The organism is Lentzea sp. HUAS12 (genome assembly GCF_024125735.1).
GTDB classification, from domain to species: domain Bacteria; phylum Actinomycetota; class Actinomycetes; order Mycobacteriales; family Pseudonocardiaceae; genus Lentzea; species Lentzea albida.
In genome coordinates this window covers 2,971,630-3,029,300 of record NZ_CP099738.1, presented here as the reverse complement: position 1 = coordinate 3,029,300, position 57,671 = coordinate 2,971,630, and the positions used below count along the sequence as shown (strand labels likewise).

General features: G+C 70.0%; 42 protein-coding genes (2 of these 42 only partly in view). 20 read left to right on the top strand and 22 right to left on the bottom strand.

Translation table 11 applies throughout. The features are described 5' to 3' along the window. The 7 genes from ND450_RS13315 to ND450_RS13285 form a co-directional block, all read right to left on the bottom strand. Positions 1-6,799, bottom strand: partial view of a hypothetical protein gene (locus ND450_RS13315; RefSeq protein ID WP_253328170.1) — the start only. 24,119 nt of this gene lie to the left of the window's left edge; only the first 6,799 of its 30,918 coding nucleotides appear in the window; the start codon lies at positions 6,797-6,799; its stop codon lies beyond the left edge, outside the window. A gap of 68 nt (positions 6,800-6,867) precedes the next feature. Continuing rightward, positions 6,868-8,640: a hypothetical protein gene (locus ND450_RS13310; protein ID WP_253326438.1), complete on the bottom strand. Its 1,773-nt coding sequence runs from the start codon at positions 8,638-8,640 to the stop codon at positions 6,868-6,870. A gap of 48 nt (positions 8,641-8,688) precedes the next feature. Next, entirely contained in the window at positions 8,689-9,201 is a 513-nt protein-coding gene (locus ND450_RS13305; RefSeq protein WP_253326437.1) for a YbaB/EbfC family nucleoid-associated protein, read from the bottom strand. 52 nt (positions 9,202-9,253) lie between these two features. Continuing rightward, a complete protein-coding gene (locus ND450_RS13300) occupies positions 9,254-10,009 on the bottom strand; it encodes an ESX secretion-associated protein EspG (RefSeq protein WP_253326436.1) in 756 nt (251 codons plus the stop codon). Beyond that, a complete protein-coding gene (locus ND450_RS45850) occupies positions 10,006-11,643 on the bottom strand; it encodes a PPE domain-containing protein (protein WP_305885219.1) in 1,638 nt (545 codons plus the stop codon). The genes ND450_RS13300 and ND450_RS45850 overlap by 4 nt, the downstream gene beginning before the upstream one ends. 43 nt (positions 11,644-11,686) lie before the next feature. After that, positions 11,687-12,067, bottom strand: coding sequence for a hypothetical protein (locus tag ND450_RS13290; protein ID WP_089921377.1), 381 nt, complete (start codon positions 12,065-12,067; stop codon positions 11,687-11,689). A gap of 422 nt (positions 12,068-12,489) precedes the next feature. Continuing rightward, on the bottom strand, positions 12,490-13,251 hold the full coding sequence (locus ND450_RS13285) for an ESX secretion-associated protein EspG (protein ID WP_253326435.1): 762 nt from the start codon (positions 13,249-13,251) through the stop codon (positions 12,490-12,492). A gap of 415 nt (positions 13,252-13,666) precedes the next feature. Here ND450_RS13285 and ND450_RS13280 point away from each other — a divergent pair, with 415 nt between their 5' ends. From ND450_RS13280 to ND450_RS45720, 10 genes are all read left to right on the top strand, one after another. Next, positions 13,667-15,244, top strand: coding sequence for an MFS transporter (locus ND450_RS13280; RefSeq protein ID WP_253326434.1), 1,578 nt, complete (start codon positions 13,667-13,669; stop codon positions 15,242-15,244). Positions 15,245-15,366: 122 nt separating this feature from the next. Further along, positions 15,367-16,329: a MoxR family ATPase gene (locus tag ND450_RS13275; RefSeq protein WP_253326433.1), complete on the top strand. Its 963-nt coding sequence runs from the start codon at positions 15,367-15,369 to the stop codon at positions 16,327-16,329. After that, positions 16,326-17,444 (top strand): DUF58 domain-containing protein, encoded by a 1,119-nt coding sequence (locus tag ND450_RS13270; protein WP_253326432.1) that lies wholly within the window; start codon positions 16,326-16,328, stop codon positions 17,442-17,444. Before ND450_RS13275 ends, ND450_RS13270 begins: the two co-directional genes overlap by 4 nt. Positions 17,445-17,448: 4 nt before the next feature. Next, complete coding sequence (locus ND450_RS13265) at positions 17,449-19,524, top strand: transglutaminase domain-containing protein (RefSeq protein ID WP_253326431.1); 2,076 nt, start codon at positions 17,449-17,451, stop codon at positions 19,522-19,524. Beyond that, complete coding sequence (locus tag ND450_RS13260; protein ID WP_253326430.1) at positions 19,521-22,172, top strand: right-handed parallel beta-helix repeat-containing protein; 2,652 nt, start codon at positions 19,521-19,523, stop codon at positions 22,170-22,172. The genes ND450_RS13265 and ND450_RS13260 overlap by 4 nt, the downstream gene beginning before the upstream one ends. Positions 22,173-22,185: 13 nt before the next feature. Next, positions 22,186-23,283: a hypothetical protein gene (locus tag ND450_RS13255; protein ID WP_253326429.1), complete on the top strand. Its 1,098-nt coding sequence runs from the start codon at positions 22,186-22,188 to the stop codon at positions 23,281-23,283. Continuing rightward, on the top strand, positions 23,280-24,377 hold the full coding sequence (locus ND450_RS13250; protein WP_253326428.1) for a caspase family protein: 1,098 nt from the start codon (positions 23,280-23,282) through the stop codon (positions 24,375-24,377). Before ND450_RS13255 ends, ND450_RS13250 begins: the two co-directional genes overlap by 4 nt. 3 nt (positions 24,378-24,380) lie before the next feature. Beyond that, positions 24,381-26,093: a hypothetical protein gene (locus ND450_RS13245; RefSeq protein WP_253326427.1), complete on the top strand. Its 1,713-nt coding sequence runs from the start codon at positions 24,381-24,383 to the stop codon at positions 26,091-26,093. Next, complete coding sequence (locus tag ND450_RS13240; RefSeq protein WP_253326426.1) at positions 26,090-29,362, top strand: S16 family serine protease; 3,273 nt, start codon at positions 26,090-26,092, stop codon at positions 29,360-29,362. Before ND450_RS13245 ends, ND450_RS13240 begins: the two co-directional genes overlap by 4 nt. A 97-nt stretch (positions 29,363-29,459) precedes the next feature. Then, positions 29,460-30,881, top strand: a complete 1,422-nt coding sequence (locus ND450_RS45720) for a collagenase (protein ID WP_256557502.1) — start codon at positions 29,460-29,462, stop codon at positions 30,879-30,881. On the opposite strand, the gene ND450_RS13230 is transcribed toward ND450_RS45720, so the two are convergent. From ND450_RS13230 to ND450_RS13220, 3 genes are read right to left on the bottom strand one after another with little or no spacing between them, the layout of a single operon-like run. Continuing rightward, a complete protein-coding gene (locus tag ND450_RS13230) occupies positions 30,878-31,828 on the bottom strand; it encodes a LysR family transcriptional regulator (RefSeq protein WP_253326425.1) in 951 nt (316 codons plus the stop codon). The genes ND450_RS45720 and ND450_RS13230 overlap by 4 nt on opposite strands. Before the next feature lie 19 nt (positions 31,829-31,847). Further along, on the bottom strand, positions 31,848-32,741 hold the full coding sequence (locus tag ND450_RS13225) for a hypothetical protein (RefSeq protein WP_253326424.1): 894 nt from the start codon (positions 32,739-32,741) through the stop codon (positions 31,848-31,850). 3 nt (positions 32,742-32,744) lie between these two features. After that, positions 32,745-33,266, bottom strand: a complete 522-nt coding sequence (locus ND450_RS13220; protein WP_253326423.1) for a hypothetical protein — start codon at positions 33,264-33,266, stop codon at positions 32,745-32,747. 176 nt (positions 33,267-33,442) lie between these two features. Between ND450_RS13220 and ND450_RS13215 the strand changes: the two genes are divergently transcribed. Continuing rightward, entirely contained in the window at positions 33,443-34,819 is a 1,377-nt protein-coding gene (locus ND450_RS13215) for an aminopeptidase P family protein (RefSeq protein WP_371927764.1), read from the top strand. On the opposite strand, the gene glpK (ND450_RS13210) is transcribed toward ND450_RS13215, so the two are convergent. Both glpK (ND450_RS13210) and ND450_RS13205 read right to left on the bottom strand, forming a co-directional pair. Continuing rightward, positions 34,816-36,309, bottom strand: a complete 1,494-nt coding sequence (gene glpK / locus ND450_RS13210; RefSeq protein ID WP_089921358.1) for a glycerol kinase GlpK — start codon at positions 36,307-36,309, stop codon at positions 34,816-34,818. The genes ND450_RS13215 and glpK (ND450_RS13210) overlap by 4 nt on opposite strands. 25 nt (positions 36,310-36,334) lie before the next feature. Further along, a complete protein-coding gene (locus ND450_RS13205) occupies positions 36,335-37,099 on the bottom strand; it encodes an IclR family transcriptional regulator (protein ID WP_089921355.1) in 765 nt (254 codons plus the stop codon). Positions 37,100-37,341: 242 nt separating this feature from the next. Between ND450_RS13205 and ND450_RS13200 the strand changes: the two genes are divergently transcribed. The 5 genes from ND450_RS13200 to ND450_RS13180 all read left to right on the top strand — a co-directional run bounded on the left by ND450_RS13200 (position 37,342) and on the right by ND450_RS13180 (position 42,667). Next, positions 37,342-38,097 (top strand): MIP/aquaporin family protein, encoded by a 756-nt coding sequence (locus tag ND450_RS13200; protein ID WP_253326421.1) that lies wholly within the window; start codon positions 37,342-37,344, stop codon positions 38,095-38,097. A 28-nt stretch (positions 38,098-38,125) separates the two neighbouring features. Beyond that, entirely contained in the window at positions 38,126-39,643 is a 1,518-nt protein-coding gene (gene glpK, locus ND450_RS13195; protein WP_089921350.1) for a glycerol kinase GlpK, read from the top strand. A 28-nt stretch (positions 39,644-39,671) separates the two neighbouring features. After that, a complete protein-coding gene (locus ND450_RS13190) occupies positions 39,672-41,291 on the top strand; it encodes a glycerol-3-phosphate dehydrogenase/oxidase (RefSeq protein WP_371927700.1) in 1,620 nt (539 codons plus the stop codon). Between the two features lie 7 nt (positions 41,292-41,298). After that, positions 41,299-41,595, top strand: a complete 297-nt coding sequence (locus ND450_RS13185; protein WP_089921345.1) for a hypothetical protein — start codon at positions 41,299-41,301, stop codon at positions 41,593-41,595. 139 nt (positions 41,596-41,734) lie between these two features. Then, positions 41,735-42,667, top strand: a complete 933-nt coding sequence (locus tag ND450_RS13180; protein ID WP_253326420.1) for a glycoside hydrolase family 6 protein — start codon at positions 41,735-41,737, stop codon at positions 42,665-42,667. Here ND450_RS13180 and ND450_RS13175 read toward each other — a convergent pair. The 3 genes from ND450_RS13175 to ND450_RS13165 all read right to left on the bottom strand — a co-directional run bounded on the left by ND450_RS13175 (position 42,661) and on the right by ND450_RS13165 (position 45,308). Next, positions 42,661-43,476: a helix-turn-helix transcriptional regulator gene (locus ND450_RS13175; RefSeq protein WP_089921339.1), complete on the bottom strand. Its 816-nt coding sequence runs from the start codon at positions 43,474-43,476 to the stop codon at positions 42,661-42,663. The genes ND450_RS13180 and ND450_RS13175 overlap by 7 nt on opposite strands. Positions 43,477-43,534: 58 nt before the next feature. Next, positions 43,535-43,936, bottom strand: coding sequence for an SsgA family sporulation/cell division regulator (locus tag ND450_RS13170; protein WP_089921336.1), 402 nt, complete (start codon positions 43,934-43,936; stop codon positions 43,535-43,537). A 430-nt stretch (positions 43,937-44,366) separates the two neighbouring features. Continuing rightward, on the bottom strand, positions 44,367-45,308 hold the full coding sequence (locus tag ND450_RS13165; RefSeq protein ID WP_253326419.1) for a pirin family protein: 942 nt from the start codon (positions 45,306-45,308) through the stop codon (positions 44,367-44,369). 33 nt (positions 45,309-45,341) lie between these two features. On the opposite strand from ND450_RS13165, the gene zapE reads away from it, so the two are divergent. Beyond that, a complete protein-coding gene (gene zapE, locus ND450_RS13160) occupies positions 45,342-46,280 on the top strand; it encodes a cell division protein ZapE (RefSeq protein ID WP_253326418.1) in 939 nt (312 codons plus the stop codon). A 66-nt stretch (positions 46,281-46,346) separates the two neighbouring features. Continuing rightward, positions 46,347-47,120 carry an ion transporter gene (locus tag ND450_RS13155; RefSeq protein ID WP_253327911.1) on the top strand — a complete coding sequence of 258 codons (774 nt, stop codon included), beginning with the start codon at positions 46,347-46,349 and terminating at the stop codon, positions 47,118-47,120. A 67-nt stretch (positions 47,121-47,187) separates the two neighbouring features. Here the strand turns inward: ND450_RS13155 and ND450_RS13150 are convergent, their stop codons facing one another. After that, positions 47,188-49,011: a hypothetical protein gene (locus ND450_RS13150; RefSeq protein ID WP_253326417.1), complete on the bottom strand. Its 1,824-nt coding sequence runs from the start codon at positions 49,009-49,011 to the stop codon at positions 47,188-47,190. A 516-nt stretch (positions 49,012-49,527) separates the two neighbouring features. Between ND450_RS13150 and ND450_RS13145 the strand changes: the two genes are divergently transcribed. Continuing rightward, complete coding sequence (locus tag ND450_RS13145) at positions 49,528-50,382, top strand: geranyl diphosphate 2-C-methyltransferase (RefSeq protein WP_089921328.1); 855 nt, start codon at positions 49,528-49,530, stop codon at positions 50,380-50,382. After that, positions 50,382-51,446 carry a family 2 encapsulin nanocompartment cargo protein terpene cyclase gene (locus ND450_RS13140; RefSeq protein ID WP_253326416.1) on the top strand — a complete coding sequence of 355 codons (1,065 nt, stop codon included), beginning with the start codon at positions 50,382-50,384 and terminating at the stop codon, positions 51,444-51,446. Before ND450_RS13145 ends, ND450_RS13140 begins: the two co-directional genes overlap by 1 nt. A gap of 42 nt (positions 51,447-51,488) precedes the next feature. Here ND450_RS13140 and ND450_RS13135 read toward each other — a convergent pair whose 3' ends face one another. The 6 genes in view from ND450_RS13135 to ND450_RS13110 are tightly spaced (at most 51 nt apart) and all read right to left on the bottom strand, a layout consistent with a single transcriptional unit that may run on beyond the window. Beyond that, positions 51,489-53,783 carry an excinuclease ABC subunit UvrA gene (locus tag ND450_RS13135; protein ID WP_253326415.1) on the bottom strand — a complete coding sequence of 765 codons (2,295 nt, stop codon included), beginning with the start codon at positions 53,781-53,783 and terminating at the stop codon, positions 51,489-51,491. 51 nt (positions 53,784-53,834) lie between these two features. After that, positions 53,835-54,719 carry an alpha/beta hydrolase gene (locus ND450_RS13130; RefSeq protein WP_253326414.1) on the bottom strand — a complete coding sequence of 295 codons (885 nt, stop codon included), beginning with the start codon at positions 54,717-54,719 and terminating at the stop codon, positions 53,835-53,837. Then, positions 54,716-55,534 (bottom strand): carbohydrate ABC transporter permease, encoded by an 819-nt coding sequence (locus ND450_RS13125; protein WP_089921319.1) that lies wholly within the window; start codon positions 55,532-55,534, stop codon positions 54,716-54,718. The genes ND450_RS13130 and ND450_RS13125 overlap by 4 nt, the downstream gene beginning before the upstream one ends. Further along, positions 55,524-56,411 carry a carbohydrate ABC transporter permease gene (locus ND450_RS13120; protein ID WP_253326413.1) on the bottom strand — a complete coding sequence of 296 codons (888 nt, stop codon included), beginning with the start codon at positions 56,409-56,411 and terminating at the stop codon, positions 55,524-55,526. Before ND450_RS13120 ends, ND450_RS13125 begins: the two co-directional genes overlap by 11 nt. Next, positions 56,408-57,601, bottom strand: coding sequence for an ABC transporter substrate-binding protein (locus tag ND450_RS13115; RefSeq protein ID WP_253326412.1), 1,194 nt, complete (start codon positions 57,599-57,601; stop codon positions 56,408-56,410). Before ND450_RS13115 ends, ND450_RS13120 begins: the two co-directional genes overlap by 4 nt. Positions 57,602-57,617: 16 nt before the next feature. Next, on the bottom strand, positions 57,618-57,671 hold the end of the coding sequence (locus tag ND450_RS13110) for an FAD-dependent oxidoreductase (protein WP_253326411.1). It continues 1,542 nt past the right edge of the window; the window shows 54 of its 1,596 coding nt (coding positions 1,543-1,596); the start codon falls outside the window, past its right edge — the gene reads right to left on this strand; it ends in the stop codon at positions 57,618-57,620.

The following is a 57,671-nucleotide window of genomic DNA, read 5'->3' as shown; positions in this document are numbered from 1 at the left end:
TCGCGGCAGGGTCGAGGTGCACCTTGACGGTGTACTCCTGCACGAAGTTGCCGGGGCTGGTCTCGATGCGGCGCAGGTCGTAGTTGATGAGGCCCTGGTACGACTCGATGTTCGACGGCGTGCTGTCCGTGCGGACGTCGTGCACGACCTGGTCGACCGTGCGCACGTCGGTGTCGTTGCGGCGGTCCGCCCACGTGCTGCGGTCGGCCGGGTTGCTCGGGTTCGACCAGTCCGCGGTCCTGGCGGGGTCGTGGCGCCACGACTCGTCGGTGAGGACGTCCTTGCCCTGGTGCGACTCGGGCGTCGGCGGCGTCGCGGCCGGCGGCGCACCGACCTTCGGCACGTCCTTGCGGGTGCCGTCGGGGTTCAGGTTCGACTGCGGTGCGGGCGGTGCCGGGGGAGCGGGAGGTGCCGGCGGGGCCGCGGGCGGCGGGGTGGCCGGTACGTCCCTGGTCGGCGCCGGGCCGTTGTTCTGCGGGGTGGTCTGGGGAGCGTTCCGGGACGGAGCGTCGGTGTCCGCGGACGTGTTCGTCTCGGTGTTCGGCCCGACGTCGGAGCCGGGCGCCGGGGGCGCGCCACGGGTGCCGTCCCCCGGGGCGGTGCCGGGGTTGGACTCGGCGTCGAAGAAGACGTCGTTGTCGGACTCGACGTCGCTGCGGGAGCCGGGGTTCGACTCGGCGTCCACGTAGGTTTCGGACTCTACGTCGCTGTTGGTGTTGGATTCGACGTCGCTGTCGAATCCGAAGAGGCCGCCGCTCATGTCGGGTCCGTCGGACTCGGCGTCGGACTCGACGTCGCTCTCGGCGTTGGCCTCGGTGTTGGCCTCGGTGTTGGTGTTGGCGCCGGTGTTGCTCTCGGCGCCGGTGTTGGTCTCGACGTCGCTGTTGGTCTCGACGTCGCTGTCGAATCCGAAGAGGCCGCCGCTCATGTCGGGTCCGTCGGACTCGACGTCGGACTCGACGTCGCTCTCGGTGTTGGTCTCGGTGTTGGTGTTGGTGTTGGCGCCTGTGTTGCTCTCGGCGCCGGTGTTGGTCTCGACGTCGCTGTTGGTCTCGACGTCGCTGTCGAATCCGAAGAGGCCACCGCTCATGTCGGGTCCGTCGGACTCGGCGTCGCTCTCGGCGTTGGCCTCGGTGTTGGCCTCGGTGTTGGTGTTGGCGCCGGTGTTGGTCTCGACGTCGCTGTTGGTCTCGACGTCGCTGTCGAATCCGAAGAGGCCACCGCTCATGTCGGGTCCGTCGGACTCGGCATCGCTCTCGACGTCGCTGCCGGTGTTGGTCTCGACGTTGGTCTCGACGTTGGTGCTGGGAGTCGTGACGGCGGGCGGCACCACCGAAGCAGGGGCCTGCTGGACCGGTGCCTGCTGGGCCGGGGGCGTCGACTCCACCGGCGTCTTCGGACTCGGCACCTCGGCGTCCGGCGTCTGCTCTGCCGGGGCGGGCGGCGGTGGGGACGGCGGGTCCTGCCGGAGGGTCAGCGCCTGGAGGACCTGGTTGTTCTGCGGTGCGCGAGCGTCCTCGAACACCTGGGCGAAGTAGTTGCTCTCGGGACTGTCCTTCTGCGAGAGGTTCTTCAGCAGGTCAGCGAGCTGGGCAACGTCGTTTCGACCCGAATCCGGGTTGGCGGGATCGACCGGATCGCCCGGCTTGTTGCTCGGGAAGTCGTTGGCCAGCTGTTGCTGGAGCTCCGGCTTCCGCGACTCGAGCAGATCGATGATCTGGTCCACCTGCTGCTTGGTGAGGTCGACCGCGTATTTCGTGTCGTCGAGGAACTTCGGCGACGGCTGGTCGCCGTTGATGACGTTCTTGATCTCCTGGGCCGCGTCGTCGGGGAGGCCGGAAAGGATGTTCGTGACCTCCTCGCCCTTGCCGTGGAGCGCGGGCGAGAGCATGGAGGAGATCTGGGAGACGGAGCTGGCTGCCTCGCCGGGGTCGCGGTCCGGCGACACCACGTAGTCCCCGAGCGCCGTGAAGGTCTCGATGGCGGTGGTCACCTTGAACGCCTGCTTCGCAGCCGACGGGCCCTTCTTGGGGTCGGTGCCCGCCTCCAGGTCCGCGTTGACGGCCGCGGTCCACGCGGTGTCCGCTCGCAAGCCGTTGCTCGCGTTGTTCAGGTTCGTGGTGGCGGCGTCGGCGCCGGGGACGGTCGGATAAGGGGTCTTGCTGGTGAGAACGGAGATGTTCGGCCGTTCGACGAGGTGCGCGAGGTTCGTGGAGTTCGCGCCCTCGTTGATCGCGGGCAGGGTGCCGAGCTGGAAGACCTGCTGGAACACCGCCTGGGGCATGGACCCGGTGTTCACCACCAGGACGTCGCCCTGCTTCAGGTTGTCGATCTTCTCCTGCAGGTCGGGTGAGGTGATGTCCGCGCGCTGGATCCCGTCCACCTCGGGCTGCGGCACGAACCAGACCGACGAGGGGGTGATCTCCATCATGATCGCGGGCTTCTGGTCCAGCGAGTGCAGAGCCATCGCGAGGTGGTTGGACACGCCGGGACGGCTGACGGGGTCGACAGCCACGAGGCCGTAGACCGGCATCAGGTCGGCCTTGCCGCTCAGCACCGCGTCGGCGACCTTCTTGATGCCGGCCGCCTTCGGGTTGCCGGACATCTCCTGGTCGATGAGGTTGGCCAACGCCTGCGGATCGGTGATCTTCGGAACGTCGTAGACGTACCTGGCGTCCGGGCTGATGTGCGGGTCCAGATCGATGATCTGGACGTCGCCGTCGGGGGAGTCGCGCTTGATGAGAAGCCGCTTGCTGCTGTCCCAGGCATACGGCTTGAGGATCACAGCTTCGTTGACGTTGTTCTTGTTGAGGTAGCTGGTGGCGGTGGTCGTGTCGTGCGCGTTGAGTGAGTCGTCGCCTGCCGACATCAGCAACGTGTTGCTGTCGGCGGGATGGTTCGGCGAGCTGCTGACCTCGACCTCGCCCAGGTCCGGCGTGATCAGGAGCTCCATCTTCGGCACGGATTCCGGATCGGTGACGAAGGTGATCTTGTCCTGGTAGCCGCCGTCGCGCAGCGCCTTCACCAGCGTCGTCGCGGCGGCCTGGTGGCCGAGCCCCGCCGCGTTGTCCACCGCGACGATGACGTTGTCGACGTCCGCCAGCAGGTCCTTCACCGTCGGAGCGGCGCCGGGGGGCGTGGTCTCCTGCTGGACATCGGTGGACGAGTCGGTGTCGGTGTTGGGATTGGCGTTCACTCCGGCGGCCGCCGGCGGCAGCACGACGAGGTCGGGCGTGACGGTGGGGTTGGCCGTCGGGTTCGCCGTGGTGTTCGGGTTCGGCGCCGCGCCGGTGGGCGGCGCGGGCGCCGGTCGCGTCTGGACGGGCGGTGCGTCGGTGTTGGGGCCGTTGACCGGCGCGTCGACCTGCGGCGCCGGCCGCGTCTGCGGGCTGGCCGGCGGCACGTTCGCCGCGGTGTTGGGCGACGGCGTGTTCGCCGGGGGGACGGTGGTGTTGGGCGCCGGGTTCGGCGTCTGGACGGGCGGAGCCGAGGTCTCGGACCTCGGCGCGGGGGCCGGGTTCGGGTTCGACGAGGTGTTCGGCGCCGGGACGCTCGTCTCCGGACGCGGTGAAGGCACGCCGGGGGGCGGCGTCGCCGTGTTCGGCGGCGGGGTGGTGGCCGGCGGGGTGTTCGGGTTCGGCGACTGCGTGTTCGGCGGCGGCACGTTCGGCGCGGGTGCCGGGTTCGGAGCAGGCGCGGGTGCCGGGCTTGGCGTGTTGACCGGGGGTGCGGCGGGTGCCGGGCGCGTCTGTGCCGGAGGCGGCGTGTCGGCCCTGGGCTGCGGGGCCGGCGTCGTGTCGGGCCGCGGCGCGGGCGTGGCCGCGGGCGGAGGCGTGTTGACGCTCGCCGGAGGCGTGTTCACGTTCGGCGCAGGCGCCGGGTTGGGTGCGGGTGCCGGGGTCGGCGTGTTGACCGGCGGTGCGGCCGGTGCCGGGCGCGTCTGTGCCGGAGGCGGGGTGTCGGCCTTGGGTTGCGGGGCCGGCGTGGTGTCGGGCCGCGGCGCGGGGGTGGCCGCGGGCGGAGGCGTGTTGACGTTCGCCGGAGGCGTGTTGACGTTCGGCGACGGGACGTTCGTCGAGGGCGCGTTGACGGGCGGCGCGCTGACGGGCGGCGGGGCCGGGCGCGAAGACGCCGGGGGCGGCGTGTTCGTGTTCGGCGCGGGCGTGTTGGCCGGCGGCGTGTTGGCCGGCGGCGTGTTGGCCGGCGGCGTGTTGACCGGCGGCGTGTTGACCGGCGGTGCGGCCGGTGCGGGGCGCGTCTGTGCCGGGGGCGTGGTCGTGTTCGGCGCCGGGGTGCCGGGGGTGTTGACCGGCGGTGCCGCGGGGGCGGGGCGCGTCTGCGCGGGCGGAGCGGTCGCCGCGTTGGGCGACGGCGTGCTCGGCGGAGGCGTGTTCGGCGACGACGTGGGCGGCAGCGGGACGTTGGCGTTGGGTTTGGGGGCCGGAGGGGGCGTCGAGGGCGACGTTCCCGGCGCCCTGGTGATGGTGTTGTCGGGCGTCGGGGGCTTGGGCGCGTCGAATACGCCCCTCGTGCCGCCCGTGCTGGGGACGTACTTGCTGCCGCCTCGTTCACCACCGGTCGCGCCGGGCGCGCCTCCCGGTGCCATCGGCGGGGCCATGCCGGGGGAGGCGGCCGGCGGGGGCGGCGTCACGCTCGGGGCGGCGCCGCCGCGCGGGCCCGCGCTCTGCGGCGGTGTGCTGACGGCGCTCTGCGAGCCGGGGGTGCTGCTGGGGTCCTTGTAGCCGGGTGCCGTGGGCGTGTACGCCGCGGGGGTCTTCGCACCGCCACCGGGCGTCGAACCGCCGGGCGTGGAGCCACCGGGCGTCGAACCGCCGGGCGTGGAGCCACCCGGTGTGGAACCACCGGGGGTCGGGCCGCCGAGGCTGGGGTCCTTGTAGCCGGGTGCGGACGGCGTGAACGCCGCCGGGGTCTTCGCGCCACCACCGGGAGTCGCGCCGGCGGGGGTCGAACCGCCGGGCGTCGAGCCGAGGGAGCTGCTGGGGTCCTTGTAGCCGGGTGCGGACGGCGTGTACGCCGCCGGGGTCTTCGCGCCGCCCGGAGTCGCGCCGCCGGGCGTCGAGGTGGGCGGCAGCGGGACGTTGGCGTTGGGCTTGGGGGCCGGCGGAGGCGTCGAGGACGACGTTCCGGGCGCCTTGGTGATGGTGTTGTCGGGCGTGGGCGCCTTGGGCGCGTCGAACACGCCCTTCGAGCCACCCGTCGGGACCTTGCTGCCGCCGCGCTCGCCTCCGGTCGCACCGGGGGTCGCGCCACCCATCGGCGGGGCCATGCCGGGCGACATCGGGGGAGCGGCCGCGCCGCCGCGCGAAGGCGACGTCACGGCGTTCTGCGGGCCGGGAGTGGTGGTGGACGGCTTGGTGCCCGCCGTGCCACCGGGGTCCTTGTAACCGGGCGCCGACGGAGAGTAGGCCGCAGGGCTCTTGGCGCCGCCACCGGGAGTGGCACCGCCGGGGGTGGAACCGCCGGGCGTCGCGCCGCCCTTTCCGCCGGGAGGGGTCGCGCCGGGAGTGCCGGGAGGAGTCGCGCCGCCCTTGCCACCGGCGCTGCCGGGCGGGGTGTAGCCGGGTGCGGTGGGGGTGAAGGCGGCCGGGCTCTTGACGCCGGGGGTGGAACCGCCGCCCTTGCCGGCCGCGCCCGCGGCACCGGGCGGGGTGTAGCCGGGTGCGGTGGGCGTGAAGGCGGCCGGGCTCTTGACGCCGGGAGTGGAACCGCCGCCCTTGCCACCGGCGCCGGCGGGCGGGGTGTAGCCGGGCGCGGTGGGCGTGAAGGGCGCGGGGCCCTTGGCGCCGCCGGGCGTGGCTCCGGCGCCGCCCTTGATGTTGGGCGCCGCACCGGCCACGTTGCCGCCGGGGGTCTTCACACCGGAGGTCGAGTTGGAGCTGCCCTTGCCACCGGCGGCGCCGGGCGGGGTGTAGCCGGGTGCGGTCGGGGTGAACGCCGCCGGGGCCTTGGGACCGCCGGGAGTCGCCCCGGCGCCGCCCTTGATGTTCGGGGCCGCACCCGCCGCGTTGCCGCCGGGCGTGGTGACGCCGGAGGTGGCGTTGCTGCCGCCGCCCTTGATGTTGGGCGCCGCACCCGCCGCGTTGCCGCCGGGCGTGGTGACGCCGGAGGTGGCGTTGCTGCCGCCACCCTTGATGTTCGGGGTCGCGGCGGAGGGACCTCCGCCCGGTCCCTTGACGCCGGACGTCTGGTTGTTGCCGCCGCCCTTGATCGGCTGCGCGCCGTTGGCCGTGGGACCGCCGGGCGTGAAGTTGCCGGACGTGTTGTTGCCGCCGCCCCTGATGCCCTGCGGGCCGTTGGCCGTGGCGCCGCCGGGCGTGAAGTTGCCCGACGTGTTGTTGCCGCCGCCGCGCACGTTCTTCGCGTCGGTGGTGGTGTCGATCGACTTGATGTTCGTCTGGTTGGTCTGGTCGACCTGCTGCGAGGTCTGCAGCGTGGCCTTCAGGTTCGACTGGACGTCGGTGAACGCCTTGGAGCCGCGGTCCGCCTGCGACACGGCGTTGTCGTTGGACGCGTTGAGCGCCGGCACCGCGAACAGGCCGATGGGGCCGAGGGCGTTGCCGCTGAAGTTCAGGCCCCGCAGGCCGCTCGAGATGCTCGACAGCCGGGACCCCAGGTCACCCGCCTTGTTCTGCAACCCCTGCATCGAGGAGTCGTTCATGGAGTAACCGCTGTTGCCGGTGGGGCCGCCCCCACCCGTTCCGCTGGTCGGCGGCGTCGAGGGGGGCGGGGTGGCCCCGGGGTTCGACGACGGGTTCGGGTTGACGTTCCCCTTGGCCATGAGTGGCGATTCTCCAGAACTGCGTCAGAACGAGGCGGGATCGAGGGATCCCGGCTGTTGGCTGGGTCTTACTCTGTCGGCCGGACGGAACGCTCGTACGAGGCGGCACCGCCGGTGGCCTCGTACGACTGGAGAGACTCGCCCGACATGAGCGGGTTGACGCTCTCGTAGTGGGCGGGCTCCGCGTCGACGCGCGCATACACCTCACGCGGCTGCGACGGCTCGAGAGCGTCGTAGGCGTGCGACATCTGCGTGCGCGCGAGGGGCTCGTAACCCGACTGGGCCTGCAACGGCTCCGACGGGGCCTCCGGGCTGATGTACATCTCGCGCGCCTGCATCGGCTGCACGGGCTCGTGCATCCCGCCACCACCCGAGGTCATGCTGACGCCCGAGACCATCGTGGAGTCCGAAGCGTCGACGCGGGAGAACGCCACGGGCGCCTGGACGGCCTCGGCGCGCTGGAACGCCATGGGCGCCTGCACGGCCTCAGCCCTCTGGAAGGCCTGGACCGGCTGCAACGGCTCCGCGGGAATCGACCGGCTGACGGCCTGCATCGGCTGCAGCGGTTCCGCCGCGATGCGCTGAGCGGCCTGCATCGGCTGCAGGGGTTCGACAGCGTCCATCCGCCTGGCCGCCTGCATCGGCTGGAGGGGCTCGGCGTCCACGAGCCGGGCGGCCTGCATCGGCTGGAGGGGCTCGGACGCGAGGCGCTTGGTCGCCTGCATCGGCTCGGCCGCGTCCACGGCCCTGAGCGCGTGCGTGGGCTGCATCGGCGTGCCCGCGTCCCTGGCCCTCAGCGTGGCCGTGGCCTGCATGGGTTCGCCCGCGTCCATCGCCCTCAGCGGAGCGTTCGGGAGGGTCGCCGCCACGGCGTCGTGCTGGACCATGCCGACGCGGGCGTTCGGGAGCGTCGCGCTCGCGGTGGCGGTCGTGTCCGCCGCGGTCTTGCCGTCGGTCGCACCGGGAGGCGTGTTGCCGCCACCACCGGCGCCGCCGCGGCCCGCCATGGCCTCGTCGATCTTGTCGTCGACGCCCTTCTGCGCCTTGTAACCCTCGTAGCTGATCTCGGCGACGTCGGCGGAGTTCTCGAACCGTTCCCAGCCCTTGCTGACCTTCTTGGTGATCTCGTCGAGGTCGCCGATGCGCTTCATCTGACGGCCGAGGGCCGCGACGACGCGGGCGACGCGGGACGCGATGTTCACGCCGAGCGCGACGGCCTTGCCGACCGCGAAGCCGCAGAAGATCGGGATCGACGCGCCGAAGGTCGGGATCATCATGGCGGCGGCGATGAGCGCGCCACCGATCAGCGAACCGATCAGCTGGGCGATCAGGTCCCGGACGATGTCGCGCAGGACCGTGACGAGCATGCCCATGATCGCGACGATCTTGGCCTTGGTCTCGACCGCGTTCGCGAGGTCCTCGAGCTCGTGGGTCATGTTGTCCATCGAGGCCTTGAAGCGCTCGGAGGACGCACCCGTCCAGCCGTCGAACGTCGCGAGACCGCTCTTGTGGTCCTCGGCGAGCACCCGCAGCTCGGCCGCGCGGGCCTTGTTGGCCTCGACGTTGGCCTGGATCTCCTCCGGGTTGCCCATCACCTGGTTCAGGGCGTCGCGCAGGAACGACACGTGCTCGATCAGCCAGCCGACACCGGCACCGATGATGCTGCCGAGCGGGTCGATCGCGAGCATCACCGTGGCCGAGGCCGCGCCGATGGCGTTGAACGTGATGTCCAGGGCCTTCTCGGTCTCGGACTCCGCGTCCTTGCTGATGCCGTCGATCAGGCTGCCGTAGGCCTCGATGAACAGCGAGCCCTTGAGCTTGTTCTCCTCGGTGATGTTCATCCCGGGAGGAGACGAGATTGGAGTTTCCGGCGCGGTCATCGCTGTTCCTTACCAGGGCTGGTTGTCGTCGTCATCGTCGTCGGCCGCACGGGGCCTGCCGCGGACGGGCGCCGGCTGGGGCGCCGCCGCCGCGGGGCGGCTCGCGGGCGGCGGAGCCGGAGCAGGTTCCGGCTCGTCGTCGACCTCGTCGTATGCGTCGGTGTCCTCGTCGACCTCGTCGTCCGGGATCGAGTCCGACACCATCTGGTAGGCCTCGGTGCCCTCGCCGAGAGGCTTGAAGAGCTCGAGGACCTGCGTCGCCGCCTGCTTCTGGGCGGCGCGCGCGGTCTCCAGGATCAGCGCGGTGAGCCGGGGACCGCCCAGCTCGACCGCGCGGTGTCCCAGCTGCAGGTTCTGCAGGCCGCCGTTGGGACCGACCGTCACCGTGACCGAGCCGTCCTTCGACGTCACGGTGGCGGAGGCCGCCGCGAAGTTCTCCGTGAGGTCCTCCGACTTCTGCTTCAGGTCGGCCAGCTTGGCCTCGTACTCTTCGACCCACTGATACGGGTTCGCGGCAGTCACACGGTCCTCCGGCGGCGGCGGTTCAATTGCGGTCGGGCTGTGGTGCGTCAGATCACGCGAGCACAGCGTTGATTCGGGTGGCGATGCGGTCGTTGTCGGTGGGCGAGAGGCTCATCCAGCCGTCCGAGTTGACCATCAGGTAACGGCCCTGGTGGGTGTCGAACCAGTTGATGACGACACCGGACCGCTGCCGGTCCTGGGTGACGCCGAACTGGCCGCCCGCGACGCGGTTCGACGCGAGCTCCTCGAACTGCTTCGCGTCCTGGGCGGACAGGCCGGCCTGCTGCAGCGCCTCCTGGTCGTCCAGGCCACCGTCACCGAACAGGTCGTCGGCGTCCTTGGCCTCCTCGGCCTCCTGGAGCGCGACCGCGTCCTGCAGGGACTGGACCCGCACGTTGACGGCCGTGCCCGGTCCCGGCACGGCGTCGGGCAGGACCTTGACGATCTCGCGGGCGATGCCGGTCTCCCGGATCTCCAGCAGCCCGACCCGGTCGCCGTCGATGATCGCCAGCGCGGCGCGCTCGCCGTTCGAGACGGCGAGCGCGCGCACGGTGCGGTCGAGACCGGCGACGGCGTCCACGGACACCTTGTGGTCGTCGAGCAGCCGCAGGAAGTCCTCGAGGCGGTGGTTGTCCACGAGCCCGCGCGAGCGCAGCTCGTCCAGCGTCCTCGTGACCAGCACGCGGCGTTCCTGCTCGGTCGCGCCCTCGCTCGGCACGTCCAGCGGGTACGGCACCCTGCCGAGCCGCAGGTCGTGCCACAGCACGTCGAACTCGAGCGGCGAGAGCAGGAACTCGGGCGTGATCACTGCGACTCGGTCCCCTTCTGCTTCTTCACCTTCGCGGCACCGATCACCGACGGGGGCAGGTTCTCACCGGGGACCTCGAACAGGTCGCCGCCCATGATGTAGCTGGCGGAACGGTGTTCCTTGTCCTCCTCGCCGCGGCCGCCGCCGGGAGCGCCACCCATCGGCGCGCCGCCCATGCCCGCACCCGCGGCCGAGGCGCCGCCGGGACCCATGCCCATCGGCATGCCCGGACGGCCGCCCTGGCCCTGGACACCGGCCGCGCCACCGGGCTGCATGGCACCGCCCGTGCCGGCGCCACCCGCGCCACCGCCGAAGGCACCACCGCCGCCACCCGCACCCATCTGCGGGGAGTAGGGCATCGGGCCCTTCATGCCGCCACCGGCACCGCCGCCGCCACCAGCGCCGCCACCGGCACCGCCGCCCGCGCCACCGGGACCCGTGTAACCGGGAGCCGTGGGCGAGTAGGGAGCGGCACCGCCCTTGACGTTCTGCGGGGTGTAGCCGGGGTTCTGCGGGTTGTAGTTCGGGTTCGCGACGTCCTTGCCCACCACCGGGACCTTGGGGACGTTCTGGTTGTTCTGGCCGGAGGTGTTCCTGCTGCCGCCCATCTGCGGCGTGTAGCCGGGGGCCGTGGGCGTGTAGGCCGCGGGGCTGCCGCCACCGCTGCCGCTGGTGTACGTGCTGCCGGAGGTGTTCTGGGGCGTGTACCCCGGAGCGGTCGGCGTGTACGCCGCGGCGGTGTTCGTGCTCGTGTTGCCGAAGTTGTTGCCGCCCATCTGCGGGGTGTAGCTGCTGCCCGCGCCACCGCCGGCACCGCCACCGGAGCTCGCGGCCGGGTTGTAGCCGGGCGCGCTCGGGTTGTAGGCCGCTGCGGCGGGCTGGTTCGCGGCACCCGCACCGGCACCCGCCCCGGAACCGGTCGGGGAGCCGACGGGAGCCGTCGCCGTGCCCGCGCTCGCGGCCTGGGTGGTCATGAGGCCGTCCACACCGCCGGTGAACGCGGCCACGTCGGACTGCGGCAGCGCCAGGACCGGCTCTTCGACCTTGCCGGTGTTCGGGTTGAACGGCGGCTTGAACGCCGGCGTCGACGAGTCGATCTGCCGGGAGTTGTTCTCCATGTCGGTCATCACGGTGACCGCCTGGTCGTGCGCGGCGCGCGACGCGGTGTTGGCGGCCGCGATGTCCGCGGAGGCCAGCACGAACGCGGGCGTGCCGGGCTGGGAGAGCGCGGCCGTCGCCTTGGCCCAGTCGAACTGGATCGGCTGCGGCATCTGCGCGCGGGCGGTCTCCATGACCCGGCCCTGGTCGGCGACCTTGTTGCCGACCTCGACGGCCGTGCGGGCGGTCTCGTCGACCCAGTCCCCGAGCTTCTTCATCGCGGCGCGGGCGGCCTCGGCAGCGTCGCCGGTCCACTTGGACTCCGACGAGGTGATGACCGAGTTGATGGTCCTCGACGCCTCGGTCAGCTCGTTGCCGTACTTGCCCCAGTCGGAGCTGATCTGGCCGGCTTGACCGGGGTCGTTGTTGTTGTGCACCGCGGCATAGAGCTCTTGGTGCGATCGGGACGCCCAGTTCTGCGGGTCCGTGAGGACCGGGACGTTCTCGACCTCGCTCGGGTCGGTCTCGGGGGGCATGACCGGCTCGCCTCTCACGTCGTTGGATCAGCTGGCCACAAGATCAGCTGTTACCCATGTGCTTCTTCAGTTCGGCCTGCTGGTCCTCGTCGAGCGCCTGGAAGTTCCCGATCGCTTCGACGATGGAGTTCTTCGTCTGCTCGAGAACCGTGCGATAGGCGGTCATCACGCTGACGAACGAGTACTGCTCACCCTCGGCCCGGTGGGTGAACTTGTCGCGCATCTTGTCGCCCACCGGGTTCGCACCCAGCGGAGCGGGCCGGGCGATGCTGGTGTTCGCGCGCTGGATCCACGTGTCCACCTGATCGATCTGGGCCTGCAGCTGCTTGCGCAGGTCCTCGCCCGCGGTCGGGTCGATCTGGACCTGACCCGAGCGGACGGTCTCGCTCAGCGGGACAGCGTCTTTGTCACCGACGATGTACATGCGGGCAGTATCGGGTGTGTTTTGGTGCATCGCTGACTTTGACGCGAACGAGTTGCCAATTGAGACCCGTGTTCACAATGCGTTGCCGCGTACCAAAACGGGCCACTACCAGGTGAACGTCGTGTAACGACGTGATCGTTTGCCCTGGTTGTGGGAGCGCTCTCGGTGTGCTGCCCGTACGGGCTTCCGATCTCTGTTCACATCCCTGGATCGGCCCTTGACCACGCCTGGATGTGACCTAAATCACAGTAGTCAATTAACCAGGATTTAGGGCTGTCTTGAGGTCGTCACCGGCTGGTTCGGCTTTCACCGGATCGGTTGAAACGATCGGTGGGCGCAGAAACGCGGGCGCACCCCTCAGAGTACGCCCGCGATGTCCGTTTTGGATCATTGTTGTGCGCTACGACGCACGATGTTCATCATCAGGCCAGCACCGCGTCGATCCGCGTCGCGATGCGGTCGTTGTCGGTGGGGGACAGGCTGAGCCAGCCGTCCGAGCGGACCATCAGGTAGCGGCCCTGGTGGGTGTCGAACCAGTTGATGACCACGTCGGCGCGGTGCCGGCCGTGCGTGACGCCGAACTGGCCTCCCGCCACGCGGTTCTGCGCGAGCTCGTCCATCTGCCTCGCGTCCTGCGCGGACAGCCCGGCCTTCAGCAGCGCCTCCCGGTCGTCGAGCTCCTCGTCGGCCGCACCCCAGGGGTCCTCGGACTCCTCTTCCTGCTCCGCCTCCTGCAACGCGACGGCCTGCTGCAGCGTCTCCAGGCGGACGGACAGCGCGCTGCCGGGCCCGGCCACGCCGTCCGGCAGCACCCCGACGATCTCGCGGGCGAGCGCGGTGGGCCTGATCTCGGAGAGGCCGACGCCGTCGCCGTCGATGACGGCCAGCACGGCCTCCCCGCCGCTGGCCGCGGCCAGTGCCCGAACGGTCCGCCCGAGCCCGGCGACGGCGTCCACGGACACCTCGTGGTCGCCGAGCAGCCGCATCAGGTCCTCGAGCCGGGGGTCGTCCGCGATGCCGCGTTGCCGCAGTCCGGCGATGGTCCTGTCCTGCAGCGCTTTGACGTCTCGCTCGGTCGCTCCTTCGCTGGGCACGTCGAGCGGGTACGGCATTCTGCCGAGCCGCAGCGTCTGCCACAGCACCTCGAACTCGCGGGTCGACAGCAAGTACTCGGGCGTGATCACGAGTGCTCGGAACCTTTCTGCTCTGCCTGCTTTGGGCGCAGTATCGGGCAGAAATGCGCAATCCGTTCCTGATCGTGCGAATGCCCACCCGGTTGAGACGGAATGTTCACAATGTGGGTCGATGCCCGCAATCGGCCCGCTTTGGCGGGCGGCGACCTGGGAGGGGCTTGTTCGCGCGGGATTTGAGAGCGCTCTCATCGGGTCGTGTGGACGGTCGCGGCAGGCTCGTTCACACGCGTCGGAGGGGACTTCGGACTGACTCGCTGTGATGCAAATCACACGCCGGGTGAGCGTTGATGCTGTCCGATACGTCCGAATGGGGCCGAGAGAGGTCGTCCGGTCTCCTGCGGTCTCGGTCGCCGGGCACGGCGGTCCGTGCTCGGCAGCGCGCACCCGCGGGTGTGAGGATCGACGGGTGACTGTCTCCCCGTGGGCGCCCCTGCGTCGCAGCGCGTTCCGTGCGTTGTGGCTCGCCCAGTTCGCCTCCAACATCGGCACGTGGGCGCAGACGGTCGGCGCCCAGTGGCTCATGGGTGACCTCGGCGGCAGCGCCCTGCAGGTCGCCCTCGTCCAGACCGCCACGACGCTGCCGGTGTTCCTGCTGGTCGTGCCCTCCGGGGCGCTGGGCGACATCCTCGACCGGCGGCAGGTGCTGATCGCCGGCCAGGCGCTGATGCTCGCGGGCGCGGGCGGGCTGATGCTTCTCGCGGGTACGGACCGGGCGACCCCGGCGAGCCTGCTCGGCCTGCTGGCGCTCATGGCGGTCGGGCAGGCGCTGTCGATGCCGTCGTTCCAGGCGATCCAGCCGGAACTCGTGTCGCGCGAGGAGATCCCGCAGGCCGCGCTGCTCAACGGCGTCAACATGAACGTCGGCCGCGCCATCGGCCCCGCGCTCGGCGGCCTGCTCATCGCGCTGGCGGGCTCGGAGGCGACGTTCGCGTTCAACACGGTGAGCTTCTTCGGCGTGCTGATCGTGCTGGCGCGGTGGAAGAGGCCGTCCGACCACCGTCCACTCGGGACGGAGCACATCGCGACCGCCATGCGCACGGGCGCCCGGTACGTGGGCAGCTCACCGCTGTTCCGGCGGGTGCTCACGCGGCTCACGCTGTTCATCGTGTTCGGCAGCGGCCTGTGGGCCCTGCTCCCGGCGATCGCCCGCGGCCCGCTGGGACTCGACGCCAGCGGCTACGGCGTGCTGCTCGGCAGCGTCGGCGCCGGCGCGATCGGCGGCGCGTTCGTGGTGCCGAAGCTGTTGCAGCGCATGAGCAAGAACAGCATGGTGCTGCTCGCGACGTTCGTCTACGCCGCCGCCACCAGCACCGCGGTGCTGACCAGGAGCTTCCCGCTCGTGATCGTGGCGATGCTGCTGACGGGCGCCTGCTGGATCGCCACCCTGTCGACGTTCAACGCCACCGCCCAGGTCCTCCTGCCGGCCTGGACCCGAGCGCGCGCCCTGGCCTACTACCAGCTGATCCTCATGGGCGGCCAGGCACTGGGCGCCGTCGTGTGGGGCGCCATCGCCGACGCCTACGGCCTGCAAGTGGCCATGATCGTGCCCGCGGCGGCCATGGCCGTGCTGGCACTGGCGGCCACGCGCTGGCTGCCGCTCAACGACCGCCCCCTCGACGTCAGCCCCGCCACGTACTGGGAGGAACCACCGGAGATCACCGACACAGAGGCCGGCCCCGTCCTGGTGACCGTGGAGTGGTCCGTCGCCCCGGAGAACGAGGAGGCGTTCATCGAGGCGATGCAACGGGTCGGCAGGGCACGGCGGCGCACCGGCGCCACGATGTGGGGCCTGTTCCGCGACACCGAGGAGGTCGAGACGTTCCTCGAGACCTTCACCGTCGCGACGTGGCACGAACACCTGCGTCAGCACGTCGAACGCGGCACCGTCGTGGACCAGCAGAACCAGGACGTGGCCCGCGCGCTCGCCAAGGGACCGGCGCGCGTGCGGCACCTGCTGTACGCGGAGCCGACCAAGCCGGCCTGAGAAATCAGCGACCAAACTGAAAATGTCACTTCAAGTGGAATAGAAGTCCGCTGTGTAACGCGCCTTGCGTCGCCGCGATACTGAGTCAGTCAAGAGATCCAGTGCCGGTGAGGTAATTGCACATGCTCACTTCCATGCTGGCTTTCCGGGAAAGGTTCCACGCGCTGCACGACAACGTCGAGCAGTTCGTCCGCGGCAAGCCTGAGGTCGTTCGGCTGGCGTTGACCTGCATGTTCGCTGAAGGACATCTGCTGATCGAGGACGTTCCCGGGGTGGCGAAGACGTCGCTCGCGAAGGCTCTGGCGGCCTCGGTCAGCGGTGTTTTCCAGCGTATACAGTTCACGCCGGATTTGCTGCCGTCCGACGTCACCGGCGTGGAGGTCTTCAACGCGAAGACGCTGGAGTTCCAATTCCGCAAAGGCCCTGTGTTCGCGAACGTCCTGCTCGGCGACGAGATCAACCGGGCTTCTCCGAAAACGCAGTCGGCGCTCTTGCAGGTGATGGCGGAGCAGACCGTGACGGTCGGGTTGAAGACGTACGCGGCACCCAGGCCGTTCTTCTGCGTCGCCACCCAGAACTCCGTCGAGCACCAGGGCACCTACCCGCTGCCGGAAGCCCAGCTGGACCGCTTCCTGATGCGCACGTCCATCGGTTACCCGGCGCCGGACGTGGAGAAGGAGGTCGTCGCACTGGGAATCGCGCGCAAGGCGCCGGACCCGTCCACGTCCGTCATGGACGTCGAAGAGGTCGCGCAGATGATCGCGCTCGCCAGGACCGTGGACGTCTCCGACCAGCTGCGCGAGTACGTCGTCAACATCGTCTCCGCGACCAGGCAGGACGCCGCGTTGCTGCGGGGCGCGAGCCCGCGCGGCAGCATCGCGCTGGCCACCGCGGCGCAGGTCGTCGCGGCGTCGCACGGACGCCCTTACGCCACCCCCGATGACGTGAAGTCGGTGGCGGAACCCGTGCTGGCACATCGGATCCAACTCACCCACCAGGCCAGGATGGAAGGCCGCACGGCCGCGGGCGTGGTCGAGGAGATCCTGCGCGACGGCCGGCGCGTTCCGGTGCCGAGGGCGGGATGAACGTGCGTCTCACCGCGAGCGGGTGGGGCCTCGCGCTCGCCGCTCTCGTGCTGACCGCGGCGGGCCTTCCGGCCGACTACCCCGAGGTCACCGCGCTGGGCGCGACCGCAGCAGCCCTGCTGCTCGCGGCCGCGGTGTGGACCTCGCGTCGCCCGGACGTGCGCGCGCGGCGCGAACTCCGGCACCACCGCGTGCGGGAGGGGCAGCCGATCCGCTGCCGTCTTGTGGTGCACAACGCGGGTACGCGTCCCAGTCCCGAGCTGGAGGTGGTGGACGGCAGTGGTGAGGAGCCCGTGCGGTTGGTGCTGGGCGGCATGCCCGCCCAGGCTTCCGACGAGGTCGAGTACCAGCTGCCCACCAGACGCCGTGGCGTCTACACGGCGCCTCCTCCCACCGTCGACCTCATCGACCCCTTCCGCCTCCTGCGCCGGTCGCGCCGGGACGGATCGCCGGACACCTACTACGTGCACCCGCACCACCGCGAACTGCCGGGCTTCGGGGCGGGAGGCCCGCTCGACATCGACGGTGAGGCGTTGACACCCCGCCGCGACGGGTCCGCGTTCTACTCGTTGCGGCCGTACGTCCCGGGTGACGAACGCCGGTTGATCCACTGGCCGTCGACGGCGCGGACCGGGGAGCTGGTCGTCCGCCACCTCAGCGCTCCGGACGCCCCGGAGTGCCTCGTGGTGCTGGACACCACGGCGACCCCGTACGCCGATGGCCGGTTCGAGGAGGCCGTCCGCGTCACGGCCTCGCTGTGCGTGTCCGCACTGGACTCCGGTGCCCGGCTGACGTTGCGCACCACCGGGGACCTCGAACTGCGTTGCACCACCAGGGCCGAGCACGGCGAGCCCCTCGACTTCCTCGCCGGAGTGGACATCGCGCCGCAGCGGCTCTCCTGGGCGCAGGCAGTCGCCGGTGACCGGGAGTGGTCCAGCGCGCTCGTCGTGAGCGGCACGCTGGCCGCCGCCGAGGTGGGGAAGATCGCCGCCGCGGGCCGGCCTGTGCTGGTCGTGCAGCTGGGGGCGACCCCGTTCTCGACGCGCGGGGTGTCCGGGGCGACGGTCGTGACCACCCGCACGTGCGCCGAGTTCGCGGACCACTGGAACGGCTGAGCCCATGGTCCAGGTGTTCGTGTGCGCGGTGACCGCGGGAGTGTCAGGTCTGCTGTACCTGGACTTCTTCACCACCGGAGACTTCCTGCCCGCGCTCGGCACGGCCGTCTTGGTCGCGAGTGCGCTGGCATGGTCGACAGCGCGGCGCGGCCTGGGGTGGCGTGTGGCGGCGTTCGCCGCGTTCCCGCTGATCGCTGTCCCGTTCGCGCTGCACGACACGTTCGACGAGGGCTGGATGCGGGTGGCCTCGGAGTTCGGCCTCGGCGTGGCGGGTGGCTGGGCGAGGGTGCTGTCCGTGAGCGTGCCTGCCGAACCGACGGGTCAGGTGCTCGTCGCCGTGCTGCTCCTGCTCTGGAGCACGGCTTTCGCGTCCGTGCTGCTCGCGCTGCGCTCCCGTGCGGTGCTCGCCCCGGCCGGGCCTCTGCTCGCGGGATTCGTGGCGGGACTGGTCGTGGTGGCCAGCCTGCAGGGCGCGCACCTCGAAGCGGCTGCGGTCTGCGCCGCGTTGCTGGTGCTGCTCACCTTCCTGCGAGCCACCACCTCGGTGCGGATGCGCGCCGCGGCCGGTGGCGCCGCGTTCCTGGTGTTCGCGGTGGCCGCCGGGGTCGGGGCGGGTGCTGTCGCCTCCAGCGCCGACCGCCTCGACCCGCGTCCGCTGCACACGGACCCGGTGCCCCCACCTGACCTGATCACGCCGCTGAACGAGGTCCGCAACCAGCTGATCACCAAGCCGGTCAGGCCTTTGTTCACCGCGCGGACGACGGGGGAGCTCGTCGGTATCCGCACGGCGGCGCTCGGCCACTTCGACGGCACGGTGTGGACCTCGGACGACGACTACCTCGTCGTAGGGGAACGCCTCGCCCGCGACACGTCCGGCGCCGGCGTGACCGCCCGCATCACCCTCGGCGAGCTGCCCCCGCCGTTCCTGCCCGTGGTGGGCAGGCCGAACACCGTCCGGTTCACCACCGCGGCACCGAAGACGATCGCGTTCAGCGCCACGGCCGACTCGTTGCTGGCGGAGCGGTCCTGGCCGCCCGGTACGACCTACGAGGTCACCGGCGTGCAGCCGCTGGCGCGTGACCTGACGAGGGAAGCCGCGCCGTCGTCCAGCGCCGAGTTCGCCGCGTTCCGCGAGGTACCGGACACGGTCCCGGCGGGCGTGCTCGCGCAGACGCTGGCCGTGACGAGCGCGGCGGCCACACCCGCCGAGAAGCTGCGCGCGATCGAGGCGCACCTGCGCGGTCTGCCGTACAGCCTCGACGCCGCGCCCGGCCACTCCTACGCCCGCATCAGCCGCCTGCTCGGCGCGTCGCAGGACGGTGACGACAAGGCCTACGCCGAACTGCACGCCTCCGCGTTCGCCGTGATGGCGAGGGTTCTCGGCTACCCGTCGCGCGTCGCGGTCGGATATCGCGTCCGCGAGCAGGTCACGACCGCGGACGCCCACGCCTGGGCCGAGGTGCACTTCACCGGGCACGGCTGGGTCGCGTTCGACCCGACCGACCCCGCGAAGACCCAGCGGGACACCCCGCAGCAACCGCGGATGGCCCCCGCGCCGGTGCCCGTGCCGAGCGACGGCAGCCAGAAGCCGACCACGACCATCGCACCACCACCGGGCGACCCGCCCGTCGAACCCGAACCGGAGTACCTGCGCCCCGCGCTGCTGGCGTTCGCGGGGCTCGTCCTGCTCGTGGTCCTGGTGGTGCCGATCGCGAAGGCCCGTCGGCGCCACCGCCGGCGCCGCGCTCCGTCGGCGGCCGCCAGGGTGGTCGGTGCCTGGGAGGAGGCGGTCGACCGCCTGCTCGAACGCGACCTGGCGCTGACACCCGAACGCACACCGCTGGAGTACGCCCGCCATGCCGGTGCCCGGCTGGGATCTTCATCGGTTCTGCTCGAGCTCGCGGACACCACGACCACCGCGATCTACGGGCCCGCCCACCTCGCGCCCGATGCCCCGGAGCGGACCTGGCGCCTGGAGAGAACCCTCAGCCGGTCGCTCTACCCGGGCTGGCGGCGGCTGTTGCGCTGGCGGGCGCACTTCGACCCCAGACCCCTCTTCGCGAGGAGACGCCGGCGATGATCCTCTCGCGCCACCACCTCCGCCCGGCCGTCGCCGTGGCGTGCGCCGCCGCGGCCACCGCCGGCCTCGTCGTGGTGGGGTACCAGCAGGTTCTGCCGCCGGTGCAGCCGCACATGCTCGCAGGCAGCACCTGGCTCGCGTCCCGGTCGGTGGGCCACGTGACGCTGGTCGACGGCGTCTCGGCCGCGGTGTCCGCCAGCGTGGGCGTGCACCAGGCGAACGTTCCGTTCACCGTGGTGCTCGGCGAGGACCGCGCCTACACCGTCGACCCCGCGACAGGGACCGTGGTCGCGGTCAACCCGTCGACGCTGGACACCGTCGGCCTGAAACCGCTCGCGGAGACGAAGGGGCTCTCGGTCCTCCCCGTCGGAGGGGCGTACTTCGCGCTCGACCCGGCGAACCGGCTGGTGCAGGCGGTGGGGGACGACGCCCGCAGCAGACTCGGCGTCCAGGCGAGACTGCCGGGCCAGGTGTTGTCCGCGGCAGCCGACAACCGCCGCGTCTGGCTCGCGGACGGCGGCGGCTCGCTCCAGTCGTTCGAGGTGGGCACCCCCGACCCGATCCAGCGAGAGCTGCACCACGTGCACGACCCTGGCGCCTCCTCGGTCGAGGTCCTGGTCTCGGGCGGCCAACCGGTCGTCGTGGACCGCACGCACCAGACGGCCACACTCGTCTCGGCGAGAGGAGAGGTCGGGGCGCGGACCCCGTTCCCGTTGGGGGAGAAGGACCTGGTCGCCGCCACGACCGGAGTGGGACGGGTGTTGCTCGTCCAGCCCTCCCGGGGCGTGCTCATGTCGTGCGACGTGTCCGTGGGCACCTGCGGGTCCAGCCACCTGCTGTCCGGGGACCTCGGCACGCCGGTCGAGGCACGCGGTCACGCGTTCGTGCCGGACCGCGCCGCGAACACCGTGCACGTCGTCAACCTCGCGGACGGCTCGTCGGTCACGACCGAGCCCCTCCTGGCGGCCGGCGCCGCGCTGGAACTGTCCACTCGCGACGGTCTGGTGTTCTTCAACGACCCGGCCAGCGAGAAGGCCGGTGTCATCGACGTGCACGGCGTCGTGCGGCGCATCAACAAGTACGATCCCGCGAACCCGCCGAGCCCGTCCAGGACCGCCAGCTCACCGCCCAGCAAGACCACGTCGTCGCCCAGCGCGTCCTCCAGCGGACCCCGTCCCAGCGTGACCGCGTCCCTGGGCTCGCGCCCGGACGGCACGGCGGGTTCGGTGCCGGTGCCCACGGGCAGTTCCTCCGCCGTGCCCGTCGTGCCGCACATCGACGGAATCAACGCCTCGCCCAACAACCCCGAGGCGGGCGAGGAGGTCACGTTCACCGCCGAGGTGACGGGTGCCGTGCCCGAGCGGTGGGAGTGGGAGGTGCGCGGTCCCGGCGGCGCACTGGCGAACGCGACCACACCGCAGTTCAAGCACCGGTTCGTCGAAGCGGCGACCTACGAGGTGAAGCTCGTCGTCAAGTCCGGCACCAAACAGGACGAACGCAGCCGCAACGTCGTCGTCGACGTCGCGGTGCCGTCGGCCGAGTGCGGACAGACGATCACCCAGAACGTGCGGCTGCGCAAGGACCTCGACTGCGCCGGCGCCGGCCTGATCATCGGCGCCAACGACGTCGTGGTCGACCTGGGCGGGCACACGTTGAGCGGCAACGGCACCGACAGCGGTGTGGTCGCTTCTGATCGGTTCAACGCCACCGTGCGCAACGGCACCATCCGCGCGTTCGCATCCGGTGTGGCCTACTACCGAGGCCAGGCGAGCACCGTCGACAACGTCAACTTCGAGGCCAACACGGGTGAGGACGTGGGCTTCACCCTCAGCAAGGACCTCACCGTGCGGAACTCGCACATCCGGAAGGGCGCGATGGGCACACAGCTGGCTGAGCGCCCGAGGTTCCTCGGCACGAGCTTCACCGGCGTCAAGCTGGGCTTCGCCTACCGCGTCACGTCGGCGACCTTCGTCAACTGCCGGCTCACCGACAGTGAGATCAATGCGGGATGGGACTCCAACGCGGTCACGGTGACCGACAGCGAGCTGCTGCGAAGCCACATCTCTCTCAGCGAGTCGAACGGGTTGAACGCGGCCAGGAACAAGTTCACGGGAAGCTACGTGGAAATCGGTGCCGCATCGAGGACGACGACCATCCGCGGTAACGAGTTCATCGGCGCTGAAGCGGGGATCCGGGCGTACCACCCGTTCGGTGCCGAAACGCTGACTGTCGAGAACAACATCTTCCGTGACAACACCATCGGCCTGAACATGGGCAACAACCACCAGTTGCCCTACGAGGCCTTCCACGATCTCGTGGTCACCGGCAACACGTTCGTCAACAACAGCGTCGCCGGTCTGTACTTCGACCCCGTGGGCGGAGGCCCCGGCCCTCACCTGCTGATCAGCGGCAACACGTTCACCTCCAACGGGCACCGGTCGAGCGGAAAGACCGACCGGGCCGGGCGGCCGGTGAACGACGGCATGCACATCAACGTCGCGCTCGGCAGCGACATCGAGATTCGCGGCAACACGACCACCGACAACGCGGACCACGGCATCGAAGCGCAGCCCGGCACGGTGGTGGACGGCGGTGGCAACACGTCCTCCGGCGACCCGGCCGGTTGCTCGGGCGTGGTGTGCGCGTGAAGGGGAGCAGGGCATGACGCTGGTGTACGTCCACGGCATCGGGAACCGGCCCGGCCGCAGGTACGAAGCGGCCGCGCGGCGCCGGGAGGCGTTGTTCCGCACGGTGCTGCTGCCCGCCGCCGGTCTGGAAGGCAGCTCGATCACCATGCCGAACTGGGGAGGCCTGACCAGGGCACCGCGCTGGGGGCTGGCCTCGTTGCCGCACAAGGTGACCGAGAGCCTCGGCCCGGACGCCGACGACCGCGACGCCCTGGTGGAGGAGGCACCGTCGCTGCTGATCGTGGCCCGGCAGTCGGTGACGGACGCCCTCGACGCTCTGTACACGCTGCTCGAGCCCCGTGCCGAGGACGAAGACCTGCTGACCCGGCAGGCACCGGTCATCGTGCAGTACATCTGCCGGCACGAGAGCCTTCACCCCGGCGTGCCCGAGCACGTGCGCTATCCGTGGCTGAACGAGGTGCACGACGACATCGAGTTCGTCGACCGACTGGTGGCCGAGGTCTGGCCGCCGGAGGGGGAGACCCTCGGCGCCGGAAGCAGGATCCGCGACCTCTTCGTCTCCGCGGCCCGCCGGTTCAACCCGGCTGCCGTGGTCGTCGGCGCGAGTCGCAGACTGGTGAGCACCAGCACCGCGCAGCTCCTCGCCGACGTGCTGCAGTACCCGGCGTTGCGCGGCACCCGCGAACGTCCCGGCGAGGTGGTCTCCCTGCTGGCCGAGGCGATCGAGGGGGCAGCGGCACCGCGGGTCGTGCTCGCCCACAGCATGGGCGGCAACATCGTCTACGACGTGCTCAGCCACTACCGGCCCGACCTGGTCGTGGACGTGTTCGTGACGATCGGCTCGCAGGTCGGGCTGTTCGAGGAGCTGGGCCTGTTCCAGGAGAGCCGCCCGGACGACGACGCCGAGCGGGTGCCGTTGCCGCACAACGTCCGCAACTGGATCAACGTCGTCGACCCCGCCGACCCGCTGTCGTTCCGCGTCGCCCCCGTCTTCGCCGGTGCCGACGACTACACCTACCCGTCCCGTGCGGTCTGGGCGCACACGGCCTACTTGAAGCAACCCACCTTCCATCACCGCGTTGGCAGCCGCATCGCGGAGGCGCTCACATGACGACGGTCTTCGAACAGCACGGCACCGGTCCGCGCACCCACGCGTTCGTCATCGGTGTCGGTGACTACCCGTACTGCGCGGAGTTCGACGGCGACGGCCCGCTGTCCGCGGCCGTGCGCACCTTCAAGCCCGTTGCCGGGCCGCCCCCGTCCGCACGAGCCGTCGTGTCGTGGTTGCTCGAGAACCAGGCTGGCAACTCCTTCGCCCCGCTCGGATCGGTCGAGTTGCTGGTGTCCGGTGAGGACAGTCCTTCCGTCGAGAACTTCAAGGTGGCGTTCGAACGCTGGTACGCCCGCTGCGACGAGCACGAGGACAACGTCGCCTTGTTCTTCTTCAGCGGCCACGGCTGCCAGAAGGAGGGACAGCTCATCCTGCTGGAGGACTTCGGCCGGTGGCGCAATCCGTTCGAGGGCGCGCTGAAGGTCGAGACGTTCGCGGCGGGCATGGAACAGTGCAGGGCGAAGGTCCAGTGCTACTTCGTCGACGCGTGCCGCAACCTCCCGTACGAAATGCTGGAGTCCGCGCCCGCGCAGACGTTCACACCGATCCCGCCCGACGCCGTCCGCCGGCCGCGTGAGTCCGTGATCCTCTTCTCCACCGAACCGGGCGCGACCGCACCGGGTTCGGTGGACGGTCCGACGCCGTTCACGACCACGCTGTTGCAGGCGCTGGAAGGCGCGGCGGCCACGAAAGACCGCTCCGGGCGGTGGGTGATCAGGACGGGCGACCTGGTGACCGCCATGAACGCCGTGATCGAATGGCAGTCGGGAGAACAGCACGGCGTCTGGGCCGGCGGTGGCTTCCAGGGGGCTCGGACGATCCGCCACCTCGACGGTGTGCCCGTCGTGCCGTTCCGGCTGGGCTGCGACCCGCGGGAGGCCCTGGCATGCGCACGACTGACCCTGACGTGCCCCGACACGTCCACCGTGCTGAGCCGTGAACCCAGGCCCGCGCTCTGGGAGGACCGGACCCTCGCGGCCGTCTACACCCTCAACGCCTGCTTCGACGGTGCGGACTACAGCGACGCCCGCTCCCAGCACATGCCTGTCCACCCGCCGAACCTGGTGTTCGACCTGCGCGTGTGCGGAGCGTGAGCGATGCCGACGATCTCCCTCCACCACGAGGACACCAGAGCCGAGAGCGGCGCGGTCGTGGGCGTCGTGCGGATTCTTGACGACCAACTGGTCGTGGTCGCGACCGCGCTCCTGCGCGCTCGCGTCGCCGTTGAGGTCGAACTGCCTGCGGGCCGCTACTTCGTCGACGGGTGGTCGCCGGAGGGGGAGCGGTACAACGGGGTGACCGACACCGCAGACGGTCACACCACCGTCCACGTGGATCGCGCCAAGCCCACAGCGGACGGCGGCAAGGCTTCCCTGGAACCGTGGTCGTTCAACGGGCGTGGGTGGGTGCGCGGCACGTCGAAGTGGGATTCCGAGGCCGGAGCCGTGGTGTGGACACCTCAGGACGGTTCGTCGAAGGTGTTCGTCGTACCGGGTCTCGGCGGCCTGGCGGTCGGTGGCGCGGGGGTGGGCCTGAGGCCGGGACTGGCCGGGACACTGCTCGGTTACCTGCACCGCGGCGACAGGCTGTCGGCCGGTGTGGTCGTTCAGGAGACGCGGGCGCTCGACGCCGGGACGGACTTCCCCGCTGAGGTGGCGATCGGGTACCACCTCGTGAACACCGGAGATCCCGCCGCCGTCAGGTGGGTCGACGATCTCCGCTGGCACTACCCGGACTCCACCGATGTCATCGTGCTGGACGCTCAGCTGATGCTCAGGGGAGGGAGGCCTGAGGCGGTGGCGGCGTTCCGCCGCGCCGCTGTGAGCGGGTTGCCGTTCGTGGGGGACGGGCTGCGCCTGCTGTCCGCGGGACTCGAAGCCGTCGGTGCCGAGCCGCTCGTCCGGCCCTACCTGCTGGCGCAACTCGACTCGCCGCTCACGTCGTTCTGGGGCGATGATCCCGCCCTGCCGCTGCGGGAGCCCGGTCCTGGCTCGCGCAGCCGACCCGAGCAGCGGCGGGATTCACCTGAGCCCGCGGTCAGACGGGATGCGGAGCCCGTCCGGTGGAGGCCCGAGGGGCAGATGGTCAGGCTGGATCACCTGCTGAGTGTCGCGGTATCGGCGACCGAGCGGGCGCTGAACCGGTTCGACCTCGACATCACCGCGCTGGACGTCCCGGCGGAGCCGTCTGGAATCGGTCTGTGCGTGGGGGAGCCGGATGTCGTGCGGCTCGGCGGGTTCGACGATCTCGGTGTGTGCCGGATCCGCGACGTCCGGCCAGGGCCGTGGAACATCCTGGTGTGTGAACGACGCAGCGGTGTGCTGGACGCGGATTCGGTCGTGCCGCTGCCCGTGGTGCGCTCCGCGCTGGAGGTGCTGGCCGCGGCAGGTGCTGGTGCCGACGAGGTGCTGCGCGTGCAGACCCAGAGCCAGGTGACGACCCTGGTGCTCCGGCGTGACCGGGACAGGAGGTTCTTCCTGGAGGCGACCAGATCTCCTGGACTCGGTGTCGTGGCGATCGGCGTCGAGTACGGCACCACCGGCGGCACCACGGCCCTGCGCGTCGCGCCCTACCCGGTGAACGAGTGGGGACGACGCGGTCTGCGGATCGACTTCGACGACTTCGACGCCGCGGGACGGTGGCAGGTGGCCGAGGCGCTCGTGGTCGACGACATCGCCCGCATCGCCCCCAGGGACCTCTTTCCTTCACTCACCGCGAACCTCACACCGGAGGTGCAGCGCACCTGGCGTGAGATCGCCGCCTGTCTGCCGCCGGCACACCAGGACCTGATCGAACGGCTGCTCGGATGAACGCACTGTCCACACTGGATGAATTGCTGGCGCAGGCCGGAAGAGGTGATCCGCAGGCCCCGACTCCGGACCAGCTCCGCGCGGAGCTCAGCACCGGCATGCTGTGGTGGCAGGCGGTGCGGGAGGCCGTGACCGAGGCGCCACAGCGCCTTGCCGACTGGGAACGCGGCACGGACCGGCGGGTCGCGGGTGAGGTGGGTGACCGCGACTTCCTGGAGGCCACCCGCGTGACGGCCGCGGTCGGTCTGGTGCTCGCCGCGGCGCACGGGGAGTGCGCGCGGTCGGAGGGTGTCGAGGCGATCATCGCCGCGGCCGGACGGTGGCAGGAGCGCGGTCTGCTGGTGCGGACGGGCGGATCGCACAGCTGGCGTGCGAGCGACGGGTTGGAGCTCGTCGACGCGTTACCCGAGGGACCCGGCAGGTCGCTCGCCCACATCGCTGTCGCGCTGATGTCCGGCGTGGCCAAGCCGCGGGCGTTCCGGCACCGCATCGGGATCCTGTTCGACACCGGCGAACGCAGGGGCGCCACCGGCTCGCTCAAGCTGGCCGTCGTGCCCGGTGGCCCGCCCGGCCTGTTCCCCGACCCGCGCACGATGACGTTCCTGCGCGTCGACCACGACTTCACCACGTCGCTCGAGGCTGCTTGGACCTTCACGTCGCAGGGCCACCGGAAGCCGCCCTGCGTGCTGTGGACCATCGATCCCGGTGAGCGCCGTCTGGTGCCGATCAACGGGCCGTCGCTCGGCGCGGCGTTCGCGGTCGCGCTCACCGGTGTCCTGACCCGTGTCGACGCCGGGTTCCTGAAGGGCTGGCGCGGCAGAAGCGCGGTGACCGGCGCGGTCACCGCGCGGGGTGACGTTCTCGAGGTGCACGGGCTGGAGGCGAAGTTCGAGGCGGCCCGCGACGCGAAGTGGGAGGTCGTCGCCCCGGAGGGGAACCGCGAGAACGCCCCGCCCACGACCGGGATCGCCGTGCACTGGGTCAGCACCGTCGACCAGGCGCGGGCGAGGACGCGCAGTTGGCGGCCGGGACGCCTGGCGGTCGTGGCCGTCGTGATCGCGCTGGTCGTCACCGCCGGTGTGGCCGTGTGGCAGAGGTCCACCTTCCGGGAGCAGCAGGACGAGTCGCTCAAGCAACGGGCTGTGAGCGAGCTGCTCCGCGAGGCGGTCGCCATGCGCGACTCGCAGCCGCAACAGGCGTTGCGGCTGGTCCTGGCCGCGAACGGGCTGGAGGAATCGGGCCGGGTGCGAGCGGCTCTGCTCGCCGCGCTCACCCACCGGCGGGAGCCCGAGACGTTGCTCACCGGATTCGGCGAGGTGCGGTCCACCCAGTTCACCAAGGACGGGTACGTCCTGATCGCGGGCGATGGTGGCGCCGTGATCTGGCAGGTGGTCAGTCCGACCTCGGCGGTCGAGGTCGTGTCTCTGCGCGGTGAGGGAGACGACCAGGCTGTGCGTGCCGTCGCGATGAACACCGATGGCACTGTCGCCGTGCTGGACAGGGCCACCGGCGCACCGGAGATCTGGGACGTCCGCGACAAGAAGGCACCGCGGCTCACCGGGAAGATGGAAGGGCTCCCGTGCTCGCCCGTGTCGAGGTCGCTCAGTCAGACCGGTCATCGTCTGCTCACCGGATGTGCGGACGGCACCATCACCTTGTGGGAGCTCAGCTCCGCGAACGGTCCGCGCGAGATCGGTGACCTGCTGCCGAAACCCGGAACCGTCACCAGCGTCGCGTTGAGCCCGAACGGCAGATCCGCCTACGTGGTGACGAACGTCGGCGTGCAGCAATGGTCCGAGGGGCAGCCCGGCACGGGCATGCAAAGGCAGGACCCGGATCCTGAACAGGAAACGCGTCCGGGGTCGAGGACCAGTCCGCAGGTGATCGCGGTGGGCCAGTACATCTCCGCCACAGGCTCTGCGGAGGGCGGCGTCACCTTGCGGGTGAGCGGTGAGAAGCGCCGGAACTCGGTGAACCTCACCTTCACGGACCAGAACGCGATCACGGCGGTCGCGACCAACGACTCACTGGTGCTCAGCGGCGTCGAGACCGGTGAGTCGATCCTCTGGGCCGAGGGGAAGAACGGTGACTACCGGCCGAAGCTGCTGTTGCACGGTCACGATGACGCCGTGACCTCCGTTGGTTTGAGCTGGGACGGGACCACGGCGCTGACCGCGAGCCGGGACGGTTCCGCGAAGCTGTGGGACATCCGCCGCCCCGGCCTCTTCGAGCTCGAGGGGACCTCCCCGCTGGAAGCGGCGGTCGACCAGGTGGTGGCTTCAGCGGCGAACAGCCTTGCCGTGGCGATCACCGATCGCGGTGAGGCGACCCTGTGGGACCTCACCGACATCACGCAACCCAAGCGGCGCTCCGGAGTCAAGTCGCACCGCGCGCCCGTGCGCAGTGCCGCCATGGACCCGGGCCGGGCTCAGGTCGCGACCGGTGCGGACGACGGGGTGGTGCAGTTGACCGACATCTCCACGGCGGACGACCTGCGCAAGCTGTCCGAGTTCAAGGTGGGCAGCGCCGCGGTGCGCGCCTTGGCGTTCCACCCGGAGGGGACCAGTGTCGCAGCGGGCGGCGACGACGGCGCGGTAGCGCTGGCCGATGTCGGCAAACCGACACCGGTTCCGTTGGAGCGCAACGAGAAGGATGCCGTGCGGGCACTCGCGTTCGACTCCGGGGGAGATCTGCTCGCGATCGGTGGTGCCGCCGGCCGGGTCGAGTTGTGGCACGTCAACCCGCCGCGGTTCGCGGGCGAGATCCCGAAGGCACGCGCCGGCGTGCGGTCGCTGGCGTTCGATCCGCGCGGTGGATCTCTGCTCGTGACGCTGGACAGCGGGACCTCTGTCGCGCAATGGGACGTGACGACACCGGAAAGGCCGGTGGAACGGCCTTCGTTGGTGTACCGCGCCGGCAAGATGCGCACGATCTCCTACTCGGGCGACGGCACGATGGTCGTCGGCGCGAGCACCGACGGCTCGGCGGTCGTGTGGAGCGTGCTGGACCCAGGCGCACCTCACCGCATGGCCGAGCTCACGGGGCACACCGGTCCTGTGCTCGCCGCCGCACCGATCGTCGGTGGCGACTCGGTGCTGACGGGCAGCTTCGACAAGAGCGTCATTTCCTGGGACATCAGTGAGATGGTCACGATCAACCGCGACCCGCGGGCCAAGGCCTGCCAGGAGGCGCAGGGTTCCCTGCGGGAGGACCAGTGGACCCGGCACGAGCAGCTCGAACACTTCCCGTACGCGGACGTGTGCCGCTGAACGCTTCCATAGCGACGAGCTATGAGCGGAAGGGATGATCGCGGCACGCCGGGCGATGTGACGCTCTGGGGCACCTCGAACCCTGCGGAGGAACCCCATGAGAACACTCGCCCTGGTGGTGGCGATGTCGGCCGGGCTGCTGGTCCCGGTGAACGCCGACGCGCACGCGGTCCCTGCCGACGCCACCGCTCCCGCCCCTGCCGCCACCGCTTCTGCCCAGGCCCCCGCTGACACCGCGGTCCCCACCTCCACCGCATCCCCGAACAGCCCCCTGCTGCCACCCGCGGTCGCCAGGAACACCCTCCACCCCACGACCGACGCGGCTATCCAGACCACCGCCGTCACCGACTACCCGGCCGAACTGCGGGCGCTGACCCGCACTCTGGACACCTACACCAGCGCCGACGACGCGGCCGTGCACGCCGGCATGCTCCTGCTCTACCACGGCCACGCGCAGCCGGAGTTCCTCGCCGCGGTGCGCGCCGAGCCGGAGGTGCTGCGGGCCCTGCGCCGGTTCGTCCTGGGCCACTTGGACTTCTTCGGCACCGACCGGCAGTACCTGGTCCAGAACGCGACCCGCGAACTCGGCAGGTTCCTGCAGCACGACGACATCGCGCCACGCGTCCGTCCGCTGCTCGTGGACCTCGCGTCACGGGGTGACGTCGTCGGCCGCCTCGCGCCGTTGTGGGTCGGCGTCGCGGAGATGGTCGACTGGTACGACAAGGCGAACTGCCGCCGCTACAACACCTGCGACTTCCGCGCGAAGATCGACCGGCGCGTGCTCACCGTGCGGCACACCTGCAGTGCCACGCTGAGGATCCGCGCCCAGCAGCTCACGGCGGCGCAGCTCCGCCAGACCTGCGCGTCGCTCGCCGGGCAGGACGCCGCCTTCCACCGCGTGGTGCGGGATCCAGGGCCGGTGGCGGGGGACAACAACACGTCGCTGGAAGTCGTCGTCTTCAACACCAGCAACGACTACCGCACGTACGCCGGGGTGCTGTTCGACATCTCCACCAACAACGGTGGCATGTACCTCGAAGGCGATCCGGCGCTCGACCAGGCGCGGTTCATCGCGCACGAGGCCGACTGGCTGCCCACGTTCGCGATCTGGAACCTCAACCACGAGTACACCCACTACCTCGACGGCCGGTTCGACATGCACGGCGACTTCGAGGAGAACATGACCACGCCGACCGTGTGGTGGATCGAGGGCTTCGCCGAGCACCTGTCCTACAGCTACCGCGGTGAGGTCTACGCCGACGCGCTGGCCGAGGCGAAGAAGCGGACGTACGCGCTCAGCACGGTGTTCGACACCACCTACGACCACGACACCAAGCGGGTCTACAACTGGGGTTATCTGGCGGTCCGGTACCTGCTGGAGAAGCACCCGGAGGACGTCGCCGCGGTGCTGGCGGACTACCGGGCAGGCGACTGGGCCGGTGCGCGCGACCACCTCACGCGGGTGATCGGCAGCCGCTACGACGCCGACTGGTACGGCTGGCTCGCGGCCGTGCGCTAGTTCGACAGCTGGGCCCTCAGCGACGGCTGGACCGACTTCCACCACTCGCGCATCACCGGACTGGCCAGCGCCTGGTCCGAGTAGGCGCCCAGCACCTCGGCGAACACGCGGCTGGCCTGGCTCCAGGTCAGCCGCTCCCGCCGCCACGCGAAGACCAGCCTCATCCGCATCGGGGCGCCGGCGAGCGGGCGCACCGCCACTCCGGGGCCGCCCTGCGACGTCGGTTCGACCAGCTGCACCGCCTTGCCCGCGGCGATCAGCTGGCGCCCCGCACCGCTGGGCACCTCGAACCGGATCCGCGGCACGAACCCGACCGCCCGGCAGGCCGCGCGCAACGCCGTCAGCGACCCGTCCTCGGCGCCCGGCGGGCCGACCCAGGCCTCCCCGGCGAGGTCGGCGAGGTCCACCTCCCGCCGTGACGCCAGGGCGTGGCCGGCGGGGATGGCGATGTACACCGGCACCCACGGCACGACGACGCGTTGCGCCACGCCTCGTGGCAGGCCCAGGTCGCCCTCCTCGTCGACGGCGATCACCGCCGCGTCGAGGTGGCCGTTCGCCAGCGCCAGCGAAAGGCCCGTCGACGACGGGTCGACCACCAGCGTGACGTCGTCGAGCGCCTCCTCGAGCCGGGAGTACAGCGACGCCACGCACTCCATGTGCACCGAGCCGAACCGGACGGGCCCGCCGCGGCCCGCCGTGTCCGAGCCGAACGCCTCCAGCTCGACCAGCAGCAGCCTGGCCCGTTGCAGCATCTGCGCGCCGAGTGGTGTGGGGGCCGCGCCGGAGCGGCCCCGGTCGAAGAGGGTGCCGCCGACCATGCGCTCGACCCGTTGCAGGAGCGTGGTGAGGGACGGCTGGGAGATCCCGAGCTGCGTCGCCGCGCGGGAGAGGCTGCCCGCGTCGCCGATGGCGCAGATGGCCCGCAGGTGCCGGATCTCCAGTTCCATAGCCCGAGGCTATACGGGATCAGCACGAACCGTCGCGCTCGGCTTCGGCGCGCGAGAACTCCAGGCGCACGTCGTTCGACCTGGGCAGCACCAGGGCGGCGCCGTCACGGCGGTTCCACTCCCTCGGCAGCAGCAGGCTCTGCCCGCCCGACTGCAGGACCAGCACCAGACCGTCGTAGCGGAACCTGTACGACGAGTCCGCGGCCGTGCACGCGGTCATCGTGACGCCCGGCCCGTGGAACCCGATGTCCTTGGTGCTGAACACGACCGTCCGCGGCATCGTGCCGAGCTTCGTCTGGTACTCGTAACCCCTGGCCTCGCCGACCGCCGCCGAGTAGTCGTTGACCGCCCAGAACAGGCCGATGCTCGCGAGCACGAACGTGAACGTCCACTGGACCACCGGCACGACCCCGGTGGCGTGCCTGCCGGCCACCGTCGCGTGCAGGCGCTCCGCCAGCGGGAACGAGATCACCCCGAGCGCCACGCACACGCCGGGCAGGCCGGGCACCTCGTAGAGCAGCAACGGCACGGCGAGCCCGCTCAGCCCGAGCAGCAGGAGCACGAGACCGAACGCCACCAGCACCGGGACGGCGCGCCTGGCCAGGACGCGCCACGTCTTCGGGGCCAGGACCGAGTGCAGGAAGCGGTAGCCCCACAACGCCGCGAGCCCCGCGGCCGACAGGACCGTCAGCGGCACGAACATGCCGTCCGCGCTGCGGATCAGGTAGTCGGGCGCGGAGAGGCCGAGCACCGAGTGGTGCACGCCGAACCACTCGCAGAAGAACGTCGCGTGCCGGACGCCGAAGTAGAACAGCAGCGCGGTCAGCACGGTCGTCGGTGCCAGCAGGGAACCGAACACCTTCAACGCCCTGGACGGCGCCTCGTCCTTCGGCCTGGCGGGAGCGGCGCGCACGGCTCACGCCCCGGCGCAGTCGATGTCGTTGTTGACCCCGAACACGATCTTGTCACCCACGAACAGGGGATCAGGCACCTTGATGCTGACGACGGTGCAGTCCCCACTGGCCTCGGGCGACGCCTCGACGACTCGTGTGTGTCCGACGCACGGCTTCTCATCGGGACAGAACTCCGCGAACCGACCCGTGGTCTGCTGCCAGGACTGCGAGAACGGAAGCCCGGTCTGGGACTCGATCGACTTGCGCAGGGTGTCCGTGAGCACCAACCGGTCCGGGGGTTTCGGGGGTGGGGGTGGCGGCCTCGTCGTGGTGGTGACCAGGGGCGGTGGCTTCGGTGGTGGCGTCGTCGCGATGACAGGTAGTGGCGCAACGGCGGTTGTGGTGGTCGTCGTCGTGGTGGTCGTGACCTCGACAGACGGCACCGAGGGCGGCGGCGCGGCCGGCGGCGCCGAGTTGAGCGGGGCCGGTCGGCCGCAGGCGGCGAGCACGGCGGCGGTCAGCAGGCAGACGTGGATTCGGTTCATGGCGGATGCCTCCTCCAGCAGGTAGGGGCATGCCGCCGACCGGTGGATACACCGACCGCGTTCCATAGCTCGAAGCTATGGTCAACTGGGATTGGCGGGACCCCTCCCGGCACGGGAAGGCTGATAAGGCGAGGACAACCCTGGAAGGACCCGAATTGGCTCGGACACGCCGCGACATGGCGAAACTGGTGGACGCGGACGGTTTCCGCACGTACATCCGCGACAACTGGGGCGAGTGGGACAGCTCCGTCGACCTGCCCCCGGGCACCGCGGAAGCGGCCGCGGCCCACCGCGCCCGGCTCACCGCGGCGCTGCCGGGCAAGCGGATCGCGCTGGCCGCCGGGCGGGCGCACGTCCGGTCGAACGACACGTTCCACGAGTTCCGCGCCGACAGCGACTTCGTGTGGCTGACCGGCTGCCAGGTCGAGGGCGCCGTGCTCGTGCTGACCGACGCCGACGCGACGCTGTTCGTGCCGGTGCCGTCCGAGGCCCACAGCGTCGACTTCTTCGGTGACGCCGACCGCAGCCCGTTCTGGATCGGCGCCGCCGCCGGCCCGAAGGAGTGGGGTGAGGCGCTCGGCATCACGGCCCGCCCGCTCGAGGACCTGGCGAACGCCCTGCGCGGCCGCCACCCGGAGACGCTCGTCGCCAAGGGCGTCGACCCGGTGCTGGACGCGCTGACGGGCTCGCACAGCGACGAGCTGCGGACCGTGCTGGCCGAACTGCGCCGCATCAAGGACGACTGGGAGGTCGACCAGCTCCGCCAGGCCGTCGACGCGTCGGTCAAGGGCTTCGCCGACGTCGCCATGGAGCTCGGCCAGGCCGTGCGCGGCGGGGGAGAGCGCTGGCTGCAGGGCACGTTCGACCGCCGCGCCCGCACCGAGGGCAAGGGCCCCGGCTACACCTCGATCGTCGCCGCCGGACCGCACGCCCCGGTGCTGCACTGGACGCGCTGCGACGGCCGCGTGAACGACGCCGACCTGCTGCTGCTCGACGCCGGTGTCGAGATGAACTCGCTCTACACCGCCGACGTCACCCGCACGTTCCCGGTGAGCGGTGAGTTCAGCGAGCCGCAGCGCCAGGTGTACGACCTCGTGCTCAGGTCGCACGTCGCCGCGCTCGCCGAGGTCCGGCCGGGCAACGACTACAGCGCCTTCCACCACACGGCCATGCGCGTGCTCGCCGAGGGCCTGCACGACTGGGGTCTGCTGCCGGTCAGCGTCGACAAGGCGCTCGACCCGTCCGGCCAGCACCACCGCCGCTACATCGTCTGCGGCACCGGTCACTTCCTCGGCCTGGACGTGCACGACTGCGCCGACGCCCGCCAGGAGACCTACCAGCAGGGCATCCTGGAACGCGGCATGGCGCTCACGGTCGAGCCCGGCCTGTACTTCCACCCGAACGACGAGACGCTGCCGCCGGAGCTGCGCGGCATCGGCGTGCGCATCGAGGACGACCTGGTCGTGACGTCGACGGGCGCGGACGTCCTGTCCGACTCGCTCCCGATCGAGGCCGACGAGGTCGCTGCCTGGGTGCGCAAGCAGCGCTCCTAAGTAGACGGACTGGAGCGGGCCCACGCGAACGTGAGTTCCACGGCCCGCTTCCAGTTCGCGTACTCGTTCTCGCGGTACTTCGCGTCCATCACCGGGTTCCACCGGGCCGCGAGGTGCCAGTTGCGCCGCAACCCCTCGAGGTCCGGCCAGTACCCGGCGGCCAGGCCGGCGGCGTAGGCGGCGCCCAGCGACACGGTCTCGGCGACCAGCGGCCGCTGCACCGGGATGTCCAGGACGTCCGAGATGAACTGCATCAGCAGGTGGTCGGCCGTCATCCCGCCGTCCACCTTCAGCACCGGCGTCGGCGCGCCGAGGTCGGCGTTCATCGCGTCGACGACCTCTCGCGTCTGCCAGCCCGTCGCCTCCAGCACGGCCCGCGCCAGGTGGCCCTTGTTGATGTACGACGTCAGCCCGACGACGAGCCCGCGCGCCTGCGCGAGCCAGTGCGGCGCGAACAAACCGGAGAACGCCGGCACGATGTAGCAGCCGCCGTTGTCCTTGACCGTGCGGGCCAGCGTCTCGATCTCCGGCGCCGAGTGGATCAGCCCGAGGTTGTCGCGGAACCACTGCACGAGCGACCCGGCGACGGCGATCGACCCCTCCAGCGCGTACGCGGGTTCACCGCCGATCTGGTAGCCGATCGTGGTCAGCAGCCCGTGCTTCGACCGCACGAGTTCGTCGCCGGTGTTCATCAGCAGGAAGCCGCCGGTGCCGTACGTGCCCTTGATCGATCCCTTCTCGAAGCACGTCTGCCCGAACAGCGCCGCGTGCTGGTCGCCCAGCGCCGCCGTGATCGAGATGCCCGGCACCACTCGCGTCGTCACGCCGCTGATCTCGGTCGACGGGCGGATCTCGGGCAGCACCACCGCCGGCACGCCGAAGAACTCCAGCAGCATCGGATCCCATTGCCGCGTCGAGAGGTTCATCAGCATCGTCCGCGACGCGTTGGTCACGTCGGTGACGTGCAGGCCGCCGTTGACGCCGCCGGTGAGGTTCCAGATCAGCCAGGTGTCCATGGTGCCGAACAGGACGTCGCCGCGTTCGGCCTTCGCGCGCAGCCCGGCCACGTTGTCGAGCATCCACCTCAGCGACGGCGCCGAGAAGTAGGTGGCGAGCGGCAGGCCGCAGCGGTCGCGGACCTCCTCGATGCCGGGCTTGCGCCCGAGTTCCGCGACGAGGTCCTCGGTGCGGATGTCCTCCCAGACGATCGCGCGTCCGATCGGGACACCCGTGTGCCGGTCCCACAGCACGAACGTCTCGCGCTGGTTCGTGATGCCCATCGCGACGACCTGCTCGGCGCTGATCCCCGCCTGCCGCAACGCCTGCGGCACGATCCGGTCGACGTTGCGCCAGATCTCCACGGCGTCCTGCTCCACCCAGCCGGGACGCGGGTGGTACTGCCGGTGCTCGCGCTGCGCGACCGCGACGAGGCGGGCGTTCTGGTCGAACACGATGCAGCGCGTCGACGTCGTGCCCTGGTCGATCGCCATTACGAACCGTTGCACGGCGAGCCCCTCAGTTCTCGTCGACGAGAGAAGTGGTGACCGCCTCGGCGGCCTGGACGACCTGACGCACCAGCGTCGCACGCGGACGGCCCGCGGAGTCGCACAACCGGTCGGCGGCACCCGAAATGCCGATCGCACCGACGACGAGCCCGCCGGGGATGCGGATCGGCGCGGCGATGCTGGCCTCACCCGGCATGTACTCCTCGGCCTCCCCGGCCCAGCCCTGGCCGCGCACCTCGGTCAGCACGCGCTCCAGCATCTGGGTGCGCGTGATCGTCCTGCGGGTCAGCGACGTGAGCTCCCGCCGGCGTGCGGCCGCCGACAGGTCCGGGTCGTAGGCGAGCAGCACCTTGCCGAGCGCGGTGGCGTGCAACGGCAGCATCGCGCCGATGCCAAGCGTTTGCACGGAGTCATCGGGCCGGAACACGTGGTGCACGACGAGCACGGCGCCGTCGTGGTGCATGCCGATCCGCACCTCCTGACCGCTGCGCGCGGCCAGGGTGTCGGCCCAGTTGATCGATCGAGAACGCAGTTCGTTGGCGTCGAGGTAGGACGTTCCGAGGTGCAGCAGCGCCGCGCCGAGGCGGTAGCGGCCGGTCGCCGGGTCCTGCTCGACGAACTCGACCCGTTGCAGCGTACGGAGAATCCCATGCGCGGTGCCCCGCGCCAGCCCGAGCGAGTCGGCTATCTCCGTGAGACCGTGGTGGCCGGAGCCACGCGCCAGCAGCCGCAGCACGGCGGCGGCGCGTTCGATCGACTGGATGGGTCCCGGCACGCGAGAAACGTAATTGAGACGACCCGTGTCGGCAATGTCGAACAGCTACGACGCCCGTCACCCTGGATACACGCCTGAAACGCCTTGTCTGCGCGCAGCGTGACCGGTCGGTCACACTTTCGGGGGTCGCAGGTGTCGACATTGTCGAAACGTGCCTGTTGAGCAGGTGTGTGGAAGCTCATTACGTTCCGCGTCAATCACCACGGGGTGATCAGCCGTTCAAGGACGAATGGGAGGCCAGCGTGGGTCTCGGGACAGTGTTCCTCAGCGAGGTGCTCGGTACGGGCATCTTGCTGTTGCTGGGTGCGGGCGTGGTGGCCAACGTGCTGCTCGCCAAGTCGAAGGGCTTCGACGGCGGCTGGCTGTTGATCAACTTCGGTTGGGGTCTCGGTGTCTTCGCCGGTGTCTACATCGCGTACAAGTCGGGTGCGCACCTCAACCCCGCCGTGACGATCGGCATCCTCACCAGCGGCGCGGACGAGTTCGCCCCCGGTGTGCCGGTCAGCGTGGGCTCGACCCTCGTCTACTTCGCCGGTGAGATGCTCGGCGCGTTCCTCGGCGCCGTGCTCGCGTGGCTCGCCTACAAGCCGCACTTCGACGAGACGCCCGACGAGGGCCTCAAGCTCGCCGTCTTCTCGACCGGCCCGGCGATCCGCAGCTACACCTGGAACCTGGTGTGCGAGATCATCGGCACGTTCGTCCTGGTCTTCGTGGTCCTCGCCCTGGGCAAGACCCCGACCCAGCTCGGCCCGCTGGCCGTCGCGATGCTCGTCGTCGGCATCGGCGCCTCCCTCGGTGGCCCCACGGGCTACGCGATCAACCCGGCCCGCGACCTCGGCCCGCGCATCGCCCACGCGCTGCTTCCCCTGTCCTACAAGGGAACCGACGGCGAGGCAATCGGCAAGAAGGACTCCGACTGGGCCTACTCCTGGGTGCCGGTCGTCGGCCCGATCATCGGTGGCGCGCTCGCCGGTGTGATCGCCTCGCTCGCGTTCTGACGCTGACCATCCCGAAAGGACTTCTTCGATGACGCAGTACGTTCTCGCCGTCGACCAGGGCACGACCAGCACGCGGGCGATCATCTTCGACCACAGCGGCTCGATCGTCGCCGTGGGCCAGAAGGAGCACGAGCAGATCTTCCCGCGCGCCGGCTGGGTCGAGCACAACCCGGTGGAGATCTCCGAGAACACCCGGTTCGTGATCGGTCAGGCGCTCGCCAAGGCCGACCTGAACACCGGCGACCTCGCCGCCGTGGGCATCACCAACCAGCGCGAGACCGCGGTGGTGTGGGACAAGAACACCGGCGAACCCGTCTACAACGCCATCGTCTGGCAGGACACCCGCACGCAGGCGATCGTCGAGGAGCTCGGCGCCCTCGGCGGCGGTGCCGAGCGCTACAAGGCGAAGGTCGGCCTGCCGCTGGCGACCTACTTCTCCGGCCCCAAGATCCGCTGGATCCTCGACAACGTCGAGGGCGCCCGTGAGCGCGCCGAGGCAGGCGACCTGCTGTTCGGCAACACCGACACCTGGACGCTGTGGAACCTCACCGGCGGCCCCAACGGCGGTGTGCACGCCACGGACGTCACCAACGCGTCGCGGACCATGCTGATGGACCTCGACACGCTGCAGTGGGACGCCGAGATCGCCGGCGAGATGGGCATCCCCGTGTCCATGCTGCCGGAGATCCGTTCCTCCTCCGAGGTCTACGGCACCGGCGGCCCCGGCGGTGTGCTGAAGGGCGTGCCGATCGCGGGCATCCTCGGCGACCAGCAGGCGGCCACGTTCGGCCAGGCCTGCTACGAGCCCGGCACCGCCAAGAACACCTACGGCACCGGCAACTTCATGCTGCTCAACACCGGCACGGAGAAGGTCGCCTCGAAGAACGGCCTGCTCACGACGGTCTGCTACAAGATCGGCGACGAGGCCCCCGTCTACGCGCTGGAAGGCTCCATCGCCGTCACGGGCTCGCTGGTGCAGTGGCTGCGCGACAACCTCGGCATCATCGGCTCCGCGCCGGAGATCGAGACGCTCGCCCGGTCCGTGGAGGACAACGGTGGCGCGTACTTCGTGCCCGCGTTCTCCGGCCTGTTCGCCCCGTACTGGCGGGCGGACGCCCGTGGCGCCGTGGTCGGCCTGACCCGGTTCGTCAACAAGGGCCACCTCGCCCGTGCCGTGCTGGAGGCGACGGCGTTCCAGACCCGCGAGGTGCTGGACGCGATGAACGCCGACTCCGGTGTGCCGCTGACCGAGCTGAAGGTCGACGGCGGCATGGTCGCCAACGAGCTGCTGATGCAGTTCCAGGCGGACGTGCTCGACGTGCCGGTCGTGCGCCCGGTCGTCGCCGAGACCACCGCTCTCGGTGCCGCGTACGCCGCCGGTCTGGCCGTCGGCTACTGGTCCGGGCTGGACGAGCTGCGCGCCAACTGGGCCGAGGACAAGCGCTGGACGCCGGAGCTCGACGGCGAGGAGCGCGAGCGCGAGTACCGCAACTGGAAGAAGGCCGTCACCAAGTCGTTCGACTGGGTCGACGCCGACGTCCGCTAGGAAATCCTTCCTTTAGGAGCTGAAGAAGTTGTTCGCGAGGCTGGATCCGGCTCGGCGTGCCCAGGCCCTGGAGGCGTTGGGCGGCACGGAGTTCGACGTTCTCGTCGTGGGTGGTGGTGTGGTCGGCGCGGGCGCTGCTCTCGACGCGGCGTCGCGCGGCCTGTCCGTCGCCCTGGTCGAGGCCGACGACTGGGCGGCGGGCACGTCGAGCCGGTCCAGCAAGCTCGTCCACGGCGGGCTGCGGTACCTGGAGCAGCTGGAGTTCAAGCTGGTCCGGGAAGCTCTGAAGGAACGCGGCCTGCTGCTGCGCCGGCTCGCACCGCACCTGGTGCGGCCGGTGCCGTTCCTCTTCCCGCTGAAGAAGCAGTGGGAACGCGCCTACGTCGGCGCGGGCGTCCTGCTCTACGACTCGATCGGCGGCGCCGGTGCCGTGCCGATGCACCGCCACCTGTCCCGCCGCAAGATGTCCGCGGTCGGGCCGTCCATCGACGCCGACGCGTTCGCCGGGGCCATCCGCTACTACGACGCGCAGATGGACGACGCGCGGCTCGTGTCGACGCTGGTCCGCACGGCCGCCCAGCACGGCGCCACGGTCGTCTCACGCGCCCGGGTCACGTCGTTGCTGCGCACCGACGGCCGCGTTTCCGGCGCGTCGGTGCGCGACGAACTGTCCGGCGTGACGCACGTGGTGCGGGCGCGGCGGGTGATCAGCGCGACCGGCGTGTGGACCGACTCGCTGAACGCGATGTCCCCTGGTGAACCGCCTTTCGAGGTGCGGATGTCCAAGGGCGTGCACGTGCTCGTGGAGAGGTCGAAGATCCAGCTGGACGGCGGCCTCATCACGCAGACCGAGAAGTCGGTGCTGTTCGTGATCCCGTGGGGCGCCTACTGGATCATCGGCACCACCGACACGCCCTACACCGGTGCGCCCGAATCCGTCGCGGCCACCGCCGAGGACGTCACCTACATCCTCGACCACGTGAACGCCGTGCTGCGGTCGCCCCTGTCGGTGGACGACGTCGTCGGCACGTACGCGGGCCTGCGTCCCCTGCTCGCCGGCGCCTCCAGCGACACCTCGAAGCTGTCGCGCGAGCACGCCGTCGCCGAGCCGGAGCCCGGCTTCTTCGTGATCGCGGGCGGCAAGTACACGACGTACCGCGTGATGGCCGCCGACGTCGTGAACGCCGCTGTCTCGGGCCTGGGACGCGCGGTGGCACCCTCCCTGACCGCGCGGCTGCCGTTGTGCGGCGCCGTCGGTTTCCAAGAGCTGTGGGCGGACCGGGCTCGAGTCGCTGTGGAGTCCGGCCTGCCCACGTCCACTGTGGAGCGTCTGCTGCGCCGCTACGGCTCGGCCGTGTCCGACGTGCTGGCCCTCGTCGCGCAGGACCCGTCGCTGGCTTCGCCGGTGGCCGGGTACCTGGCCGCGGAGATCGTCTACGCGGTGACGCACGAGGGCGCGCTGGGCCTCGAGGACGTGCTGGCGCGGCGAACGCGCATCGCGATGGAGCACCTGGACTTCGGCGCATCGGTTGCGGGCCAGGTGGCTGATCTGATCGCCGGACCTCTGAATTGGTCCTCCGAAGAGCGTGATGCTGCGGTAGAGGCTTATAGGGCAGACACGAGTTTGGCGGCCCAGACGGGAACGTGACAGTGAGATGGACAGCGCTGAGCTGATCGAGAGGTTGCGGCGGGAGGGCGGCTTCCGGCTGCTCCCGTTGCTGGGGAACACCGGGCAGGTCGCAGGGGTGCACCTGGCCCGGTTCCTCCCCGGCGGGCACCTCGACGTGATCCAGGCTTGGGACGAGCGGTGGGCCGTGTGGGCCCGGATGCCGGATTCGCTGGACCCGGCGGCGCCGTTCGCGGGACCGGGTGGGGGAGTGGCGAAGAGCGGGCCGTTCGGGCAGGTGGTCGCGCCTTTGCTGCCGCTGCAGGCCGGGTTGCTCGCGCCTTGACGGCTCGCGTTCGCTGGCCCTGTCCCGCGCTCCGATGGCTCGCGGCCGAAGGCCGCTGTCCCGAGCCGACAACTTCGGCCGCGCCCGCCTTCGCCGTGGACTTACCGCCTCTTAAGCGGCCCGCGCGAGGGTCCGAGCCATGATCAGAGCACTCGCGCTGGCCCTCCTGGCCGCCGTCGCCACCGCCCCGGCCGCCCACGCCGCCAGTCCCGTCGGCCTGACCGACGGCTTCTACGTCGACCCCGGCTCCAACCCCGCCGTGTGGGTGCGAGACCACGCGGGTGACGGCCGGCAGGCCGCCATCAAGGCGAACATCTCCACCAAACCGATCGCCCGCTGGTTCGGCGCCTGGAGCGGTGACATCGGCCCCGCCGTGTCGACGTACGTCGGCGGGACCGGCACCAAGCTGCCCGTGCTGGTCGCGTACAACATCCCCGGCCGCGACGCGTGCGGTGGCCACTCCGGTGGCGGCGCCGGCACGCCCGCGGCGTACCGGACGTGGATCTCCTCCTTCGCCGCCGCCATCGGCACGCGCCCGGCCGTGGTGGTGATCGAGCCGGACTCGCTGGCGGACTTCAACTGCATGGACGCGGCCGGGATCGCCGAGCGCACGGCGATGATCAAGTACGCGACCGAGCAGTTCAAGGCCAAGGCGCCCAACACGTGGGCCTACCTCGATGCGGGCAACGCGCAGTGGGTGCCGGCCGCGACCATGGCCTCACGCCTCGACTCGGCGGGCGTGCGCAACGTCCGCGGGTTCTCGACCAACGTGTCGAACTACCACACCACCGCGGCCTCGACGACGTACGGCAACGCCGTCAGCGCGGCGCTTCCCGGCTACACCAAGCCGTTCGTGATCGACACCAGCCGCAACGGCAACGGCCACAACGGCGAGTGGTGCAACCCCGGCGGCCGCAAGCTCGGCACGCCCGCCCGCACCGGTGGCGGCGCGGAGATGCTGCTGTGGGTCAAGGTGCCCGGCGACTCCGACGGCCGGTGCGGCAAGGCGCCGGGCGTGGACGCGGGCAAGTTCGACCCGCAGCTGGCGTTCGACCTGGTCTACGGCTACTGAGTCCTGGCCAGCGCGCGCAGCGGTGTGGGCCCGCGGTACTCCGCGAGCTTGCGCCGCGACTGGTTCTCGTCCAGGGCGACCTCGTCGAGCAGGTCGAAGAGCCGCCGGCTCCGCTCGACCGCGGCCTCGTCCTGGGCGAAGACCTTGGCCAGTCCGGACTCCGCGTAGACGAGCGGCGAGGCCTTCTCGAACTCGAACAGCGTGCAGGCCGACTGGAACGCAGCCGAGCTCGCCTCCTCGGGCACGACGCGCACGATCGAGGAGTTCGCGAGCAGCCACACGAACTGCTCCTCCATCACCCGCGCGTCGCCGAGCCGCATCCGCAGCGCCAGCTCGTGCAGGTAGAAGACGCACCGCGGGCCACCGGGCCGGCGCATGACGGCCTGCCTGTCGAGGTCCTCGATCGGCTGCCCGGTCGCGGCCTGCACGGCGCGCGCGTACTTCGGAGTCTGCAGGAGGCTGTTCACGGTCAGGACGTCGTACGCCGTGATGTCGGTGGCCATCGCCTCCGTCATCGAGAGCGTGCGCAGGTTGTCCGGGTCCTGCGCGAGGTACGCGTCGAACGCGTTGTGGTAGCGGCGGACGAAGTCCTCGAAGAAGTCGATGTCCTTGCCGCACGCGGTGAGGTACTGCGCGAGGTCGATCTCGCTGCCGCGGATCTTGCCGTGTTCGAGGTTGGACACCTTGCTCGGGTCCCAGCCGAGCAGCTGCGCCATCGCGCGGCCCCTCAGACCGGTGAACCTCTGCCGGAGCCGGCGCAGCTCGTCGCCCAGGTCCCTGCTGTACGCGGTGGAAGTCGTCACTGTCACGACACCGAACGTATGGGTTGGAACGACTCCAAGGTACGCGCTCGTTCGGGTGAACCGCTCAGTCGAGCAGCTTGCGCAGCTCCGCGTCGAAGTCGACGTAGTCGTTCTCGCAACCAGGCGCGACCACGTCGTAGGTGGAGTTCAGGAACTCCTGCAGCTCGGACGACTGCACGTGGAACACGGCGTGCGACACGTCCGACCGCAGCTCGAGCACGGCGGTCGTGGAGTTGTGCGGCCGCAGCCTCACGTCACCGGCGCCGCTCGTGGTGATCAACCCGTCGGCGAGCAGGTCGCGGCTGACGAGCCACACCGTCTCCTGGCGTCCCATGCGGAACGTCATGGTCACTGCGTGCGGGTCATCGGCGCGGTAGCCGAGCTCGACGTCGACGGGCAGGGGACGCCCGGACGGAGCGATGAAGGCGAATGTCGAGTCGGCGCCCACTCGTGTCACGTTCCTCATGCCCCCTTAGACGTCCGGCAACCGCCGTGGATGCCTCGATCAGGAAAAGCGATCGGAACGTGATTTTCAATGGTCCCGAAGTATGACTTTTGACATCCAGCGGCGCTGACCAGCTGAGACGATGTTGCTCACCTGGTCTGACCTGGCTGTTCACGGTGTTTAGCGTGAATGTGTTCGGTCATCTGTGGACAGGATCACGAGTGGGTGCGGACCAAATCCTGGGACCGTGGGATGACCTCACCTTAAATTCGACTTAAGGAAATAGGTGCTATCCGTAGCTATTTCGGCACGGATAGTGAGCGGACTCGACGGCTGCCGCGCGTCTGTGGTCACGGAGCCGGGCCGAGGAGAGGCTCGGTGCTGAGGACGTTGTCCACTCCCTTGAGGTACAGCAGTGCGCTGCGCTTCCTCCTCGACGACCGCAGCCGCGTCAGGCCGGGTTCCCCCGCGGCCGCAGACGCCCGCCCGGCAGCGCCGGCGCCGGCAGCCGGTCACCGGGGTACCCCTCCACCCGCCCGAACCGCTCGCCCTCCGCCTGCCACTCCTCCCGGAACGCGGCGATCTCGTCGTGCGTGCGCCCGACGAAGTTCCACCACATGACGATCTCCTCGCCGAACGGCTCGCCGCCCAGCAGCACGATCCGCGCGCCCTCGCGAGAGGACAGCGTCAGGGTGGAACGGCCCGTGCCCACGTACCCGAGAGAGCCGGGGGACAGGACCGTCTCCTCCACCGACACGTCACCGGTGTCGAGCAGGACGCCGTGTTCGAACGACGGCGACACCTCGAACTCGACGCGCGAACCCGCGGGCAGCACGACCTCGGCGCCGAGCAGCGGGGTGAAGGTGCGCACCGGGGAGGTCGAGCCGGCCAGCGTGCCGAGGAAGACGCGGACCGCGCAGCCCGAGACGGACACCGTCGGCGGGACGTGGTGCTGGAAGTCGCGCGGCGCGTCGCGGTGGGCGTCGGGCAGGGCCAGCCAGAGTTGGACGCCGTGCAGGACGGACGACGACGGCGTCGAGACCTCGGAGTGGCAGATGCCGCTGCCGCCGGTCATGAGGTTCAGTTCGCCGGGGCGGACGTAGGCGTGGACGCCGAGGCTGTCGCGGTGTTCGATCTCGCCGGTGAAGAGCCAGCTGACGGTCTGCAGGCCAGTGTGGGGATGCGGGGCCACGTCCATGTTGACGTCGTCGGGGCCGTAGTGGTCGCAGAAGCACCACGCGCCGATGAGTGAGCGCTCTTTCTGCGGCAGGGTTCGGCGCACCGACATCGCGCGCGGGCCGCCCAGGGGGACGTCTCGCGGGGTCAGGACTTCCACGCCTCCCGGGGTGGAGGTGCACGTCACTTCTGCGGGCTCGGCCTCGACATTGCTCACGCGGTCGATCGTAAGCTGGCGCCGGGGGGAACAGTGGATCTTCGCGCGCAGGTGTCGGGCAGCGGGTACGAGCTCGACGGCGCACAGCTGCACGTCATCGCCAGGCTCGAGGAGCTGGCCGGTCGGTGCAGGGGCGTCTACCTGCACGGACCGGTGGGGCGGGGGAAGAGCTTCCTGGCGGACGCGCTGTTCGACGTGGTGCCGGGGCCCAAGAAGCGGGTGCACTTCCACGCCTTCTTCCGGGAGGTGCACCGGCGGATCTCCGCGCGGCTGCACGAGCCCGGGGCCGTCGCGAAGGCGGTCGGGGAGCTGGTCGGGCGGGCGGAGGTGCTCGCGTTCGACGAGCTGCACGTGCACGACGTCGGCGACGCCATCTTGATGACGCGGCTCTTGGAGGTGCTCCAAGCGCGGCGCGTCATGATCATCGCCACCTCGAACTACCCGCCGGACGGTCTGCTGCCGGATCCGCTGTACCACGACCACTTCCTGCCGGGCATCGCGCTCGTCAAGCAGCTCATGGAGGTCGTCCACCTCGATGGCCCGACGGACTACCGGCACCTGCGCGGCGCACCTAGGTCCCGGTTCGAGACCGGCGAGATCACCACGCACGCCGCACTGCCGGCGACACCCGTCACGCTCGACGTCAACGGCCGCCCGATCACCGCACTGGGCATTGACAGCGACAAGGTCTGGTTCGACTTCGGCGACCTGTGCGAGAAGCCGACCTCGACGCAGGACTACCTGGTGCTCGCCGACCGCTTCGACGACTGGGTGATCACGGGCGTCCCGCGCCTCGCCACGAAGCACCGCGAGGCCCAGCAGAGGTTCGCGAACGTCGTGGACGTGCTGGTGGACGCCGACGTCAGGCTGACACTGGTGAGTGACCACCCGCTCAGCGACATCGTCGGTGGTGAGGCGCTTGACCTCGCCCGCACCGCCAGCCGGTTGGAGCTGATCAACACGACCGGGTGAACAGTTGGACCGGCTCCAACGCCGATAGGGGGAGCACAACCCCTGTCGTAGGAGCAGCAAGTGAAGATGGTGCGCGCCCGCGTCGGCGAGCTCGTGGAGAGCAACCGGTTCCAGATGTTCATCGTCGGCGTGATCGTGATCAACGCGATCACCCTGGGCGCCGAGACGTCGACCGTCCTGCACGCGGAGTTCGGGCCGGTGCTGACGACGATCGACCACCTGGCGCTGGCGATCTTCACGCTGGAGCTGGCGGCGAGGCTGTACGCGTTCGGCTGGCGGTTCTTCAAGGACCCGTGGAACGTCTTCGACTTCGTGATCGTCGCCATCGCCCTGATCCCGACCGCGGGGCCGCTGTCGGTGTTGCGCAGCCTCAGGATCCTGCGTGCGCTGAGGCTCGTGGCGATGGTGCCGAGCATGCGCCGGGTCGTCACGGCACTGGTGCGGTCGATCCCCGGTCTCGTGTCGCTGTCCGGGTTGCTGGTGCTGCTCGTCTACGTCGGCGGCGTGATCGCGAGCAACCTGTTCGGCGACACCGGCGACCCGCGCTTCACCGGTCTCGGCCCCACGCTGCTGACGCTGTTCCAGATCACCACGGGCGACGGCTGGTCGGACGTCATGCGCGACCTGATGGAGCAGAAGCCCCTGGCGTGGATCTTCTTCCTGATCTACCTGATGGTCGGCTCGTTCACGATGCTCAACCTGTTCATCGCCGTGGTGTGCAGTGCGATGCAGGAGGAGATCACGGTGCCCGCACCCCGTTCCGCGGGGCACGACGACCTGGTGTTGCAGGAGGTCCGTGCGCTCAGGGAAGAGGTGCGGGCGATGCGGCAGACGGCCTGAGCGGAGCCAGGGGTCCCGGCCGGCGACGCCGCCGTGCACCGGCCGGGACCCCTGCAACCCCCGCCTTCTACGGGGTGACCGGGATGTTCTTGAGGAACACCGACTTCGCGGAATCTGTCTTCGTCGTGTCGACGCCGTGACCGCCCGAGTAGTCGCGCTGCTCGTTCTTCGCCCAGTCCGCGATGGCGGTGTCACCGACGTCCAGGTGCTGGTAGGAGCGGCCGTTCCAGCCGAACTGGTAGATCCGCGACTTCTCGCTGTAGAACGGGTCGAACGAGCCGCCGGTCGAGAGCTGCTTCGTCATGGCGTTGTTGAAGAAGACGTTGCGCGGACCCGACGCGCCCGACCACTTCACGGCCTTCTTGCCCGCACCCCACCAGATCGGGAACCAGTTCGAGTCGTCGGGCCCGCCGCCGCCCTCCTCACCGCAGTTCGCGCGGCAGTTGCCGGAGCGGTGGGCGTAGGAGACGCGGACCGTGTTGTTCTCGAAGAGGTTGTTGCGCTCCCAGCCGCCGTGCAGGTTCAGGTCGGAGTCGAAGTCGTTGCCGATCACGACGTTGCCCGAGGCCGACCACTGGAACGTGAAGTGCCGCAGGTTGCGGGAGGTGTTGCCGGCGTAGAGCGAGTCCCACACCCGCGAGCCGCGGAAGTAGCCGTTGCCGCCCTTGCCCTTGTTCCACGAGCCGTCGAGCCGGTTGTCGACGATCTGGAGGTTCTTGGCCTCCTCGGTGACGATCGGGTGCGACCCCGTCATCTCCGCGCTGATCCCGCGGACCCACGAGTTCGCCGCCCACTTGAAGACGATGCCGTGCATCTCGTCCGCGGGCGCCATGTTGCCGTAGTTGTTCACGGCCTCGGCGGGGTCGAGGCCCGGCATCGCCTGCGTGAAGCCGAAGTTCTCGAACCCGACGCCGAGGACCGGGTCCACCAGCGGCGAGACCTTCGAGTCGTAGGTCGCGCCGTCGATCGCCGGTGAACCGTCCGAGGTGGAGTTGACGGGGACGTCGAACTCCAGCGGCTTGTCGAGGGTGACCGTCGTGCCCGACACCGACGCGACGGTGAAGATCTGCTGCCGCATGTGCATGTTCAGCAGCGGGTGCGGAGTTCCCGTCGCGAACTGCTGCTCGTAGAACTTGACCGAGTTCGCGGCGCGGACGTTCACGAACATGCCGGCCTTGATCGTGCTCGCGGACGCGACCTTGATCGTTCGGTCACCTGCCTTCGCGGCGGCGCTCACCTTCGTGCCGGCCTTCCAGTGCACGTTCACCGTGCCCTCGAAGATGTCCTTGCGGTTCTCCGGAGCGCGCGAGTGGTCGCTCGCGTAGCTCGGGTGCACGCCGCGCGACTGGACCCGGAACAGGCCGCGGCCCGGCCACAGCCAGCCGCCCTTGCCCTGCCCGAACGTCATGCCGTCCTCGTCCCAGTCCGACCCGTCGGGCGTGAGCGCGTCGTAGCGGGTGTTCGCGTCGGGCGTGTAGACGACCTTGGTCGCGGTCGCGCCGGCACCTCTGATGACCAGGTAGTCGGCGTCGACGTGGATCTCCTTGGACACCCCGAGCTCACCCGCGGGCAGGGTGATGAGGCTGAGCTTGGTGTAGCTCGCGCCGGGGGAGCACTGCGTCCTGATGGAGTCGATCGCGGCCTGCAGCCCCGCCGTGTCGTCGACCCCGTCGTTCGGGCGCACGCTGAACTGCGAGGCGAGTTCTGCCGCTGTGATCTGGCAGGCGGCGCTCGGGTTCAGTTCGTTGTTCCCCGGTAGAACGCCATTGCCGCGATATCCGGCTTTCGACCAGTCGTAGAGGCCGGAAACAGGTCCGCGGCGGTTCGCCGGTGAGACGTCCAGGCCTGTCAACGCGGGTGCGGCGACCGCGGTGGCGGTGGGAACGACCAAAGAACCGATTAACAACAGGGACAGCAGGGGAGGAGAGGTTTTCGTCATCGACAACCCTCGTTCGGCAGGGCGGGGCCATTTCTTTCTAGCTGATGGTTTAGATGTGTGTCAAATATTCACATTCCTGAAATAGGTAATTCTGCAATGCTTTTCAATGACGGCTGACGACCGCGGTGGCCGGTGTTCGGCGCAGCTCACGCGTCTGAATCGTGCGAGCCGGACCGGGCTGTCTCCGTGCTGGACGGTCGCAGGGGAGCCTCCGGATCTCGGACCGGGATTTCTCCCAGGTCGCGTGGAATGAGGCTCCTCAAGTCATCCGGTCGGGCGTGCAGAACCCACGAAAGTGGGGATGTGGATCGGCTTGCACGGGTTAGGGGGCCCACTCTGAGGAGGCGTTCGCGGTACCCGTTCGTGGCCGAACCAAGCCTGAACGGCGGATCGCTAGGTGGGCCATCAGGTGCAAAGGTCATTTCCTGTTCGGCAGTGAGCGTTCAACGAACAGGAGCCACTCAGGTCATGGCGAGCCCCACTGTGAAGCCGGTTCTGCGCACCGACTACCAGCGTTCCGTCGCGGACTACTGGAACAAGGAGAAGGACCCGGTCAACATCAAGCTCGGCGAGGTGGACGGGCTCTACCACCACCACTACGGGCTGGGCCAGTACGACCCGGCGGTGCTGGAGGCGCCCGCAGACGTGCGCGACCAGGTGATGATCGCCGAGATGCACCGGCTGGAGACGGCGCAGGCCGAGGTGCTGCTCGACGCGTTCGGCGACCTCCCCGCCAACCCGCACCTGATGGACGGCGGCTCCGGCCGCGGCGGCACGAGCTTCATGGCCAACGCCCGCTTCGGCGCCCGCGTGGACGGAGTCAGCATCTCCGAGGAGCAGGTGGCGTTCGCCAACGGCCAGGCGGTCGAGCGCGGTGTCGCCGACCAGGTCCGGTTCCACTTCAAGAACATGCTCGACACCGGCTTCGAGACCGGCTCGTTCAACGGGATCTGGACCAACGAGACCACGATGTACGTGGACCTCCAGCAGCTGTACGGCGAGTTCGCGCGGCTCATCGCGCCGGGCGGCCGGTACGTCTGCATCACCGGCTGCTCGAACGACCTGACGGGCCTGCGGTCGCGCGCGGTCAGCCAGATCGACCAGCACTACATCTGCAACATCCACCCGCGCAGCGAGTACTTCAGGGCGTTGGCGGACAACGGTTTCGTGCCGATCAGCGTCGTCGACCTGACGCCCGACACCATCCCGTACTGGGAGCTGCGCGCCCAGTCGTCGGTGGCGACCGGCGTCGAGGACCCGTTCCTGACGGCCTACAAGGAAGGTTCGTTCCACTACCTGCTGATCGTCGCGGACAGGATCTGATGAGGGACCTCCTCACTGGTCCGTCCGGGCTGGGCACCTCCGCTGCCCGGCTCGGGCGGCCCGAGGCCGTCGCGTCGCCGGCAGAACCCGGGTACGCCGAACGCCCGTGGGGCGACGGCACCGCGCCGCCGCTGTACGTGCCGGTGCTCGAACGCGAGGACGCCCTGCTCGCCGCCGCCGTGGACGAGCGCCTCGTCGCGTGGGCGGACGACTGCGGTTTCGAGGAGCCGGAACGGTTCCTGGGCGGCATGTTCGGCCGCCTGGCCGTGCTGACGCACGTCGACACCGACGACGTCGACCAGCTGCTGATCGCGGCCAGGCTGAACGCGGCCTGGTGGGCCGCCGACGACCTCTACGCGGACGACACCGAGATGGGAGCCGTCCCGGCCGAGCTGCCGCCGCGCCTCGCGCTGGCGATGGCCGCGATGGACCCGGTCGCGCCCGCGGCCGAGTTCACGGAGGACCTGGAGGAGCGGATCGCGTCCGACCCGGTGCTCGTGGGCCTCCGGTCGGGCATCGCGCACCTCACGTCGCGCAGCACTCCGACCGTCGTGCAACGCGTTTGCTACTCGACTTTCGCGATGTTCGTGTCGTGGGGCGCGTACGCGGCCTGGCGGCACACCGGCGACTACCCGCCCGCGTGGCAGTACCTGGCGACCCGGCAGCACGACACCTTCTACACGTCGATGACGCTCATCGACGCCGTCGGCGGCTACGAACTGCCCGCGCCGCTGTACTACGACCCGCGCGTGCGGCAGCTGCTGACGGCCGCGGGCACGGCGTCGGTGATCGTGAACGACCTGGTGTCGGTGGAGAAGGACGCCGCCGACGAGAAGCCGGTCTGCAACATGGTGCTGCAGATCGCGGCCGACCGGGAGTGCTCGATCGCCGAGGCCACCGCGCGGACCGTGGAACTGCACAACCAGCTGGTGCGCGACTTCGAGGCGGGGCACAAGGCGTTGCTCGCCGTGCCCTCGGTGGAGCTGCACCGGTTCCTGAAGGGCACGAAGGCCTGGATGGGTGGTGGCTTCGAATGGCACACCACCCACCCGCGATACAAGTGATCGATTGTGGGAAACGCGGCCACGGCCGCGTTTCCTGCTTGCTCAGCCCTTGACGTACGTCTTCAGGTGCTGGGCGGTCAGCGTGTCGCTCGACGCGATCAGGTCGTGCGGCGTGCCGGTGAAGACGACCTTGCCGCCGTCCGACCCGGCGCCGGGGCCCATGTCGATGATCCAGTCGGCGTGGGCCATCACGGCCTGGTGGTGCTCGATGACGACGACGGTGTTCCCGTTGTCCACCAACCGGTCCAGCAGTCCGAGCAGCTGGTCGACGTCCGCGAGGTGCAGACCGGTCGTCGGCTCGTCGAGCACGTAGACCGAGCCCTTGTCGGTCATGTTGATCGCGAGCTTGAGCCGCTGGCGCTCACCGCCGGACAGCGTGTTGAGCGGCTGGCCGAGCCCGAGGTAGCCGAGGCCGACGTCGACGAGCCTGCCCAGGATCGCCTTCGTGGGTCCGTCGGTGAAGAACTCGGCGGCTTCGGCGATGGGCATGGCCAGCACCTCGGCGATGTTCTTGCCGTTGAGCTCGTACCCCAGCACCTTCGGCGTGTAGCGCTTGCCGTCGCACTCCTCGCACACCGTGGCGACGCCGGCCATCATGGCGAGGTCGGTGTAGATCAGGCCGATGCCCTTGCAGTTCGGGCAGGCGCCGTCGGAGTTCGCGCTGAAGAGCGAGTCCTTGACGTTGTTGGCCTTGGCGAACGACTTGCGGATCGAGTCGAGCATGCCGGTGTAGGTGGCCGGGTTCGAGCGCTTCGAACCGCGGATGGGGGACTGGTCGACCTTGACCACCTCGGGCAGCGACCCGAGCGAGCCGTGGATCAGCGACGACTTGCCGGAACCCGCCACGCCCGTGACGACGGTGAGCACGCCCAGCGGCACGTCCACGCTGACGTTCTTGAGGTTGTGCAGCTTGGCGCCCTTGACGCTGATCTGGCCCTTGGGCGTGCGGACCTGGTCGCGCAGGCCGACCTTGTGGTCGAGGTGGTCACCGGTGAGCGTGCCGGACTTGCGCAAGCCCGCCAGGTCGCCCGCGTAGCAGAGCTCGCCGCCGTTGACGCCCGCGCCGGGCCCGAGGTCGACGACGTGGTCGGCGATCGCGATGGCCTCGGGCTTGTGCTCGACGACGAGCACGGTGTTGCCCTTGTCCCGCAACATGAGCAGCAGGTCGTTCATTCGCTCGATGTCGTGCGGGTGCAGGCCGGTGGTCGGCTCGTCGAACACGTAGGTGACGTCGGACAGTGCGGATCCCAGGTGCCGCACCATCTTCACCCGCTGCGCCTCACCGCCGGACAGCGTGCCGGACTCGCGGTCGAGGCTGAGGTAACCGAGGCCGATCTCGACGAGCGAGTCGAGCGTGCCGAGCAGGTTCGACAGCAGCGGTGCGACCTCGGAGTTGGTGACCTTGCGCAGGAACTCGGCCAGGTCGCTGATCTGCATGGAGCACAGCTGGGCGATGTTCTTGCCCTTGATCTTGCAGTCGAGCGCGGCCTTGTTCAGCCGGGTGCCCTCGCAGGAGTTGCAGGTGGTGAACGTCATCGCGCGGTCCATCCACGCCCGCACGTGCGGCTGGACGGTGTCGCGCTCCTTGCCCGCGTAGATCCGGTGGAACTTGACCAGCAGGCCCTCGTACTTGAAGTTGAACTTGTCCCGCTTGAGCATCTCCGCCGGGGCGTGCAGGAAGAGCTCCCACTCCTTCTTGGTGAAGTTCTTGAGCTTCTTGTCCATGTCGAAGAACTCCGACATGTTGTAGGTCTGCCAGTACTGCGAGCGCGGGTGGAAGTTCGGGATCGTGATGGCGCCCTCGTTGAGCGACTTCTCGATGTCGTACATCTCGTTCATGTCGAGACCGCGGGCGCTGCCCATGCCCTCGCACTCGGGGCACATGCCCTCGGTCGAGTTGAAGCTGAACGCCGCGGACGTGCCGATGTGCGGCTTGCCGAGGCGGCTGAACACGATCCGCAGCATCGTGTAGGCGTCGGTCGCGGTGCCGACGGTCGACCGCGAGTTGGAGCCCATCCGCTCCTGGTCGACGATGATGGCGGCGCTGAGGTTGCGCAGCTCGTCGACGTCCGGCCGGCCGAGGTTCGGCATCATGGCCTGCAGGAACGCGGTGTAGGTCTCGTTGATGAGCCGCTGCGACTCGGCGGCGATGGTGCCGAACACGAGTGACGACTTCCCGGAGCCGGACACACCGGTGAACACGGTGAGGCGGCGCTTGGGGATGTCCAGCGAGACGTTTCGCAGGTTGTTCTCCCGCGCGCCCCGCACCTCGATCACGTCGTGGCTGTCGGCGGCGAACGTGTCAGGTCCTGGTTGTGCTTTGCGATCACGGCCCATCGCACGAGGGTCCCGCGCGCTGATCGAATGACGCTTGAGCCGCGATAGGGCCTAACGCAGTACCCGCTGCAGCCATTCGATTCGCGCCGACCTGGCACGCCGCGACAGCGCGGCGTCCGGAACGAGCTGGTCGAAGCCGTGACAACCGCCAGGCCAGACGTGCAGCTCGGCGTCCCCGCCGGCACGCCAGATCTGCGACGCGTACTCGACGGCCTCGTCGCGGAACACGTCCACCGAGCCGACGTCCACGTAGGTGGGAGGCAGGCCGGACAGGTCCGTGGCCCGTGCGGGAGCGGCGTACGGGGACACGTCCGGCCCGCCGCGCGACTCGCCGAGCAGCGCGGTCCACCCGGTGAGGTTCGACGCGCGGACCCAGGTCGTGCCGTCGAGGAACTGGTGGCTCGACGGGGTGTCGCACCGGTCGTCGAGCATCGGGCACATCAGCAGCTGGCCGCGCACGGACGGTCCGCCGCGGTCGCGGGCCATCAGCGTCACCGCCGCCGCCAGCCCGCCACCCGCGGACGTGCCCGCGACGACCGGGGAGCCGAAGGTGCGGTGCACCCACTCCAGCGTGCGGTAGCAGTCCTGCACGGGCGCCGGGTGCTGGTGTTCGGGCGCCAGCCGGTACTCGGGGGACACCAGCGTGACGCCGGCCTCCGACACCCACTCGGCCAGCACGTGCAGGTCGGAGCGTCGGGTGCCCGCGACCATCCCGCCACCGTGCACGTGCAGCACCGGCGACCCTGACGAGCCCGCCGGACGCAGCACGACCACGGGGACACCGTCCGCATCCTCCTCCGTGAACGTCACCGTGCCGCCACGAGTCAGTTCGGCGTCGGTGGTGACCCGACCGGCGGCCCGCCTCGCCGCGATGCCGGCCGCGGTCAGCGGTGGCCGGGAGAGGTCCACCGCCGCCGCGATCTCGGGATCGATCACCCCTTCACGCCCGTGTGCGCAAGACCCTCGATGAACTGCCGCTGCGCCAGCACGAACACGATCAGGATCGGCACGGCCGTCATCGTCGCGGCGGCCAGCTGGACGTTCCACATAGGACCGCCGTAGATGTCGACGAACTGCGTCAACGCCTGCGGCAACGTGAACATGTCCGGAGTGGACAGGTACACGATCGGCTCCAGGTAGAGGTTCCACGAGTGCAGGAACGTGAAGATCGCGACCGCGCCCAGCGCCGGACGGGACAGCGGCAGGGCGATCCGGTAGAAGATGCCCGCACGTCCCAGGCCGTCCATCCGCGCGGCCTCCTCCAACTCCGGCGGCAGCGCGATGAAGAACTGACGCATGATGAAGATCGCCAGCACACAGGGCGCACCGAAGATCGGCACGATGATCAACGGCCAGTGCGTGTTCGTCAGGCCCAGCGACTGGAACATCTGGAACAGCGGCACGATCGTCACCTCGCTCGGGATGAGCAGGCCGGTCAGCACCACCACGAACAGCACGTTCTGGCCGGGGAATCGGATGCGCGCGAACGCGTAGCCCGCGAGCGCCGCGACGGCCATCGTGCCGATCGTGACGACCACCGCGATGTAGAGGCTGTTCCAGTACTGCTGCCCGAACGGCTGCATCCTGAACACCGTCTCGTACGTGGAGAACGTCCACTCGGACGGCAGCAGCGACTCGGAGAAGATCTCGCTGATCGGCTTCATCGACGAGGTGACCATCCACCACGTCGGGAACACGAACGGCACGCACAGCAGGCACAACAGGCCGTACAGCCAGACCTTACGACTCATGGAGCACCCACTTCCGGCGCATCCGCCACTGCAGCAGCGTCAGCGCGGCGACGATGACGAAGAGCAGCACCGAGATCGTCGCGCCGTAGCCGAAGTGGTGGAACTGGAACGCCTGCTGGTACAGGTAGTAGATCAACACGGTCGTGGACGTGCCCGGACCGCCCTGGGTGAGCACCGCGATCTGCGCGAACACCTGCAGCGAGCCGACGATCGTGATGATCGACGTGAGCAGGATCGTCGGGCTGATCAACGGGATCGTGATGCGCCGGAACCGGGTCCACCCCCCGGCACCGTCGATCTTCGCCGCCTCGTACAGCGGGGCCGGAACCCCCTGCAGCGCGGCGAGGAACAGCACCATGTTCAGACCGACGTTCTTGATGACCTGCACGACGATCACCGACACCATGGCCGTCGTGTCGCCGCGCAGCCAGTTCGGGCCGTCGATCCCGAAGAACCCGAGCAGCCCGTTCACGCTGCCCTCGGGCTGGAGCATGAGCTGCCAGACCAGGGTCCACGCCACCAGCGACACCAGCACGGGGGAGAAGAACAACGTGCGGAACAACGTGGTGCCGCGCAGCTTCTGGTTGAGCAGCACCGCGAGCAGCAGCGCCAGCGACAGGTTCAGCACCACCAGCCCGGCGGCGAACCAGGCCGTGGCGACGAGCGAGTCGCGCAGCTTCTCGTCGCCCAGCAGCTGCTCGTAGTTCTCGGTGCCGATGAACTCGAACGTGCCGCCGAGCACGTTCCACTCGTTGAGGCTGTACCAGCCGACCATGCCCAGGGGGATGAGCACGAACGCGAGGCTGCCGAGCAGAGCAGGCGCGACGAACAGGTACCCGACCAGGTTGTCGCGCCTGCGATACGTCCAGAACGTCACGAGCGCTCCAGCAACGGCTTGATCTTCGCGCACACGCCGTCGAGCACCTGCGAGACGTTCGCGTCCGGCTTCCACAACGGGTCGAGCGCCGCGCGGATCGTCTGGTTCAGCTCCTCCTGGCCCTGGTGGCTCGGCTTCACCACGCCCTTGCTGATGCCGTCGATCACCACCGACTGCAGCTGCTCCGGCTTGATCAGCGGGTTGCTCTTGGCCAGGGTGTCGGCGTTGAGCAGCGACTGGCGCACCGGCGGGAAGAACTGGGCGAGCTTCGCGGAGTTGGCCGCGTTGGTGAAGAAGCCGAGGAAGTCCGCGGCGGCCTCGGCGTTCTTCGAGCGCTTCAGCACGCCGACGCCGGCCTGGCCGATCACCGCGTAGTCGCCCTTGGGGCCCTGGGGCAGCGGCAGCAGCGTCCAGCCGAACTTGGCGTCCTTCAGCGCACCGGCCCGCGAGATCTGGCTGACGGCCATGGCCGCGTCCCCCGCGAAGAAGTCGACCGTCGTGCCGGGGCCGGGGATCGCCTTGTCCGTGAAGATCGCCTTGTGGACGAACGTCATGGCGTCCTTCATCTCCTGGCTCGAGAACCCGCACTGCTTGCCGTCCTCGCTCCACGCGCTGGCGCCCCAGCCCCGCCAGATCGCCGACAGCACGGCCCAGTTCTGGTACTTGAAGTCCGGCAGCACGAGGTTCTTGCCGGCCGACGCCGCCACGGCCTGCTCCCAGGTCGCCGGCAGGTCCTTCACCAGGTCGGTGTTGACGAACAGCCCGAACGGCGAGGTGGAGAACGGGTAGGCGTAGAGCTCGCCGTCCTTCTCCCACAGCTTGGTCGCGGACGGCACGAGCTCGTCGGCCTTCTCGACCTTCGCCTTGATCGGCGCGAGGGCACCGGACGAGACGAAGTCGGGCGCCGACTCCTCGAGGATCCACGCCAGGTCGGGCGCGTTGCCGCCGGCGATCTGGGTGGTGAGGGTGGTGGTGTAGCCGTCGGCCGGAATCGAGTCGAACTTGATCTCGGTGACGTCCGGGTGCGACGCCTTGTACTCGGACGCGATCTCGTTGAGCAGCTTGAGGTGCGCCTCGTTGGCGGTCCACACGGTCATGCGCAGCGCCTTGGGGCCGGACTGCGCGGACGATCCACTGCACGCGGTCAGGGCGATGAGAGCGGTGCAGATCAACGCTAGAAGCCTGGACATCGTTGTCTCCCTGGGCTTAGTAACCGGACACGTCCGGCCAGCGGAGCTCGACCCCGTCGCGGTCCAGCCG

What these genes read in the sequence shown, in the direction of transcription:
- ND450_RS13240 (WP_253326426.1), top strand. Translation starts at nt 26,090, where the DNA reads ATGAACGCACTGTCCACACTGGATGAATTGCTGGCGCAGGCCGGAAGA.
- ND450_RS13155 (WP_253327911.1), top strand. Translation starts at nt 46,347, where the DNA reads ATGGTGCGCGCCCGCGTCGGCGAGCTCGTGGAGAGCAACCGGTTCCAG.
- ND450_RS13135 (WP_253326415.1), bottom strand. Translation starts at nt 53,783, where the DNA reads ATGGGCCGTGATCGCAAAGCACAACCAGGACCTGACACGTTCGCCGCC.
- glpK (WP_089921350.1), top strand. Translation starts at nt 38,126, where the DNA reads ATGACGCAGTACGTTCTCGCCGTCGACCAGGGCACGACCAGCACGCGG.
- ND450_RS13310 (WP_253326438.1), bottom strand. Translation starts at nt 8,640, where the DNA reads ATGAACATCACCGAGGAGAACAAGCTCAAGGGCTCGCTGTTCATCGAG.
- ND450_RS13265 (WP_253326431.1), top strand. Translation starts at nt 17,449, where the DNA reads ATGGTCCAGGTGTTCGTGTGCGCGGTGACCGCGGGAGTGTCAGGTCTG.
- ND450_RS13260 (WP_253326430.1), top strand. Translation starts at nt 19,521, where the DNA reads ATGATCCTCTCGCGCCACCACCTCCGCCCGGCCGTCGCCGTGGCGTGC.
- ND450_RS13115 (WP_253326412.1), bottom strand. Translation starts at nt 57,601, where the DNA reads ATGTCCAGGCTTCTAGCGTTGATCTGCACCGCTCTCATCGCCCTGACC.
- ND450_RS13275 (WP_253326433.1), top strand. Translation starts at nt 15,367, where the DNA reads ATGCTCACTTCCATGCTGGCTTTCCGGGAAAGGTTCCACGCGCTGCAC.
- ND450_RS13185 (WP_089921345.1), top strand. Translation starts at nt 41,299, where the DNA reads ATGGACAGCGCTGAGCTGATCGAGAGGTTGCGGCGGGAGGGCGGCTTC.
- ND450_RS45850 (WP_305885219.1), bottom strand. Translation starts at nt 11,643, where the DNA reads ATGCCCCCCGAGACCGACCCGAGCGAGGTCGAGAACGTCCCGGTCCTC.
- ND450_RS13140 (WP_253326416.1), top strand. Translation starts at nt 50,382, where the DNA reads ATGAGGGACCTCCTCACTGGTCCGTCCGGGCTGGGCACCTCCGCTGCC.
- ND450_RS13270 (WP_253326432.1), top strand. Translation starts at nt 16,326, where the DNA reads ATGAACGTGCGTCTCACCGCGAGCGGGTGGGGCCTCGCGCTCGCCGCT.
- ND450_RS13220 (WP_253326423.1), bottom strand. Translation starts at nt 33,266, where the DNA reads ATGAACCGAATCCACGTCTGCCTGCTGACCGCCGCCGTGCTCGCCGCC.
- ND450_RS13215 (WP_371927764.1), top strand. Translation starts at nt 33,443, where the DNA reads ATGGCGAAACTGGTGGACGCGGACGGTTTCCGCACGTACATCCGCGAC.
- ND450_RS13250 (WP_253326428.1), top strand. Translation starts at nt 23,280, where the DNA reads ATGACGACGGTCTTCGAACAGCACGGCACCGGTCCGCGCACCCACGCG.
- ND450_RS13230 (WP_253326425.1), bottom strand. Translation starts at nt 31,828, where the DNA reads ATGGAACTGGAGATCCGGCACCTGCGGGCCATCTGCGCCATCGGCGAC.
- ND450_RS13245 (WP_253326427.1), top strand. Translation starts at nt 24,381, where the DNA reads ATGCCGACGATCTCCCTCCACCACGAGGACACCAGAGCCGAGAGCGGC.
- glpK (WP_089921358.1), bottom strand. Translation starts at nt 36,309, where the DNA reads ATGGCGATCGACCAGGGCACGACGTCGACGCGCTGCATCGTGTTCGAC.
- ND450_RS45720 (WP_256557502.1), top strand. Translation starts at nt 29,460, where the DNA reads ATGAGAACACTCGCCCTGGTGGTGGCGATGTCGGCCGGGCTGCTGGTC.
- ND450_RS13290 (WP_089921377.1), bottom strand. Translation starts at nt 12,067, where the DNA reads ATGTACATCGTCGGTGACAAAGACGCTGTCCCGCTGAGCGAGACCGTC.
- ND450_RS13170 (WP_089921336.1), bottom strand. Translation starts at nt 43,936, where the DNA reads ATGAGGAACGTGACACGAGTGGGCGCCGACTCGACATTCGCCTTCATC.
- ND450_RS13125 (WP_089921319.1), bottom strand. Translation starts at nt 55,534, where the DNA reads ATGAGTCGTAAGGTCTGGCTGTACGGCCTGTTGTGCCTGCTGTGCGTG.
- ND450_RS13180 (WP_253326420.1), top strand. Translation starts at nt 41,735, where the DNA reads ATGATCAGAGCACTCGCGCTGGCCCTCCTGGCCGCCGTCGCCACCGCC.
- ND450_RS13255 (WP_253326429.1), top strand. Translation starts at nt 22,186, where the DNA reads ATGACGCTGGTGTACGTCCACGGCATCGGGAACCGGCCCGGCCGCAGG.
- ND450_RS13145 (WP_089921328.1), top strand. Translation starts at nt 49,528, where the DNA reads ATGGCGAGCCCCACTGTGAAGCCGGTTCTGCGCACCGACTACCAGCGT.